53 protein-coding genes and 2 pseudogenes (1 of these 55 only partly in view) are annotated in these 56,469 nt (G+C 71.1%); 40 read left to right on the top strand and 15 right to left on the bottom strand.

Annotated elements, in window-relative coordinates; translation table 11 throughout:
• The 4 genes in view from aroC to aroQ are tightly spaced (each overlapping or abutting the next) and all read left to right on the top strand, a layout consistent with a single transcriptional unit that may run on beyond the window.
• A protein-coding gene (gene aroC, locus BST11_RS16255; protein WP_083138959.1) for a chorismate synthase crosses the window boundary here: on the top strand, positions 1-85 show its 3' portion. It extends 1,130 nt beyond the left edge of the window; 85 of the gene's 1,215 nt are visible here — the last part of the coding sequence; the start codon falls outside the window, past its left edge; it ends in the stop codon at positions 83-85.
• Entirely contained in the window at positions 85-621 is a 537-nt protein-coding gene (locus tag BST11_RS16250; protein ID WP_083138958.1) for a shikimate kinase, read from the top strand. Before aroC ends, BST11_RS16250 begins: the two co-directional genes overlap by 1 nt.
• Positions 618-1,715 (top strand): 3-dehydroquinate synthase, encoded by a 1,098-nt coding sequence (gene aroB / locus BST11_RS16245; protein WP_083138957.1) that lies wholly within the window; start codon positions 618-620, stop codon positions 1,713-1,715. Before BST11_RS16250 ends, aroB begins: the two co-directional genes overlap by 4 nt.
• Entirely contained in the window at positions 1,712-2,146 is a 435-nt protein-coding gene (aroQ, locus tag BST11_RS16240) for a type II 3-dehydroquinate dehydratase (protein ID WP_083138956.1), read from the top strand. Before aroB ends, aroQ begins: the two co-directional genes overlap by 4 nt.
• Positions 2,147-2,159: 13 nt before the next feature.
• Here aroQ and BST11_RS16235 read toward each other — a convergent pair whose 3' ends face one another.
• Complete coding sequence (locus BST11_RS16235) at positions 2,160-2,867, bottom strand: B-4DMT family transporter (RefSeq protein WP_211284726.1); 708 nt, start codon at positions 2,865-2,867, stop codon at positions 2,160-2,162.
• A 33-nt stretch (positions 2,868-2,900) separates the two neighbouring features.
• Here BST11_RS16235 and BST11_RS16230 point away from each other — a divergent pair, with 33 nt between their 5' ends.
• The 11 genes and pseudogenes from BST11_RS16230 to BST11_RS16180 all read left to right on the top strand — a co-directional run bounded on the left by BST11_RS16230 (position 2,901) and on the right by BST11_RS16180 (position 15,424).
• The gene (locus BST11_RS16230; RefSeq protein ID WP_083138954.1) at positions 2,901-4,010 is read left to right on the top strand and encodes a M24 family metallopeptidase; all 1,110 of its coding nucleotides are present in this window, start codon (positions 2,901-2,903) and stop codon (positions 4,008-4,010) included.
• A 200-nt stretch (positions 4,011-4,210) separates the two neighbouring features.
• Entirely contained in the window at positions 4,211-4,774 is a 564-nt protein-coding gene (gene efp / locus BST11_RS16225; protein WP_083138953.1) for an elongation factor P, read from the top strand.
• A 9-nt stretch (positions 4,775-4,783) separates the two neighbouring features.
• Positions 4,784-5,248 carry a transcription antitermination factor NusB gene (gene nusB, locus BST11_RS16220; protein ID WP_083138952.1) on the top strand — a complete coding sequence of 155 codons (465 nt, stop codon included), beginning with the start codon at positions 4,784-4,786 and terminating at the stop codon, positions 5,246-5,248.
• A pseudogene (locus BST11_RS16215) lies at positions 5,245-5,553 on the top strand (antitermination protein NusB); the annotation flags it as partial. The gene nusB and the pseudogene BST11_RS16215, both read left to right, overlap by 4 nt.
• 64 nt (positions 5,554-5,617) lie before the next feature.
• On the top strand, positions 5,618-8,482 hold the full coding sequence (locus tag BST11_RS16210; RefSeq protein WP_083138950.1) for an aminotransferase class I/II-fold pyridoxal phosphate-dependent enzyme: 2,865 nt from the start codon (positions 5,618-5,620) through the stop codon (positions 8,480-8,482).
• A 229-nt stretch (positions 8,483-8,711) separates the two neighbouring features.
• Positions 8,712-9,463 (top strand): annotated as a pseudogene (locus BST11_RS16205) (GntR family transcriptional regulator).
• A complete protein-coding gene (locus BST11_RS16200) occupies positions 9,460-9,687 on the top strand; it encodes a 4Fe-4S dicluster domain-containing protein (protein WP_083138948.1) in 228 nt (75 codons plus the stop codon). Before BST11_RS16205 ends, BST11_RS16200 begins: the two are co-directional and overlap by 4 nt.
• A 28-nt stretch (positions 9,688-9,715) precedes the next feature.
• Positions 9,716-11,113, top strand: a complete 1,398-nt coding sequence (locus BST11_RS16195; RefSeq protein WP_083138947.1) for an ABC transporter substrate-binding protein — start codon at positions 9,716-9,718, stop codon at positions 11,111-11,113.
• Positions 11,110-11,979 carry an ABC transporter permease gene (locus tag BST11_RS16190; RefSeq protein ID WP_083138946.1) on the top strand — a complete coding sequence of 290 codons (870 nt, stop codon included), beginning with the start codon at positions 11,110-11,112 and terminating at the stop codon, positions 11,977-11,979. Before BST11_RS16195 ends, BST11_RS16190 begins: the two co-directional genes overlap by 4 nt.
• On the top strand, positions 11,976-12,716 hold the full coding sequence (locus BST11_RS16185) for an ABC transporter ATP-binding protein (protein WP_083138945.1): 741 nt from the start codon (positions 11,976-11,978) through the stop codon (positions 12,714-12,716). Before BST11_RS16190 ends, BST11_RS16185 begins: the two co-directional genes overlap by 4 nt.
• The gene (locus BST11_RS16180; protein WP_083138944.1) at positions 12,713-15,424 is read left to right on the top strand and encodes a fumarate reductase/succinate dehydrogenase flavoprotein subunit; all 2,712 of its coding nucleotides are present in this window, start codon (positions 12,713-12,715) and stop codon (positions 15,422-15,424) included. Before BST11_RS16185 ends, BST11_RS16180 begins: the two co-directional genes overlap by 4 nt.
• On the opposite strand, the gene BST11_RS16175 is transcribed toward BST11_RS16180, so the two are convergent.
• The 4 genes from BST11_RS16175 to BST11_RS16160 form a co-directional block, all read right to left on the bottom strand.
• On the bottom strand, positions 15,401-15,940 hold the full coding sequence (locus tag BST11_RS16175) for a GNAT family N-acetyltransferase (protein WP_083138943.1): 540 nt from the start codon (positions 15,938-15,940) through the stop codon (positions 15,401-15,403). The genes BST11_RS16180 and BST11_RS16175 overlap by 24 nt on opposite strands.
• Before the next feature lie 4 nt (positions 15,941-15,944).
• The gene (locus BST11_RS16170) at positions 15,945-17,153 is read right to left on the bottom strand and encodes a serine hydrolase domain-containing protein (RefSeq protein ID WP_169834922.1); all 1,209 of its coding nucleotides are present in this window, start codon (positions 17,151-17,153) and stop codon (positions 15,945-15,947) included.
• Positions 17,154-17,199: 46 nt separating this feature from the next.
• Positions 17,200-18,489 carry an HNH endonuclease gene (locus BST11_RS16165; protein WP_083138942.1) on the bottom strand — a complete coding sequence of 430 codons (1,290 nt, stop codon included), beginning with the start codon at positions 18,487-18,489 and terminating at the stop codon, positions 17,200-17,202.
• A 98-nt stretch (positions 18,490-18,587) separates the two neighbouring features.
• The gene (locus BST11_RS16160; RefSeq protein WP_244897679.1) at positions 18,588-19,220 is read right to left on the bottom strand and encodes a class I SAM-dependent methyltransferase; all 633 of its coding nucleotides are present in this window, start codon (positions 19,218-19,220) and stop codon (positions 18,588-18,590) included.
• Between the two features lie 256 nt (positions 19,221-19,476).
• Here BST11_RS16160 and pyrR point away from each other — a divergent pair, with 256 nt between their 5' ends.
• From pyrR to pyrF, 7 genes are read left to right on the top strand one after another with little or no spacing between them, the layout of a single operon-like run.
• A complete protein-coding gene (pyrR, locus tag BST11_RS16155; protein ID WP_083138940.1) occupies positions 19,477-20,046 on the top strand; it encodes a bifunctional pyr operon transcriptional regulator/uracil phosphoribosyltransferase PyrR in 570 nt (189 codons plus the stop codon).
• Positions 20,043-21,002 (top strand): aspartate carbamoyltransferase catalytic subunit, encoded by a 960-nt coding sequence (locus tag BST11_RS16150; RefSeq protein ID WP_083138939.1) that lies wholly within the window; start codon positions 20,043-20,045, stop codon positions 21,000-21,002. The genes pyrR and BST11_RS16150 overlap by 4 nt, the downstream gene beginning before the upstream one ends.
• A complete protein-coding gene (locus BST11_RS16145; RefSeq protein ID WP_083138938.1) occupies positions 20,999-22,291 on the top strand; it encodes a dihydroorotase in 1,293 nt (430 codons plus the stop codon). The genes BST11_RS16150 and BST11_RS16145 overlap by 4 nt, the downstream gene beginning before the upstream one ends.
• Complete coding sequence (locus tag BST11_RS16140) at positions 22,288-22,785, top strand: PH-like domain-containing protein (protein WP_083138937.1); 498 nt, start codon at positions 22,288-22,290, stop codon at positions 22,783-22,785. Before BST11_RS16145 ends, BST11_RS16140 begins: the two co-directional genes overlap by 4 nt.
• A complete protein-coding gene (gene carA / locus BST11_RS16135) occupies positions 22,782-23,900 on the top strand; it encodes a glutamine-hydrolyzing carbamoyl-phosphate synthase small subunit (RefSeq protein WP_083138936.1) in 1,119 nt (372 codons plus the stop codon). The genes BST11_RS16140 and carA overlap by 4 nt, the downstream gene beginning before the upstream one ends.
• Positions 23,900-27,253 carry a carbamoyl-phosphate synthase large subunit gene (gene carB, locus BST11_RS16130; RefSeq protein ID WP_083138935.1) on the top strand — a complete coding sequence of 1,118 codons (3,354 nt, stop codon included), beginning with the start codon at positions 23,900-23,902 and terminating at the stop codon, positions 27,251-27,253. The genes carA and carB overlap by 1 nt, the downstream gene beginning before the upstream one ends.
• Positions 27,250-28,086 (top strand): orotidine-5'-phosphate decarboxylase, encoded by an 837-nt coding sequence (pyrF, locus tag BST11_RS16125; protein WP_083138934.1) that lies wholly within the window; start codon positions 27,250-27,252, stop codon positions 28,084-28,086. The genes carB and pyrF overlap by 4 nt, the downstream gene beginning before the upstream one ends.
• Before the next feature lie 125 nt (positions 28,087-28,211).
• Here the strand turns inward: pyrF and BST11_RS16120 are convergent, their stop codons facing one another.
• On the bottom strand, positions 28,212-28,634 hold the full coding sequence (locus tag BST11_RS16120; protein ID WP_083138933.1) for a TOBE domain-containing protein: 423 nt from the start codon (positions 28,632-28,634) through the stop codon (positions 28,212-28,214).
• A 441-nt stretch (positions 28,635-29,075) separates the two neighbouring features.
• Here BST11_RS16120 and mihF point away from each other — a divergent pair, with 441 nt between their 5' ends.
• From mihF to metK, 5 genes are all read left to right on the top strand, one after another.
• Complete coding sequence (mihF, locus tag BST11_RS16115; protein WP_046185993.1) at positions 29,076-29,390, top strand: integration host factor, actinobacterial type; 315 nt, start codon at positions 29,076-29,078, stop codon at positions 29,388-29,390.
• Positions 29,391-29,445: 55 nt separating this feature from the next.
• Positions 29,446-30,072: a guanylate kinase gene (gmk, locus tag BST11_RS16110; RefSeq protein ID WP_276033857.1), complete on the top strand. Its 627-nt coding sequence runs from the start codon at positions 29,446-29,448 to the stop codon at positions 30,070-30,072.
• Positions 30,073-30,159: 87 nt separating this feature from the next.
• Positions 30,160-30,483, top strand: coding sequence for a DNA-directed RNA polymerase subunit omega (gene rpoZ / locus BST11_RS16105; RefSeq protein WP_067319498.1), 324 nt, complete (start codon positions 30,160-30,162; stop codon positions 30,481-30,483).
• A gap of 20 nt (positions 30,484-30,503) precedes the next feature.
• Positions 30,504-31,769, top strand: coding sequence for a bifunctional phosphopantothenoylcysteine decarboxylase/phosphopantothenate--cysteine ligase CoaBC (gene coaBC / locus BST11_RS16100; protein ID WP_083138931.1), 1,266 nt, complete (start codon positions 30,504-30,506; stop codon positions 31,767-31,769).
• Between the two features lie 115 nt (positions 31,770-31,884).
• Positions 31,885-33,096 (top strand): methionine adenosyltransferase, encoded by a 1,212-nt coding sequence (metK, locus tag BST11_RS16095; RefSeq protein ID WP_083138930.1) that lies wholly within the window; start codon positions 31,885-31,887, stop codon positions 33,094-33,096.
• Here the strand turns inward: metK and BST11_RS16090 are convergent.
• Positions 33,093-33,665, bottom strand: a complete 573-nt coding sequence (locus BST11_RS16090; RefSeq protein ID WP_083138929.1) for a pyridoxamine 5'-phosphate oxidase family protein — start codon at positions 33,663-33,665, stop codon at positions 33,093-33,095. The genes metK and BST11_RS16090 overlap by 4 nt on opposite strands.
• Positions 33,666-33,695: 30 nt before the next feature.
• Entirely contained in the window at positions 33,696-34,814 is a 1,119-nt protein-coding gene (locus BST11_RS16085) for an alkane 1-monooxygenase (protein WP_244897677.1), read from the bottom strand.
• A gap of 184 nt (positions 34,815-34,998) precedes the next feature.
• On the opposite strand from BST11_RS16085, the gene BST11_RS16080 reads away from it, so the two are divergent.
• A complete protein-coding gene (locus BST11_RS16080) occupies positions 34,999-36,621 on the top strand; it encodes a GMC oxidoreductase (RefSeq protein ID WP_083138927.1) in 1,623 nt (540 codons plus the stop codon).
• A 6-nt stretch (positions 36,622-36,627) separates the two neighbouring features.
• Here BST11_RS16080 and BST11_RS16075 read toward each other — a convergent pair whose 3' ends face one another.
• Positions 36,628-38,112, bottom strand: a complete 1,485-nt coding sequence (locus BST11_RS16075) for a flavin-containing monooxygenase (RefSeq protein WP_083138926.1) — start codon at positions 38,110-38,112, stop codon at positions 36,628-36,630.
• Entirely contained in the window at positions 38,109-39,497 is a 1,389-nt protein-coding gene (locus BST11_RS16070; RefSeq protein WP_083138925.1) for a cytochrome P450, read from the bottom strand. Before BST11_RS16070 ends, BST11_RS16075 begins: the two co-directional genes overlap by 4 nt.
• 74 nt (positions 39,498-39,571) lie before the next feature.
• On the opposite strand from BST11_RS16070, the gene BST11_RS16065 reads away from it, so the two are divergent.
• Positions 39,572-40,597 carry an AraC family transcriptional regulator gene (locus BST11_RS16065; RefSeq protein WP_142276384.1) on the top strand — a complete coding sequence of 342 codons (1,026 nt, stop codon included), beginning with the start codon at positions 39,572-39,574 and terminating at the stop codon, positions 40,595-40,597.
• Here the strand turns inward: BST11_RS16065 and BST11_RS16060 are convergent.
• A complete protein-coding gene (locus tag BST11_RS16060; protein ID WP_083138923.1) occupies positions 40,594-41,577 on the bottom strand; it encodes an alpha/beta hydrolase in 984 nt (327 codons plus the stop codon). The two genes, BST11_RS16065 and BST11_RS16060, sit on opposite strands and share 4 nt — an antisense overlap.
• On the opposite strand from BST11_RS16060, the gene BST11_RS16055 reads away from it, so the two are divergent.
• The 3 genes from BST11_RS16055 to BST11_RS16045 all read left to right on the top strand — a co-directional run bounded on the left by BST11_RS16055 (position 41,576) and on the right by BST11_RS16045 (position 45,005).
• Positions 41,576-42,346 carry a lysoplasmalogenase gene (locus BST11_RS16055; protein ID WP_083138922.1) on the top strand — a complete coding sequence of 257 codons (771 nt, stop codon included), beginning with the start codon at positions 41,576-41,578 and terminating at the stop codon, positions 42,344-42,346. The two genes, BST11_RS16060 and BST11_RS16055, sit on opposite strands and share 2 nt — an antisense overlap.
• Positions 42,347-42,421: 75 nt before the next feature.
• Positions 42,422-44,380, top strand: a complete 1,959-nt coding sequence (locus tag BST11_RS16050) for a primosomal protein N' (RefSeq protein WP_083138969.1) — start codon at positions 42,422-42,424, stop codon at positions 44,378-44,380.
• A gap of 136 nt (positions 44,381-44,516) precedes the next feature.
• Positions 44,517-45,005, top strand: coding sequence for a MarR family transcriptional regulator (locus tag BST11_RS16045; RefSeq protein WP_067319519.1), 489 nt, complete (start codon positions 44,517-44,519; stop codon positions 45,003-45,005).
• A gap of 10 nt (positions 45,006-45,015) precedes the next feature.
• Here BST11_RS16045 and BST11_RS16040 read toward each other — a convergent pair whose 3' ends face one another.
• Positions 45,016-45,837 carry a class I SAM-dependent methyltransferase gene (locus BST11_RS16040; protein ID WP_083138921.1) on the bottom strand — a complete coding sequence of 274 codons (822 nt, stop codon included), beginning with the start codon at positions 45,835-45,837 and terminating at the stop codon, positions 45,016-45,018.
• Positions 45,838-45,915: 78 nt separating this feature from the next.
• On the opposite strand from BST11_RS16040, the gene fmt reads away from it, so the two are divergent.
• Genes fmt through ribD form a run of 4 tightly spaced genes read left to right on the top strand, consistent with a single transcriptional unit; the run spans position 45,916 to position 49,976 of the window.
• Positions 45,916-46,854 (top strand): methionyl-tRNA formyltransferase, encoded by a 939-nt coding sequence (gene fmt, locus BST11_RS16035; RefSeq protein ID WP_083138968.1) that lies wholly within the window; start codon positions 45,916-45,918, stop codon positions 46,852-46,854.
• Positions 46,851-48,215 carry an RsmB/NOP family class I SAM-dependent RNA methyltransferase gene (locus BST11_RS16030; RefSeq protein WP_083138920.1) on the top strand — a complete coding sequence of 455 codons (1,365 nt, stop codon included), beginning with the start codon at positions 46,851-46,853 and terminating at the stop codon, positions 48,213-48,215. Before fmt ends, BST11_RS16030 begins: the two co-directional genes overlap by 4 nt.
• A gap of 37 nt (positions 48,216-48,252) precedes the next feature.
• Positions 48,253-48,951, top strand: a complete 699-nt coding sequence (gene rpe / locus BST11_RS16025) for a ribulose-phosphate 3-epimerase (RefSeq protein WP_083138919.1) — start codon at positions 48,253-48,255, stop codon at positions 48,949-48,951.
• Positions 48,948-49,976, top strand: coding sequence for a bifunctional diaminohydroxyphosphoribosylaminopyrimidine deaminase/5-amino-6-(5-phosphoribosylamino)uracil reductase RibD (ribD, locus tag BST11_RS16020; RefSeq protein ID WP_083138918.1), 1,029 nt, complete (start codon positions 48,948-48,950; stop codon positions 49,974-49,976). Before rpe ends, ribD begins: the two co-directional genes overlap by 4 nt.
• 19 nt (positions 49,977-49,995) lie before the next feature.
• Here the strand turns inward: ribD and BST11_RS16015 are convergent, their stop codons facing one another.
• Both BST11_RS16015 and BST11_RS16010 read right to left on the bottom strand, forming a co-directional pair.
• Positions 49,996-51,675, bottom strand: a complete 1,680-nt coding sequence (locus tag BST11_RS16015) for an MFS transporter (RefSeq protein WP_083138917.1) — start codon at positions 51,673-51,675, stop codon at positions 49,996-49,998.
• Positions 51,672-52,406 (bottom strand): LppX_LprAFG lipoprotein, encoded by a 735-nt coding sequence (locus BST11_RS16010; RefSeq protein WP_142276383.1) that lies wholly within the window; start codon positions 52,404-52,406, stop codon positions 51,672-51,674. Before BST11_RS16010 ends, BST11_RS16015 begins: the two co-directional genes overlap by 4 nt.
• A 75-nt stretch (positions 52,407-52,481) precedes the next feature.
• On the opposite strand from BST11_RS16010, the gene BST11_RS16005 reads away from it, so the two are divergent.
• The 4 genes from BST11_RS16005 (at position 52,482) to BST11_RS15990 (ending at position 55,524) form a co-directional block, all read left to right on the top strand.
• Positions 52,482-53,081, top strand: a complete 600-nt coding sequence (locus BST11_RS16005; protein WP_083138915.1) for a riboflavin synthase — start codon at positions 52,482-52,484, stop codon at positions 53,079-53,081.
• Positions 53,082-53,297: 216 nt separating this feature from the next.
• Entirely contained in the window at positions 53,298-54,575 is a 1,278-nt protein-coding gene (locus tag BST11_RS16000) for a bifunctional 3,4-dihydroxy-2-butanone-4-phosphate synthase/GTP cyclohydrolase II (protein ID WP_083138914.1), read from the top strand.
• Positions 54,572-55,054, top strand: a complete 483-nt coding sequence (gene ribH, locus BST11_RS15995) for a 6,7-dimethyl-8-ribityllumazine synthase (RefSeq protein ID WP_083138913.1) — start codon at positions 54,572-54,574, stop codon at positions 55,052-55,054. Before BST11_RS16000 ends, ribH begins: the two co-directional genes overlap by 4 nt.
• Positions 55,051-55,524 carry a PH domain-containing protein gene (locus BST11_RS15990; protein ID WP_083138912.1) on the top strand — a complete coding sequence of 158 codons (474 nt, stop codon included), beginning with the start codon at positions 55,051-55,053 and terminating at the stop codon, positions 55,522-55,524. The genes ribH and BST11_RS15990 overlap by 4 nt, the downstream gene beginning before the upstream one ends.
• Here the strand turns inward: BST11_RS15990 and BST11_RS15985 are convergent.
• Complete coding sequence (locus BST11_RS15985) at positions 55,507-56,343, bottom strand: PecA family PE domain-processing aspartic protease (RefSeq protein WP_083138911.1); 837 nt, start codon at positions 56,341-56,343, stop codon at positions 55,507-55,509. The genes BST11_RS15990 and BST11_RS15985 overlap by 18 nt on opposite strands.
• Positions 56,344-56,469: the final 126 nt, after the last annotated feature.

Here is a 56,469-nt window from a genome sequence, read left to right as displayed (position 1 = left end):
GCTGGCCGAGACCCGCCGCAACATCGAGTCCTACCAGCGCGCGGTCGCCGACCGGGAATCGCCGGCCGCGCGGGGCACCGCGTGATGGCACCCAAAGCTGTACTCGTGGGCCTGCCGGGCTCGGGCAAGTCCACGATCGGACGGCGGCTGGCCAAGGCCCTCGACGTCGGCCTGCTCGACACCGACGCGGCGATCGAGCAGCGGACGGGCCGCACCATCGCCGACATCTTCGCCACCGACGGCGAACGGGAGTTCCGCCGCATCGAAGAGGCCGTCGTGCGGGCGGCGCTCGCCGAGCACGACGGTGTCGTCTCGCTCGGCGGCGGCGCCGTGACCACCCCCGGCGTACGCGAGGCGCTCGCCGGGCACACGGTCGTCTACCTCGAGATCGGTGCCCGGGAAGGGGTGCGGCGCACCGGCGGCAGCACCGTGCGCCCCCTGCTGGCCGCGCAGGACGACGCCGAGAAGTACTCGAAATTCAAGGCCCTGATGGCCGAGCGGGTCCCGCTGTACCGGCGGGTCGCGACCGTCCGGGTGGACACCAACCGTCGCAACCCCGGGGCCGTGGTCCGCCAGATCCTTTCCCGCCTGCCGGCGCCCCGAACCGGGGCCACCACATGAGCCGGGCCACCCCGCCGGTGACCGTGCACGTGGCCGTCGACCAGCCCTACCCGGTGATCATCGGTGCCGGCATGCTCGACGAGCTCGACGGCCTGCTGGCCGGCCGGCACCGGGTCGCGATCCTGCACCAGCCGGTGCTCGCCGACGCCGCCGAGACGATCCGAAGCCGCTTGGCCGACAACGGGATCGACGCGCACCGCGTCGAAATCCCGGACGCCGAGGCCGGCAAGGACCTGCCCGTCGTGGGATTCATCTGGGAGGTGTTGGGCCGCATCGGGATCGGCCGCAAGGACGCCCTGGTCAGCCTCGGCGGCGGCGCGGCCACCGACGTCGCCGGGTTCGCGGCGGCCACCTGGCTGCGCGGGGTCGACATCGTGCACGTGCCCACCACGCTGCTCGGCATGGTCGACGCGGCCATCGGCGGCAAGACCGGCATCAACACCGACGCCGGCAAGAACCTGGTCGGCGCGTTCCATCAGCCGCTGGCCGTCCTCGTGGATCTGGCGACGCTGAAAACGTTGCCGCGCAACGAACTCGTCGCCGGCATGGCCGAGGTGGTCAAGGCGGGCTTCATCGCCGACCCGGTGATCCTGGACCTCATCGAGGCCGACCCGCAGGCCGCGCTGGACCCGGCGGGCGACGTGCTGCCGGAGCTGATCCGGCGCGCGATCGTTGTCAAGGCCGAGGTCGTGGCCGCCGACGAGAAGGAGGCCGAGCTGCGCGAAATCCTCAACTACGGCCACACTTTGGGGCACGCCATCGAACGCCGCGAGGGCTACCGGTGGCGGCACGGCGCCGCGGTGTCGGTGGGGCTGGTGTTCGCCGCGGAGCTCGCCAGGCTCGCCGGCCGGCTCGACGACGACACCGCCCGGCGCCACCGCACCATCCTGACCGCGCTCGGCCTGCCGGTCAGCTACGACGCGGACGCGCTGCCGCAGCTGCTGGAATACATGGCGGGGGACAAGAAGAGCCGGGCCGGCGTGCTCCGGTTCGTCGTCCTCGACGGGCTGGCCAAGCCGGGCCGGCTGACCGGACCGGACCCGGCGCTACTGGCGGCCGCGTATGGCGGGCTAGCGGGACTGGAGGCCACATGACCACCGCCGTCAACGTGCTCAACGGCCCCAACCTCGGCCGGCTCGGCCGGCGCGAGCCCGGCGTGTACGGTGACACCACGCACGACGAGCTGGCCGCGCTGATCGAGCGCGAAGCGACCGCCCTTGGCCTCAAAGCCGTTGTGCGGCAAAGCGACAGCGAGGCGGAGCTGCTGGACTGGATCCACCTGGCCGCCGACGCCGGCGAAGCGGTGATCCTCAACGCCGGCGGTCTGACCCACACGTCGGTGGCCCTGCGGGATGCGTGCGCCGAACTGCGGGCTCCGCTGATCGAGGTGCACATCTCCAATGTGCATGCGCGCGAAGAGTTTCGGCGTCACTCCTACATCAGCCCGGTGGCGACGGGAGTGATCGTCGGGCTGGGAGTCCAGGGCTACCTGCTGGCCCTGCGCTACCTCGCGTCTGAAACGTAGACGCCGCGAGGGCCTAGCTCGACTTCGGGCCGCGCTTCGCGTCGGGGTCGTCGGTGCGGATGACCTCGGTCTTGGCGTCGTCGGTCGACGTCGGGATCGTTTCGGTCGGCGCCTCGTGCCCGGCGGTCGGGATGGATTCCGTCGAGGCCTCGCGTTCGGCCGTCGCGACCGCGCCGGTGCGCTCCTCGGCCTGGGCCCCCGCGGTGGGGATCTCGCCGGTCGGCGTCTCGTCGCCGCGCACTGCCGAGAACACGTCGGTGTCGGCGCGTTCGTCGTCGGCGCCGCCGCGGGGCCGGGGCGGCGGGTTGCGGTCGATCCGCCAGCGGCCCACGGCCACACCGATGATCCCGGGCACGAAGACGAGCAGCGCGGTGAACGCCGCGAACGTCGTCACCTCGTTGATGAGCCCACCCGTGTACAGCCCGTCGTACACCCAGGCGATGAGCCAGGACACAAAGCCGCCGAGGATGCCGGCGACGAGGCCGGCCAGCAGCCACGTCATCGCCAGGTCCCCCCTGCGATCCGGGTCCGGGTTGGCCCTTGCGTCGGCGCGGCCGTCGATCACACCCCAGATGACGACCCCGATCACGAACAAGAGCAGCAGCACCACGCTGATCAACGCGGCCTGCGTCTGCCACGCGTTGATCAGCGCACCTTGAATCAAACGGACGACCACCATCGCCGCAGCGAACACCAATCCGCGCAGCATCCAGTTCCTCATGGAGCAAAAGCGTAGCGAGTACCGTCAAGGGTCGTGACACATTCCCAGCGGCGAGACAAGCTGAAAGCGCAAATCGGGGCCGGCGGACTGGACGCGATGCTGGTCACGGACCTGGTCAACGTCCGCTATCTGTCGGGATTCTCCGGATCCAACGGCGCGTTGCTCGTGTTCGCCGACGACCGCGGCCCCGTGCTGGCCACCGACGGCCGGTACCGGACCCAGGCGGCCAAGCAGGCGCCCGATCTCGAGGTCGCCATCGAGCGGGCCGTCGGGCGCTACCTCGCGGGCCGCGCCGGCGAGGCCGGCGTGGGCAAGCTGGGCTTCGAGAGCAACGTGGTCACCGTCGACGGTTTCGACGCGCTGCGCGGCGAGCTCAGCGAGCGCAACGCGACCACCGAGCTGGTGCGGGCCGCGGGGACCGTCGAGGCGCTGCGCGAGGTCAAGGACGCCGGCGAGGTGGCGCTGCTGCGCCTGGCCTGCGAGGCGGCCGACGCCGCGCTGGCCGATCTCGTCGAGCGCGGCGGCCTGCGACCCGGCCGGACCGAACGCGAGGTGAGCCGCGAGCTGGAGTCCCTGATGCTCGACCACGGCGCCGACGCGGTCTCGTTCGACACCATCGTGGCCGCCGGGCCGAATTCGGCCATCCCGCACCACCGCCCGACCGACGCGGTGCTGGCCGAAGGCGACTTCGTCAAGATCGACTTCGGCGCGCTGGTCGCGGGCTATCACTCCGACATGACCCGCACCTTCGTGCTCGGCAAGGCCGGTAAGGCCGCGGCGTGGCAGCTGGAGATCTACGAGCTGGTCGCCGAGGCGCAGCGGGCCGGCCGGGAGGCGCTGGAACCCGGAGCCGCCCTGCGCGACGTGGACAACGCCGCGCGCCGGCTGATCGCCGACGCGGGCTACGGCGAGAATTTCGGCCACGGGTTGGGGCACGGCGTGGGCCTGCAGATCCACGAGGCGCCGGGAATCGGTGCGACGTCCACCGGGACGCTGCTCGCGGGCTCCGTGGTGACGGTGGAGCCCGGCGTGTATCTGCCGGGCCGCGGCGGTGTCCGCATCGAGGACACGTTGTTCGTGGCCGACGGGCGGGCCCCCGAATTGCTGACCCGGTTCCCCAAGGAATTGGCGATCCTGGCCTAGCGGGCGCCAGCACCTACGGGGAGCTGGAGCCACCGGCACCGCCGCAGGGCACCGCCGTCGGCAAGCCTTGTGACGCGGCCCGCTATCAAGACCCCCGGGTAAGGTGTAGCGAGTGCCCGCCTGCTGGCAGCGGCGGATGCAGCAGACTACTGCTCGCAATTCCCTGGATAACTGGCCTTCGTTTAGGAGATGTACCGATCGTGGCGACGACTGCCGATTTCAAGAACGGACTGGTGCTGGTGATCGACGGCCAGCTGTGGCAGATCGTCGAGTTTCAGCACGTCAAACCCGGCAAGGGCCCGGCCTTCGTGCGCACCAAGCTCAAGAACGTGCTGTCCGGGAAGGTGGTCGACAAGACGTACAACGCCGGGGTGAAGGTGGATACCGCCACCGTCGACCGGCGCGACACCACCTACCTCTACCGCGACGGCTCGGACTTCGTGTTCATGGACAGCCAGGACTACGAGCAGCACCCCCTGCCCGAGTCCCTGGTCGGCGACGCCGCCCGGTTCCTGCTGGAGGGCCTGCCGGTGCAGGTGGCGTTCCACGACGGGGCGCCGCTGTACATCGAGCTGCCGGTGGCGGTCGAGCTGGAGGTCACCCACACCGAGCCGGGCCTGCAGGGCGACCGCTCCAGCGCCGGCACCAAGCCCGCCACGCTCGAGACGGGCGCGGAGATCCAGGTGCCGCTGTTCATCAACACCGGGGACAAGCTGAAGGTGGACTCCCGCGACGGCAGCTACCTGGGCCGCGTCAACGCGTGAGCGGGCCGCATGCCTGCTAGGGGGCGCCATCAGGCCCGCAAGCGCGCCGTCGACCTGCTGTTCGAGGCCGAGGCGCGCGGGCTCAGCCCGGCCGAGGTCGTCGACGTGCGCACCGCGCTGGCCGGCGCGAAGCGGGACGTGGCGCCGCTGCACCCCTACACCACCGCGGTGGCCCGCGGCGTCGGGGAGCACACCGCCCACATCGACGACCTGATCGCCTCGCACCTGCAGGGCTGGACGCTGGACCGGCTGCCCGCGGTGGACCGGGCCATCCTGCGGGTGGCGGTGTGGGAGCTGCTCTACGCCGACGACGTGCCCGAGCCGGTCGCCGTCGACGAGGCCGTGCAGCTGGCCAAGGAGCTGTCCACCGACGAGTCGCCGGGCTTCGTCAACGGGGTGCTGGGCCAGGTCATGCTGGTGACCCCGCAGATCCGCGCGGCGGCCAGGGCGGTCCGGGGTCCCCGGGAAACGTGACCCGCCTGGAGCTGCGCGTTGTCATCGCCGCGGTGTTGGCGGCGACGGTGGTGCTGGGCGGCGTCGTGTGCGCCGCCTACGGCTGGGCCATCGCGGCGTCGGCGCTGGCGATCTACGCGCTGGGCGTCGGCGCCTGGCTGTGCCACTCGGTCGAGCGGCTGATCCTGGCCCGCCGCGTCAGCACGGTCCGCTCGGCGGCCCGGCCGCTGCAGCCGCTGCTGCCGGTGATGGCCGCCCTGATGGGCCTCACGCAGGCCGTGGTGCGCTCGCTGAGCGACGTCACCGCCCTGCCGGTGCGCTGGCGCGGGCCCGACCGCTGAGCGGTGGAGAAATCCTCCCGAGGCGCCCGGAGGCGGGCACAATAACCACATGAGTCCCGACAGGGCCCGCCCGCGACGACTTCGTGTGTCCGCGCTGGCGGCCGTGGCCAACCCGTCGTATACGCGCGTCGACACCTGGAACCTGCTCGACGACGCGTGCCGTCGCCTGTGCGAGGTCGACCTCGCCGGGCTGGACAAGGCCCACGACCTCGCCCGGGTGAAGCGCCTGATGGACCGCATCGCCGCCTACGAGCGCTACTGGCTGTACCCGGGCGCGGCCAACCTGGAGACGTTCCGCGCCCACCTGGAGAGCCTTTCGACGGTGCGCCTCGCCGAGGAGGTGTCGCTGGCCGTGCGGCTGCTGAGCGAATACGGCGACCGCGCGGGGCTGTTCGACACGTCCGCGCCGCTGGCCGAGCAGGAGCTGGTCGCCCAGGCCAAACAGCAGCAGTTCTACACCGTGCTGCTCGCCGACGATTCCCCGGTCACCGCGCCCGACAGCCTCGCCGAATGCCTGCGGGCGCTGCGCAACCCGTCCGACGAGGTGCAGTACGAGCTGCTCGTCGTGGGCAGCATCGAGGACGCCATCACCGCGGTCGCCCTCAACGGCGAAATCCAGGCGGCGATCATCCGCCACGATCTGCCGCTGCGGTCGCACGACCGGGTGCCGCTGATGAACACGCTGCTGGGCGCCGCGTGCGACGACGTGGTCGCCGCCGGCACCCAGGACTGGGTGGAATGCGCGGAATGGATCAGGGAGCTGCGGCCGCACATCGACCTCTATCTGCTCACCGATGAGTCGATCGCCGCGGAGACCGAGGACGAGCCCGACGTCTACGACCGCACGTTCTACCGGCTCAACGACGTCACCGACCTGAACAGCACCGTGCTCGCCGGCCTGCGCAACCGTTTCGCCACACCGTTTTTCGACGCCCTGCGCGCCTACGCGGCGGCCCCCGTCGGGCAGTTTCACGCGCTCCCCGTCGCGCGTGGCGCCAGCATCTTCAACTCGAAGTCGTTGCAGGACATGGGCGAGTTCTACGGCCGCAACATCTTCATGGCCGAGACGTCGACCACCTCCGGCGGGCTGGACTCGCTGCTGGACCCGCACGGCAACATCAAAAAGGCGATGGACAAGGCGGCCGTCACCTGGAGCGCCAACCACACCTACTTCGTCACCAACGGGACGTCGACCGCCAACAAGATCGTCGTGCAGGCGCTCACGCGCCCGGGCGACATCGTGCTGATCGACCGCAACTGCCACAAGTCGCACCACTACGGCCTGGTGCTGGCCGGGGCGTACCCGCTGTATCTCGACGCCTACCCGCTGCCCGAGTACGCGATCTACGGGGCGGTGTCGCTGCACACCATCAAGAAGGCGCTGCTGGATCTCGAGGCGGCCGGCCAGCTGGACCGGGTGCGCATGCTGCTGCTGACCAACTGCACCTTCGACGGCGTCGTCTACAACCCGCGCCGGGTGATGGAGGAGGTGCTGGCGATCAAGCCGGACATCTGCTTTTTGTGGGACGAGGCGTGGTACGCGTTCGCGACGGCGGTGCCGTGGGCCCGGCAGCGGACCGCGATGGTGTCCGCCGAGCGCCTCGAGCAGATGCTGGCGTCGCCGGAATACGCTGCGGAATACCGGGATTGGGCCGCGGAGATGGAGGGTGTCGAGCGGTCGGAGTGGCTCGAGCGGCGCCTGCTGCCCGACCCCGCCCGCGCGCGGGTGCGGGTGTACGCGACGCACTCGACGCACAAGTCGCTGTCGGCGCTGCGGCAGGCGTCGATGGTCCACGTCCGCGACCAGGACTTCAAGGCGCTGACCCGCGACGCGTTCGGCGAGGCGTTCCTGACCCACACGTCGACCTCGCCCAACCAGCAGCTGCTGGCGTCACTGGACCTGGCCCGCCGGCAGGTCGACATCGAGGGCTTCGAGCTGGTCCGCAACGTGTACAACATGGCGCTGGTCTTTCGGCACCGGGTGCGCCGGGACCGCTTGATCAGCAAGTGGTTCCGCATCCTCGACGAGTCCGACCTGGTGCCCGACGAGTTCCGGGCGTCGTGCGTCAGCTCCTATCGCGAGGTGCGCCAGGGGGCGCTCGCCGAGTGGAACGAGGCGTGGCGGTCCGACCAGTTCGTGCTCGACGCCACGCGGGTCACCCTGTTCGTCGGGGACACCGGGATGAACGGGTACGACTTCCGCGAGAAGATCCTGATGGACCGGTTCGGCATCCAGATCAACAAGACCTCGATCAACAGCGTGCTGCTGATCTTCACGATCGGGGTCACCTGGTCCAGCGTGCACTACCTGCTCGACGTGCTGCGGCGCATCGCGACCGACTTCGAGCGCAGCCAGAGCGCCGGCGGCAAGGAGGACCGCGCCCTGCAGCGGCGGCGGGTCGAGGAGATCACCGAGGACCTGCCGCACCTGCCCGACTTCAGCGAGTTCGACGTGGCCTTCCGCCCCGTCGACGCCTGCAAGTTCGGCGACATGCGGTCGGCGTTCTACGCCGGCTACGACGAGTCCGACCGCGAGCACGTGCTGATCGGCATGGCGGGGCGACGGCTGGCCGAGGGCAAGACCCTGGTGTCGACGACGTTCGTGGTGCCCTACCCGCCCGGCTTCCCGGTGCTGGTGCCCGGGCAGGTGGTCTCCAAGGAGATCGTGTACTTCCTGGCCCAGCTCGACGTCAAGGAGATCCACGGCTACAACCCCGAACTCGGGCTGTCGGTGTTCACCGAGGAGGCGCTCGCGCGGATGGAGGCCCAGCGCAACGCGGCGGCCGCGGCGGTGGGTTCGGCGTACCCGGCGTTCGAGCTGCCCGCCGATGCCGCCGCTGCCTCCGCCGCCTCCACCGTCTCGGTGCGCAACGGCGACGGCGCCGTCGCGGCGGTCGGCGAAGCGGAGCGCTGAGCCGCCGCTCGGCCTGGACAAGGCGGACCCGCGCCTCGTCACGCGCGCGTCCGGTTTCGCTCACCGGGATCGCAAAGGCGGGGCCCGCCCCCTGGTGGCGCAATGGCGCACCGCCCGCGGGTTTGTGCTGGTCGCACCCGAATCGCGCCCGGCGCAATGCATTGAGCCGCCCCGGAGGGCCCCGCTTGCGCGCCCCGGGGGGGCCCGCCCCGGGGGTTAGCGTGGCGGCGTGGCGCATCCGATACCGATTGGCGGACCCCGGGCCGACCGTGCCCGCCGGGTCGCCGACGTGCTGCGCCAGCAGATCCACGCCGGGGCCTACATGGACGGCCTGCCCGGCGAATTTGCGTTGGCGGCGGAATTCTCGGTGTCGCGCAACACCGTTCGGGAGGCGCTCACCGTCCTCAAACGCGAAGGTCTCATCGACCGCGGGCCGCGCGTGGGCACCCACGTCGCGCAGCGCAAGTACGCCCACGGGCTTGACGCGCTGCTGGGTCTGAAGGAGACGTTCAAGGACCTCGGCGAGGTGCGCAACGAGGTGCGCGCCGCCATGCCGGTGGCCGCGCCTCCGTCGGTGGCCCGCCGGCTGCGGCTGGCACCGGGGGAGCGGGCGGTGTTCGTCGAGCGGTTGCGCTACCTGGGCGATCTGCCGCTCAGCCTGGACCTGACCTACCTGGTCCCCGACATCGGCACGCAAATTTTGGACCATCCGCTGGAGACGGACGACCTGTTCGCGCTGATCGAGCAGGTGAGCGGGCGGCGGCTGGGTTCGGCGTCGCTGGGGCTGGAGGCGATTCCCGCCGACGCGCACTCGGCGGCCACGCTGCAGGTGCCCGACGGGGCGGCGCTGTTGATGCTGGAGCGTCTCACCAGCCTCGACGACGGCAGACCCGTTGACTTGGAGTACATCCGGATGCGCGGTGATCGAATCACCATGCGCGGCAATCTGACCCGGCCGAGCCGATGAGGAGCAAGCAATGACGCTGGTCAACCACCGCGCCGACGTGCCGGTCACGATCGACGAGTCGCTGTGCATCGACGGCTGCACGCTGTGCGTGGAGGTCTGCCCGCTGGACGCGCTGGCCATCGACCCCGGCACGGGGAAGGCCTACATGCATGTCGACGAATGCTGGTACTGCGGCCCGTGCGCGGCCCGCTGTCCCACCGGCGCCGTCACCGTCAACATGCCGTATCTCTTGCGCTGAAATCACCGCTGAAATCACAAGGCCCCCAATGGAAAACAATGCCCGCCGGCTGCTGTCGGCGCTTGCCGCGGCCGCCCTGGTCGTCGTCCTGGTCTCCGGGTGCTCGCTCGAATCGCTGACGCGGTCCTCCAACGTGGTCAGCGTCGTGGTGGGATACCAGTCCAAGACCATCAACACCGTCACCGCGGGTACGCTGCTGCGCGCGCAGGGCTACCTGGAGCGTCGCCTCGCCGACATCACCACCCGCACCGGGACCCGCTACGCCGTGCGGTGGCAGGACTACGACACCGGCGCCCCGATCACCGCGCAGATGCTGGCCGAGAAGATCGACATCGGCTCGATGGGCGACTACCCGATGCTGATCAACGGCTCCAAGACGCAGGGCAACCCGCGGGCCCGCACCGAGATGGTGTCCGTCACCGGCTACAACCCCAAGGGCGCGTTGAACATGGTTGTGGTGAGCCCGGACTCGCGCGCCGCCGCGCTGGCCGACCTGGCCGGCGCCAAGGTGTCGGCCAGCGTGGGCTCGGCCGGTCACGGAACGCTGGTGCGCGCGCTGGCCCGGGCCGGCGTCGCCGGGGTGGAGGTGCTCAACCAGCAGCCGCAGATCGGGGCCTCCGCGCTGGAATCCGGCCAGGTGCAAGCGCTTTCGCAGTTCGTCGCCTGGCCCGGGCTGCTGGTCTACCAGGGCAAGGCCAGGTTGCTCTACGACGGCGCCGAGCTGAACCTGCCCACCCTGCACGGCGTCGTGGTGCGCCGCTCCTACGCGTCCGCCCACCCCGAGGTGCTCGCGGCCTTCCTGCAGGCGCAGCTGGACGCCACCGATTTCCTCAACCAAAAGCCGCTGGAGGCGGCGCGCATCGTCGCCCAGGCGAGCGGGCTTCCGCAGGAGGTGGTGTACCTCTACAACGGCCCTGGCGGCACGTCGTTCGACACCACGCTGAAACCGTTGCTGACCGACGCGCTGAAAAGCGATGTGCCCTACCTGAAGTCGATCGGCGACTTCGCCGATCTCGACATCGGAAACTTCGTCGTCGACGGGCCGTTGCGCGCGGTGTTCGGCGCCCGCGGGCTCGACTACGACGCCGCGCGGGCGCGCACCGCGAACCCGTCGCCGCTGCGCGGTGATCCCGCCCGGGCCAGCGAACTGTGGCTGGACGGCGCCGACACGACGCAGACGGTGGCGGATCCCACCGGCCTGCTGCAGGCGATCAGGGACGCGACGGCCCGCGGCGCCAAGGTGCGTGCGGCCTACGTCCCCGACACCGAGCTCGGCACCCGCTGGTTCGCCGACAAGGCGGTCTGGGTGCGCGACGGGACCGCGTACTACCCATTCGGAACGTCGGCCGGGGCGCGCCGCTACGTCGCAGCGCATCGAGGCAGCGTCGCCGTGAATTACCGACAAGCACTGGGAGGTTCGGTATGACCGCCGAGTTGGGCGAACGCGTCGGGGCCGCCCCGCCGCGCGCCGCGGTGGCGGGGCCCGCCCCGCGGTCCTCGGCCTTCAGATCGTCACCGTGGCGGTCGCGGCTGCTGCGGCTGGCGTCGGTGGCCGCCGCGGTCGGGCTGTGGCAGGCGCTCACCGCCGGCAAGGCGCGGCTGCTGCTGCGGTTCGACACGCTGCCCACCGTCACCGAGATCGCGCACGCGCTGGGGCGCCGGCTCGGCGCAGGAGAGTACTGGCTCGACCTGGCGCAGTCGTTGCTGCGGATTCTCACCGGTTTCGGGCTGGCCGCCGTGATCGGCGTTGCGACCGGCGTGCTGCTGGGCCGCTCCCGGCTGTTCGCCGACACGTTCGGCCCGCTGGCGGAACTGGCCCGGCCCATCCCCGCCATCGCGATGGTGCCGGTGGCGATATTGCTGTTTCCGACGGACGAGGCCGGCATCGTGTTCATCACCTTCCTCGCGGCCTTCTTCCCGATCATGGTCAGCACCCGGCACGCGGTGCGGGCGCTGCCCACCCTGTGGGAGGACTCTGTGCGCACGCTGGGCGGCGGCCGGTGGCAGGTGCTCGGCCAGGTGGTGCTGCCGGGCATCCTGCCCGGCGTGTTCGGCGGCCTGTCGGTGGGCATGGGGGTGGCCTGGATCTGCGTCATCTCCGCCGAGATGATCTCGGGCCGGCTGGGAGTCGGCTACCGCACCTGGCAGGACTACACCGTCCTGGCCTACCCGCAGGTGTTCGTCGGGATCATCACGATCGGCGTGCTGGGCTTCGCGACGGCGGCGGCCGTCGAGCTGGTGGGCCGAAGGGTGACGCGGTGGCTGCCGCGCGCACAGGAGGAGGGCAGATGACCGTCGGGATGAGCCTCGAGCTGGACCGAGTCCGGTTGTCCTACACCGGAAAACCCGTCATCGACGGGCTGAGCCTGGCGGTGCGGCCGGGGGAGATCCTGGTGCTCACGGGGCCGTCGGGGTGCGGCAAGTCGACCGTGCTGCGCGCGCTGGCCGGCCTGCTGGCACCCGAGGACGGCCGGGTGCTGGCCGACGGCGCCGAGGTCAACACCACCTCGGGCGACCGCGGCATGGTGTTCCAGGACAACGCGCTGCTGCCGTGGCGCACGGTGCGGTCCAACATCGAACTGGCGCTGCGCCTGCGCGGCGAGCCCAGGGCCACCCGGCGCGCGGCGGCCGAACGCTGGATCTCCGAGCTCGGGCTCACCGGTTTCGGCCACTTCCTGCCCAAGAGCCTGTCCGGCGGGATGCGCCAGCGCGTCCAGCTCGCCCGCGGCCTGGCCGGGGCGCCGCGCGCGGTGATGATGGACGAGCCGTTCGGGGCGCTCGACACCCAGACCCGCGCGGCCATGCAGCGGCTGCTCATCGACACCTGGCGCACGCACCCGACGACGATCGTCTTCGTCACCCACGACGTCAACGAGGCGCTGGCGCTGGGGGATCGGATCGTCGTGCTGGGCCGGGTGGGCGAGCCACCCCGCGCGTCGATCGAGGTGCCCGATCCACGCAGCGACGCGCCCGCCGCGGAGTTGTTCGCGCAAGTCGTTGCGGCGCTTGATCATTCGGTGGCCGCATGACGCGGATTCCCGATCCCGCGGCCCCGCTGCGCCTGGACTGCGACGTGCTGGTCATCGGCGGGGGCACCGCGGGCACCATGGCGGCGCTGTCGGCCGCCGAACACGGCGCGCGGGTGCTGCTGCTGGAGAAGGCCCACGTGCGGCACTCCGGCGCGCTGGCGATGGGCATGGACGGGGTGAACAACGCCGTCATCCCGGGCAAGGCCGAGCCCGAGGACTACGTCGCCGAGATCACCCGCGCCAACGACGGAATCGTCAACCAGCGCACCGTCTATCAGACGGCGTCGCGCGGGTTCGCCATGGTGCAGCGGCTGGAGCGCTACGGCGTGAAGTTCGAGAAGGACGAGCACGGCGAGTACGCGGTGCGCCGGGTGCACCGCTCGGGCTCCTATGTGCTGCCCATGCCGGAGGGCAAGGACGTAAAGAAGGCCCTGTACCGGGTGCTGCGGCAACGCTCGATGCGGGAGAAGATCCGCATCGAAAACCGGCTGATGCCGGTGCGGGTGCTCACCGAGAGCGGCCGGGCCGTCGGCGCCGCCGCACTGCACACGCGCACCGGGGAATTCGTGGCCGTCGGCGCCAAGGCGGTGATCCTGGCCACCGGGGCGTGCGGGCGGCTCGGCCTGCCCGCGTCGGGCTACCTGTACGGCACCTACGAGAACCCGACCAACGCCGGCGACGGGTACGCCATGGCCTACCACGCGGGCGCGGAGCTGTCGGGAATCGAGTGCTTCCAGGTCAACCCGCTGATCAAGGACTACAACGGTCCGGCCTGCGCGTATGTGGCCAACCCGTTCGGCGGCTACCAGGTCAACGCGCACGGGGAGCGGTTCGTCGACTCCGACTACTGGTCGGGGCAGATGATGGCCGAGGTCAAAACCGAGATCGACTCCGCGCGCGGGCCCATCTACCTCAAGGTGTCGCACCTGCCCGACGAGACGCTGACCGCGCTGGAGAACATCCTGCACACCACCGAGCGCCCGACCCGCGCCACCTTCCACGCCAACCGAGGCCACGACTACCGCACCCACGACGTGGAGATGCACATCTCCGAGATCGGTTTGTGCAGCGGTCATTCGGCGTCGGGGGTATGGGTCGACGAGCACGCCCGCACCACGGTGCCCGGGCTGTACGCCGCCGGGGATTTGGCCTGCGTCCCGCACAACTACATGATCGGGGCGTTCGTGTTCGGTGACCTCGCCGGCACCCACGCCGCGTCGGTGTGTGCGGAAGCCGCCGCGCCCCAACGGCTTCCGGCCGACCAGCTGCGCGAGGCCCACGAGCTGATCTACCGGCCGCTGCGGCACCCGGATGGCCCGCCGCAGCCGCAGGTCGAATACAAGCTCCGGCGTTTCGTCAACGACTATGTGGCGCCGCCGAAGACGGCGGCCAAGCTGTCCATCGCGGTGCGCACGTTCGAGCGGATGCGCGAGGAGATCGCCGAGATGGGCGCGCGCAACCCGCACGAGCTGATGCGCGCCGTGGAGGTGTCGTTCATTCGGGACTGCGCCGAGATGGCCGCCCGGTCGTCGCTCACCCGGACCGAATCGCGCTGGGGCCTCTACCACGACCGAGCCGACCTGCCGGGCCGCGACGATGGCCAATGGGGCTATCACCTCAACCTGCGCAAGGACGCGGGTGGCTCGATGGTGTTCCTCAAGCGGCCCGTCGCGCCGTATTTCGTCCCCGTCCCGGAGCTCGAGGGCCTGCCGCCGACGGACCAGGCCGTGCACGAGGTGGAACAGCCCGCGCTGATCGGCGGGCAGGCCCCGGCCACCGCCCGGTCCCGGATCGCCTCGCCCGCAAAGGCGTTCGAGCCGCCCTCGCCGCGCATCGCCGAAGTCCTCGCCCTCGAGGAGCCGACGATCGCCGATCTGGGCCGGTACCTGGCCGACGCCGATCCCGGGGTGCGCCGCACCGCGGTGGCCACGCTGACCGAGCACATCCCCGACGGCTACGCGCCCGCCCTGTTCGAGGCGCTCGACGACGTCGACACCGGGGTGCGCCACATCGGCGCCGAGGGCATCCGCGAACTGGTCGAGGTGTTGCCCGAGCCGGCCCGGGCCGAACCGTATCTTCGTTCGGCCGACACGGTGGTGCGCGCCGCCGCCGTCTACCTGCTGGCCGCGCGCCGCGCCGGCGACGCCGGGCAATACCGGCGCGCGCTGACCGACCCCGACCATCGGGTGCGGATCGAGGCCGTGCGGGCGCTGGTGTCGGTCGACGACGTGGCCGGGGTGGTCACGGCCACCGGCGACGAGAGCCGGGAGGTCCGGATCGCGGCGGCCGCGGGCCTGGCGACGCTCGGGGACGGCGCGCACGCGGTGAGCGCGCTGCTCGCCGACCCCGACCCGCTGGTGCGCGCCAGCGCGCTGGCCGCCCTGGGCGAACTGGGTTGCGGCCCGGACGATCTCGCCGCCGTCGAGCGCGCCCTGCGGGCGCCGGCGTGGCAGGTGCGCGAGGGCGCGGCGCGCGCGCTGACGGGCGCGGCTGCCGAGGTGGCCGTCCCGCGCCTGGCCGAGGCGCTGGGCGACGCGCACCTCGACGTGCGCAAGGCGGCCGTGCTCGGCCTGACCCGGTGGGCGTGCGAACCGGCGGCGCGCGACGCGCTGGGCATCGCGCTCAAGGACGGCGACGCCGACGTGCGCGCCTACGCGCGCCGGGCGCTGGAGAAGGCCGGGCGGTCAGCGCAGGATCCTGGCATATAGCAGGCTGTCCTGGGGTTCGGGACCCATGGTGGGGTAGACGGCGTGCCGGGCCAGCCGCCCCTCCAGCACGAAGCCGGCGTGCTCGAGCAGCCGCGCCGAGCGTTCGTTGTCGGGGCTGCACGTCGCCCAGACGCGGTACACCGTGGGATCGGCGTCGAGCGCGGTCAGCAGCAGCTCGAGCACCTCGGACATGTAGCCCTTGCCCCACCACCGGCGGCCCAGGCAGTAGCCGATCTCCACCGAGTGCGGCACCGGACGCCGGCAGCTGGTCAGGCCGATGACGTCGCCGCGGTGCTTCAGCGCGATGGCCCAGGTCCGCTCGTCGTCGCCGGTGTTGAGCTTTTCGGTGATCACCCGCCTGGTCGCCGCCACGTTGGGGTGCGGCGCCCACAGCAGGTACTTGGTCACCGCCGGGTCGCGCGCGACCCGCTGGAAGAGAGCGCCCGCGTCGTCGAGCACCGGCGGGCGCAGCAGCAGCCGCGGCCCGGCGATGCGGTCGGGCGGGTAGCCGACCATCGCGCTAGAGCCCGAGCGCGTCGTAGGTGCGGCGGACGAACTTCGGTTGCGCCGTGCGGAGTTTCGCGAGCGACGTGTTGCCCGCGACGGCCGTGGCCGCGTCCACGGTGAGGTCGGGCAGGTTCTGGATCAGGTAGAGCAGGATCAGGCCGTCGGCGGACGGGTCGGCCTGCCACCAGGTGCCGTAGGCGCCGGGCCAGCTGAACGTGCCCGGCCCGCCGGGCCCGAACAGCGGGGCGGCCTTGGCCGGATCGGTCACCACCGACAGGTTCAGCCCGAAGCCGCGGCCCACCCAGTACGGGGCGCCCAGGAAGTTGTGGCGCTTCTGCTCGGCGGTGAGCCGGTCGGTGCGCATGAGGCGCGCCGACTCAGCGGACAGCACCCGCACCCCGTCGATCGCCCCGTCGCCGAGCAGCATCCGCACGAACCGCAGGTAGTCGTCGGCGGTCGACCACAACCCGCCGCCGGCGTTGCAGAACGACGGCGGGGTGATGTGCGGCGGGCCCATCACGCCGTGCTGCAGCCGGTGTTCCTCGGTGAGGCGGTACATGGTCGCCGCGCGGCGGCGCGCCTCGGCCGAGACGAAGAATCCGGTGTCGGGCATGCCCGCGGGACCGAGCACCCGTTCGTCGAGGACCTCGTGGAACGGCTTGCCGTCGATGCGGGAAGCGATGACGCCCAACAGGTCTATGGCGTGGCTGTAGGTGACCCGGTCGCCCGGCTGGTGCACCAGCGGCAGCTTCCCCAGCTCGCTCAGCCAGGCGTCGGGACCTTGGTTGAACGGCAGCCGCATGTAGGCCTTCGAGATCGGCCCGGACACCGAGAACGCGTAGGCCAGCCCGCTGGTGTGGGTGAGCAGGTCCTCGATCAGGATGGCGCGGCGCAGCGGATGGGTGCGGTCCAGCGGGCCGTGCGGGTCGTCGAGCACCCGCACGTCGGCCAGCTCCGGCGCCCAGCGCACCACCGGGTCCTTCAGCCCCAGCTTGCCCTCGTCGACCTGGCTCATCACCGCCGCGACCGTGACCGGCTTGGTCATCGACGCGATGCGAAACAGCGTGTCCCGTTGCATCGGCAGCCCCGCGTCGATGTCGCGGTAGCCGATCTCGTTGACCTGCAGCAGTTCTCCGCGCTGCCACACCATCGTAACGGCGCCGGCCAGCAGGCCGGCGTCGCACACTTCGCGGATCGATGCCTGATTGCCGTCCAGATTCACGCCGTTCAGGGTAGTGGGAGCCGCCGCGCGGCCGACCGGGACCAACCTAGGCGGCGTGCAAGTCGGCGAGTGTGATCGCGATCCGCATCTCCACCTCACTGACGTCCACCGGGAGGCGCCCGGGTGGCGGCGGCGCGCCGGATCGGTAGCGCGCGCCTGTCGGAGTCCTGAATTCAGCTGTGTGACAACCACTTTCGTCCACCGCGGTGGTGACCCGCCAGCCGGACGCTTCCTTGACGTAGTTACAGCGCTCGCACGATCCGAGCCCGTTCGCCGCGGTGGTCGGCCCACCGCGATGGCTGGGCTCGGCGTGGTCGCGGTGGCGGACCGGGGCGTCGCAGTACGGGGTGCGACAGCGCTCGTCGCGCAGGCCGATGAACGTCGCCAACCCCTTCGGGAAGCAGCGCGCCCGCGACTCCATCGTCAGCAATGCCCCCGAACGGGGATGCCGGTAGAGGCGGCGCAGCGTGGCCCGGGACCGCTCATCGGCGACGGCGTCGCTCACCAGGTTGCGCGCCACGCCCGCCGGAATCGGGCCGTAGCCGTCGACCGCCGCGGCGCTGTCGTCGTCACCCAGCAGCGTCTCGTCGGAGAGGACCAGGTTGACCGCGATCGACTGGGCCACTTCGGCCGCCTGCCCGGTGACGCGCTCGACAAGCGTGTCGGCCATCACCTGGCCGCGGGAGCGGTCGTCGAACGTGGAGTCGGCCGCACGCTTGAGCGCCGCATACACCGCCACGCCCCTGGCCACCGGAAGCAGCGCCGTCACCCACGTCATGGTGTCCGGGGCCGGCCGGATCGTCACCGTGCGTTCGGATTCGGCCCTGGCCGCGCGATCGACCACCGCCTGCGCGTTGAGTCGGTAGGCGATCGCCCGGGCCGCCGCCGCGACGCGCGCATCGCCCATCCCGTCCAGCTTCGCCTGATCCGCGCACATCTCGGCGTCCAGCGCGCGGCGGTCGTCGACGTCGAGGCACGCCGACTCCCGCACGATCAGGGTGGCCCGCCATTCCGACAGCCGCCCCGCTTCCAGCGCGGCGAGGGTGTGGGGCATCTCGTGCACCAGCGCCTTGGCGAAACCGAGGTGCCGTCCGCCCCGCGCCGGCGCATCCCGTCGCGCCAGGGCGATCTCGCTGGCCACCCCGCGGCCGCGCTGGGCGGCCGGGACTCCGGCGTCGGCCTCGTTGGAGCGGCGCAGCGCATCGAAGGCCGCGGCCGCGTGCGCCTGGCCCGCTGCGGCCGCGGACTTGACCGCCTCCAACTCGGCGATCCGCGCTATCAACGCGGCCTCGTCGGCGTGCGGATCCACCGCGGTGAGCTCCCGGGTTTCGAACATATGTTCGATACTACCACAGCGTGCCCGCAGCGAGCAACACTGCGCGGGGGCACACCCTCGACATGGGTGCGGCAACCGCCGGCGCCCCTGACCTCCCGCTAGCGCCGCTTCGCGCGGACGTACCAGAAGGCCATTTCGAGCTCATCCCCGTCCACCTCGCGGCGCACGGTCGCCGGTTCCAGCGACTGGATCTCCCAGCCGGCGCCGTCGAGGACGTCGCGCAGCGTCCGCTCGGACACCGCGGGCCGCGGCCACTCCCCGGCGTCGAGGTTGGCGTCGGAGAAGCAGCTGATGAGCAGGGTGGCGCCCGCTCTGGTCGCCCGGTGCGCGGCGGTGGCGTAGCGGCGCTTGCCATCGTCGTCGAGGCAGTGGAACATGCCGCTGTCCACGACGGTGTCGAACGCGTCGGTGTAGCCCTCGAGCGTGGTGGAGTCGGCCGCCGCGAACCTCACGTCGACCCCGGCGTCATGGGCCCGCCGCTCGGCGGTGATCAGCGCGGTCGGGGAGATGTCCACCCCCGTGACGTGGTGGCCGCTGCGCGCCAGATAGATGGCGTTGTCGCCGAGCCCGCACCCGACGTCGAGCACGTCGCCGTGGACCCAGCCGCGTTCCTGCCAGCTGACGACGCTCTCCTTCGGCGCCTTGGTGTCCCACGGCGGGGTGGCCATCGGCGGGATGCCTTCGCCGGGACTTTCGCCTCGGTACAGCGCGTCGAAGTCCATGTGCTGCAACCCGGAGGGGAAGCCGGAGCGGTCGGAGGCCGTCATTTTCGCCAGCGTAGCCCCGTCAAGCGGCCGATTCGACGCGCCGGGCACACGGTGCCCGCTCGCCGGGAGGCGCGTGGGGCGGGTGTGACGCGCCCGCCGATCGGGGGCCGCTGCGCCACACGCCTCCCGCCGGCGCGCTCGAAAGAAGTGCTACGCTGCCGTGCAGTCGACATCCTTTAACGATCCGTCCAGAGAGGCGGAGAAGGAGGTCAAGTTTCGTATGGGTGCCGCGGGCGCCGCTTCGGGCGGCGAATCGAGAGAATTGATGTCGGCGGCCGACGTGGGCCGCACCGTTGCCCGCATCGCGCACCAGATCATCGAAAAGACCGCGCTGGATGGTCCCGACGGGGCCCGCGTGGTGCTGCTGGGCATCCCCACCCGCGGCGTGACCCTGGCCGAGCGCCTGGCCGCCAACATCGGCGAATTCAGCGGCGTGCGGGTCGGCCACGGCGCCTTGGACATCACGCTCTACCGCGACGACCTGATGCAGAAGCCGCCGCGGCCCCTCGAGGCCACCTCGATCCCGGCCGGCGGCATCGACGACGCGCTGGTGATCCTCGTCGACGACGTCCTGTACTCCGGCCGGTCGGTGCGCTCGGCGCTGGACGCGCTGCGCGACGTCGGCCGGCCGCGGGCGGTGCAGCTGGCGGTGCTCGTCGACCGCGGCCACCGCGAACTGCCCCTGCGCGCGGACTACGTCGGCAAGAACGTGCCGACCTCGCGCACCGAGAGCGTGCGCGTTCTGCTCAGCGAGCACGACGGCCGGGATGCGGTGGTGATCGCGCGATGACGCGGCACCTGCTGGCCGCCGGCGACCTGAGCCGCGACGACGCCACCGCGATCCTCGACGACGCCGACCGGTTCGCGCAGGCCCTGGTGGGCCGCGAGATCAAGAAGCTGCCGACGCTGCGCGGCCGCACCGTCGTCACGATGTTCTACGAGAACTCGACCCGCACCCGGGTGTCCTTCGAGGTGGCCGGCAAGTGGATGAGCGCCGACGTGATCAACGTCAGCGCGGCCGGTTCGTCGGTGGGCAAGGGGGAGTCGCTGCGCGACACCGCGCTGACGCTGCGGGCCGCGGGCGCCGACGCGCTGGTCATCCGGCATCCGGCGTCCGGGGCCGCGCAGCTGCTCGCGGACTGGACATGCGCTTCTTCTGGGGGCGAAGGCCCGTCGGTGATCAACGCCGGCGACGGCACGCACGAGCACCCCACCCAGGCGCTGCTGGACGCGCTGACCATCCGCCAGCGGCTCGGGGGCATCGAGGGCCGCCGCGTCGTGATCGTCGGCGACATCCTGCACAGCCGGGTCGCCCGCTCCAACGTGATGCTGCTGGCCACCCTGGGCGCCGAGGTGGTGCTGGTCGCGCCGCCGACGCTGTTGCCGGTCGGGGTGGGCGACTGGCCGGCCACCGTGTCCTACGACTTCGACGCGGAGTTGCCCGCCGCCGACGCGGTGCTGATGCTGCGGGTGCAGGCCGAGCGGATGAACGGGGGCTTCTTCCCGTCGGTGCGCGAATACTCGGTCCGGTACGGGCTTTCCGAGCGGCGCCAGGCGATGCTGCCCGGCAACGCCGTGGTGCTGCACCCCGGGCCGATGGTGCGCGGCATGGAGATCTCGTCGACGGTGGCGGACTCGTCGCAATCGGCCGTGCTGCAACAGGTTTCGAACGGGGTACACGTTCGGATGGCGGTGCTGTTCCACGTGCTCGTGGGGGCCGAGGCCGGAAGCGAGGGTGCGGCATGAGTGTACTGCTGCGCGGGGTTCGGTTGTACGGCGAGGGCGACGGCGTCGACGTGCTGGTCGAGGACGGCCAGATCGCCGACATCGGTGCCGGGCTGCCGATCCCGGACCTCGCCGACGTCATCGACGCCACCGGCCAGGTGCTGCTGCCCGGGTTCGTCGACCTGCACACCCATCTGCGCGAGCCGGGCCGCGAGTACGCCGAGGACATCGAAACGGGGTCGGCGGCAGCGGCTTTGGGGGGCTACACGGCGGTGTTCGCGATGGCGAACACCACGCCGGTCGCCGACAGCCCGGTGGTCACCGACCACGTCTGGCACCGCGGCCAGCAGGTCGGGCTGGTCGACGTGCACCCCGTCGGTGCCGTCACCGTCGGGCTGGCCGGGGCCGAGCTCACCGAGATGGGCATGATGGCCGCCGGCGCCGCGCAGGTGCGGATGTTCTCCGACGACGGCGTGTGCGTGCACGACCCGCTGATCATGCGCCGCGCCCTCGAGTACGCGACCGGCCTGGGGGTGCTGATCGCCCAGCACGCCGAGGAGCCCAGGCTGACCGTCGGCGCCGTCGCCCACGAGGGCCCCACGGCCGCGCGGCTGGGACTCGCGGGCTGGCCGCGGGCCGCCGAGGAGTCGATCGTGGCGCGCGACGCGCTGCTGGCCCGCGACGCCGGCGCCCGCGTGCACATCTGCCACGCGTCCACCGCGGGCACGGTCGAGATCCTGAAATGGGCCAAAAGCCAAGGCATTTCGATTACCGCCGAGGTCACCCCGCACCACCTGTTACTCGACGACGGCCGGCTGGCCGGCTATGAGGGCGTGAACCGGGTCAACCCGCCCCTGCGCGAGGCCACCGACGCGATCGCGCTGCGTCAGGCGCTGGCCGACGGGGTAATCGACTGTGTGGCCACCGACCATGCCCCCCACGCCGAACACGAGAAATGCGTCGAGTTCGCGGCGGCGCGCCCCGGCATGCTCGGGTTGCAGACGGCGCTGTCGGTGGTGGTGCAGGCGATGGTGGCGCCCGGGCTGCTGACGTGGCGCGACGTCGCCCGGGTGATGAGCGAGAACCCGGCCCGCATCGTCGGGCTGCCCGATCACGGCCGCCCGCTGGAGGTGGGGGAACCGGCCAACCTCACCGTCGTGGACCCGGACGCCACGTGGACGGTCGCCGGGCCGGACCTGGCCAGCCGGTCGGCCAACACGCCGTATGAGTCGATGACGTTGCCCGCCACCGTGACCGCGACCCTGCTGCGCGGCAAGATCACCGCTCGCGATGGAAAGAGCCCGGCATGAATTCAGGGACGCTGGCGGGGTCGCTGATCTTCGCGGCCGTGCTGGTGGTAGCGATCACGGTGCTCATCCAGCTGATGATGCGGGGCTGGCACCGCCGCTCGCAGCGCCAGGCGGAGATGTTGGGTGACCTGCCCGAGATGCCCGACCAGGTGGGCGCGGCGAGCCTCACCACCCGCGGCCACTACTGCGGCTGCACCGTGTCGCCGACCTGGAACGACCGGGTCACGGTCGGGGATCTGGGGTTCCGCAGCAAGGCGGTGCTCACCCGCTACCCCGAGGGGATCCTGCTGGAACGCATTCGCGCCACCCCGATTTGGATCCCGCGGGAGTCGATCACGGCCATCCGCATGGTGCGCGGCATCGCGGGCAAGGTGGTGGCCCGCATCGGGATCCTGGGCATCCGGTGGCGGCTGCCGTCCGGCGCCGAGATCGACACCGGGTTTCGGGCAGATCACCGCGACGAATACGACGCCTGGTTGAAGGGGGCTGAGTGAGTAGAGCGTTACTGGTCCTCGAGGACGGCCGCGTCTTCACCGGCAAGCCGTTCGGCAAGGTTGGCCAAACCCTCGGGGAGGCCGTCTTTTCCACCGGCATGTCCGGCTATCAGGAGACGCTGACCGATCCCAGTTACCACCGGCAGATCGTGGTGGCCACGGCGCCGCAGATCGGCAACACCGGCTGGAACGGCGAGGACGCCGAAAGCCGCGGCGACAAGATCTGGGTCGCCGGATACGCGGTCCGCGACCCGTCGCCGCGCGCGTCGAACTGGCGCGCCACCGGCACGCTCGAGGACGAGCTGATCCGGCAGGGCATCGTGGGGATCGCCGGAATCGACACCCGAGCGGTGGTGCGGCACCTGCGCAGCCGGGGATCGATGAAGGCCGGGGTCTTCTCGGGTGACGCGCTGGCCGAACCCGGCGAATTACTCGAACGGGTGCGCGGCCAGCGGTCGATGCTGGGCGCCGATCTCGCCGGCGAGGTCAGCACCGACGACGGCTATGTCGTGGACCCCGAAGGGCCGCAACGCTTTACGGTGGTCGCACTCGACCTGGGCATCAAGACCAACACCCCGCGCAATTTCGCGAGGCGCGGCGTCCGCAGCCACGTGCTGCCGGCGTCGGCGACCTTCGAACAGATCGCCGACCTCAAACCCGACGGGGTGTTTTTGTCCAACGGCCCCGGCGACCCCGCCACCGCCGACCACGTCGTCGCGGTCACCCGCGAGGTGCTGGACGCCGGAATCCCGTTGTTCGGCATCTGCTTCGGCAATCAGATCCTCGGGCGCGCGCTGGGCCTGGGCACCTACAAGATGGTCTTCGGCCACCGCGGCATCAACATCCCGGTCATCGACCACGCGACGCGGCGGGTCGCGGTGACCGCGCAAAACCACGGCTTCGCGCTGGAGGGGGAGGCGGGCCAGTCCTTCGACACGCCGTTCGGGCCGGCGATCGTCAGCCACACCTGCGCCAACGACGGGGTGGTCGAGGGCGTCAAACTCAAGGACGGGCGGGCGTTTTCGGTGCAGTATCACCCGGAGGCCGCCGCCGGCCCGCACGACGCGAACTACCTGTTCGACCAATTCGTCGACCTGATGGAAGGAAGCCGTTAGTGCCGCGGCGCACAGACCTCAACCACGTGCTGGTGATCGGCTCGGGGCCGATCGTGATCGGCCAGGCGTGCGAGTTCGACTACTCGGGCACCCAGGCCTGCCGGGTGCTGCGCGCCGAGGGCCTGCAGGTGAGCCTGGTCAATTCCAACCCGGCGACCATCATGACCGACCCCGAGTACGCCGACCACACCTACGTCGAGCCCATCACCCCGGCGTTCGTGGAGCGGGTGATCGCCCAGCAGGCCGAGCGCGGCAACAAGATCGACGCCCTGCTGGCCACGCTGGGCGGCCAGACGGCGCTGAACACCGCCGTGGCGCTGTACGAGAGCGGGGCCCTGGAACGCTACGGCGTCGAGCTCATCGGCGCCGACTTCGACGCCATCCAGCGCGGCGAGGACCGGCAGCGGTTCAAGGACATCGTCGCCAAGGTCGGCGGCGAATCCGCCCGCAGCCGCGTGTGTTTCACCATGGACGAGGTCCGCGAGACAGTGGCCGAGCTAGGCCTGCCGGTGGTGGTGCGGCCCAGCTTCACCATGGGCGGGCTGGGTTCGGGGATGGCCGACTCCGCCGAGGCCGTCGAGCGGATGGCCGGCGCCGGGCTGGCCGCCTCGCCCAGCGCCAACGTCCTCATCGAGGAATCGATCTACGGCTGGAAGGAATTCGAGCTCGAGCTGATGCGCGACGGCCACGACAACGTGGTCGTGGTGTGCTCCATCGAGAACGTCGACCCCATGGGCGTGCACACCGGCGACTCGGTCACCGTCGCGCCGGCCATGACGCTCACCGACCGGGAATACCAGCGGATGCGCGATTTGGGCATCGCGATCCTGCGCGAGGTCGGCGTCGACACCGGCGGCTGCAACATCCAGTTCGCGGTCGACCCCCGTGACGGCCGGCTCATCGTCGTGGAGATGAACCCCCGGGTGTCCCGGTCGAGCGCGCTGGCGTCCAAGGCCACCGGATTCCCGATCGCCAAGATCGCCGCCAAGCTTGCCATCGGTTACACCCTCGACGAGATCGTCAACGACATCACCAAGGAAACGCCGGCCTGCTTCGAGCCCACGCTGGACTACGTCGTGGTCAAGGCGCCGCGGTTCGGGTTCGAGAAGTTCCCCGGCGCCGACCCCACCCTGACCACCACCATGAAGTCGGTCGGCGAGGCGATGTCGTTGGGCCGCAACTTCATCGAGGCGCTCGGGAAGGTGATGCGGTCGCTGGAGACCGGCCGCGCCGGCTTCTGGACCGCCGAAGATCCCGACGGTGGCCTCGAGGAGGCGCTGGCGCGGCTGCGGACCCCGACCGAGGGCCGCCTCTACGACATCGAGCTGGCGCTGCGGCTGGGTGCCTCGGTGGAAGAGGTGGCTCGGGCGTCCGGCGTCGACCCGTGGTTCGTCGCCCAGATCGACGAGCTGGTCGGGCTGCGCGCGGAGCTGGTCACCGCCCCGGTGCTGGACGCCGACCTGCTGCGGCAGGCCAAACACAGCGGGCTCTCCGACCGCCAGATCGCCGCGCTGCGCCCGGAATTGGCTGGGGAGGAAGGGGTTTGGTCGCTGCGCGAGCGCCTGCGCATCCACCCGGTCTACAAGACGGTGGACACCTGCGCGGCGGAGTTCGAGGCCAAGACGCCCTACCACTACAGCAGCTACGAGGTCGACCCCGCCGCCGAGACCGAGGTGGCCCCGCAGACCGAGAAACCCAAGGTCTTGATCCTCGGCTCGGGCCCCAACCGGATCGGTCAGGGCATCGAGTTCGACTACAGCTGCGTGCACGCGGCAACCACGTTGAGCCAGGCCGGTTTCGAGACCGTCATGGTCAACTGCAATCCGGAGACGGTGTCCACCGACTACGACACCGCCGACCGGCTCTACTTCGAGCCGCTCACGTTCGAGGACGTCCTGGAGGTGTTCCACGCCGAAACGGAGTCGGGCAGCGGCGGTCCGGGCGTGGTGGGCGTCATCGTGCAGCTGGGCGGCCAGACCCCGCTCGGGCTGGCGCAGCGGCTGTTCGACGCCGGGGTCCCGATCGTGGGCACCCCGCCGGAGGCCATCGACCTGGCCGAGGACCGCGGGGCCTTCGGCGACGTGCTGACCACCGCGGGGCTGCCCGCCCCGAAGTACGGCACTGCAACGACTTTCGACCAGGCCCGGCGCATCGCCGAGGACATCGGCTACCCGGTGCTGGTGCGGCCGTCGTACGTGCTGGGCGGGCGCGGCATGGAGATCGTCTACGACGAGGAGACGCTGAGGGGCTACATCACCCGCGCCACCGCGCTCTCACCCGAGCACCCCGTGCTCGTCGACCGCTTCCTCGAGGACGCGGTGGAGATCGACGTCGACGCGCTGTGCGACGGCGCCGAGGTCTACATCGGCGGCATCATGGAGCACATCGAGGAGGCCGGCATCCACTCCGGCGACTCCGCGTGCGCCCTGCCCCCGGTCACGCTGGGCCGCAGCGACATCGAGAAGGTGCGCCGGGCGACCGAGGCCATCGCGCACGGCATCGGCGTGGTCGGGCTGCTCAACGTGCAGTACGCGCTGAAGGACGACGTGCTCTACGTCCTGGAGGCCAACCCGAGGGCGAGCCGTACCGTTCCCTTCGTATCCAAGGCCACCGCGATCCCGCTCGCGAAGGCGTGCGCCCGAATCATGCTGGGCGCCACCATCGCGACGCTTCGCGACGAGGGGATGCTGGCGGCCGGCGGGGACGGCGCCCACGCGCCGCCGCACGCGCCGATCGCGGTCAAGGAGGCGGTGCTGCCGTTCCACCGGTTCCGCCGTGCCGACGGCTCGGGCGTCGACTCGCTGCTGGGCCCGGAGATGAAATCCACCGGCGAGGTGATGGGCATCGACCGCGACTTCGGCAGCGCCTTCGCCAAGAGCCAGACCGCCGCCTACGGATCGCTGCCGGCCCGGGGGACGGTCTTCGTGTCGGTGGCCAACCGTGACAAGCGGTCGCTGGTGTTTCCGGTCAAGCGCCTGGCCGACTTGGGGTTCCGGGTCCTCGCCACCGAGGGGACCGCGGAGATGTTGCGGCGCAACGGTATTCCCTGCGAAGAGGTGCGCAAGCATTTCGAGTCGCCGCAGCCGGGCCGCCCGGAGATGTCGGCGGTCGACGCCATCAGGGCCGGCGAGGTCGACATGGTGATCAACACGCCCTACGGCAACTCGGGCCCGCGCATCGACGGCTACGAGATCCGCTCGGTCGCGGTGTCGGTCAACATCCCGTGCGTCACCACCGTGCAGGGCGCGTCCGCCGCCGTGCAGGGCATCGAGGCCGGGATCCGCGGTGACATCGGCGTGCGGTCGCTGCAGGAGCTGCACAGCGCGATCGGAAACGGGGGCGGTCCGCGGTGACGGGGTCGCAGTCTTTTGGAGCCCGACTGGCTCAGGCGAAGCTGGCCCGGGGGCCGCTGTGCCTCGGCATCGACCCGCACCCGGAGCTGCTGCGCGCCTGGGACCTGCCCGCCACCGCCGACGGGCTGGCCGCGTTCTGCGACACCTGCATCGAGGCCTTCGCCGGCTTCGCCGTCGTCAAGCCGCAGGTGGCGTTCTTCGAGGCCTACGGCGCCGCCGGATTCGCGGTGCTGGAACGCACCATCGCCGCGCTGCGGTCGGCCGGGGTGCTGGTGCTGGCCGACGCCAAGCGGGGGGACATCGGGTCGACGATGGCGGCCTACGCGGCGGCCTGGGCGGGCGATTCGCCGCTGGCCGCCGACGCGGTGACGGCCTCGCCGTATCTGGGGTTCGGTTCACTGCGGCCGCTGCTGGAGGCCGCCGCGGCCAACGACCGGGGCGTCTTCGTGCTGGCGGCGACCTCCAACCCGGAGGGCGGCACCGTGCAGCGCGCGACCTTCGACGGCCGGGCGGTGTCGCAGCTGATCGTCGACCAGGCGGCGGTGGTCAACCGGTCGGCGACCCCCTCCGAGCCCGGCTACGTCGGTGTGGTGGTCGGCGCGACGGTGTTCGAGGCGCCCGACGTGAGCGGGTTGGGCGGGCCGGTGCTGGTGCCCGGTGTCGGGGTGCAGGGCGGCCGGCCGGAGGCCCTAGGCGGGCTGGGCGGGGCCGCACCCGACCAGCTGTTGCCCGCGGTGGCGCGTGAGGTGCTGCGGGCCGGGCCGGACGTGGCGGACCTGCGCGCGGCCGGCGAACGGATGCTGGACGCCGTCGCGTACCTGTCGGCCCCGTAGGGGCGCCGGCGGCGCGGCGCACCGGGTGTGAACCCTGGGCTTTGAGGGTGAATCCTGGGCGGGATTTTCGCCGATTTTCCGCCCTGCGCGCACACCGAAGGCCGCAAACCCCGGCCGCAGACCCCTCAGTCCGACGAAACGGCCGTGCCGGGCCTGGCGGTCTCGACGATGACGGTGGTGGCCTTCACGACGGCCACGGCGACGCTGCCGGGCTGCAGGTTGAGCTCCGCCGCGGCCTCGGTGCTCATCAGCGAGACCACGGTGTGCGGACCGCACTGCATCTCGACCTGGGTCATCACCTTGTCGCTGACCACCTTGGTGACCAGGCCGACGAACCGGTTGCGCGCCGAGCTGCCGATGCTGAGCGGATCGGGCGGCGGGGCGGGCGCGTTGGTTCGGGAAAACTCCGCCAGGTCTTCACTGGCGATGACTTTGCGACCGGCCGCGTCGTTGCTGACCGACAACGTGCCCTGGTTGATCCATCGCCGGACGGTGTCGTCGCTGACCCCCAGCAGCTCCGCCGCCTGACGGATGCGCAGGTTCGGCACGGCTCGATGGTAACGGAAGCCGCGCCGACCTGGCGGTTGATCCCCGAACGCGACACGCGCGACGCGGAACGAAAAAATCCGTGGTCCCCGGCGCCCCGCCCCGGGCCGGCCACACACCGCCCCCGCGCGCCGCCCGGCGGGGTGCGACGGCGCGTTCCGCCCCCGCCCAAGAAGATAAACCCGCAGGTAGAGGGCGAATCCGGCGGCGCAACGAGCGGCGCGCCGTCGGCGAGACGGAGCCCGAGCGACCGCGTTTCGCCGCCGCCCCGCGGGCCGCGCTCGGGGCGCGCCCGGCGGGTCCACGCTGGACATTTGCGGAATTAACCAGGGGGCCGGGTTAGATTTCGTCTGGAAGCGTGAGTACGGTCATCTCCGCTGGCTGAAGTACCGGCAGAGACACAAGGAGATCGACTTCGGTCGATTGACAGATACGGAGGAATCGTGGCCCTTCCCCAGTTGACCGACGAGCAGCGGGCGGCCGCTTTGGAGAAGGCGGCTGCCGCACGTCGTGCGAGAGCAGAGCTCAAAGACCGCCTCAAGCGTGGCGGCACCAACCTGACCCAGGTGCTCAAGGACGCCGAGACCAACGAAGTCCTGGGCAAGATGAAGGTGTCGGCGCTGCTAGAGGCGTTGCCGAAGGTGGGCAAGGTCAAGGCGCAGGAAATCATGACCGAACTGGAAATCGCCCCGACCCGCCGCCTGCGCGGCCTCGGCGACCGGCAGCGCAAGGCCCTGCTGGAAAAGTTCGGCTCCTAACCGAACCGGCGACCATGCAGGCCGAACGGCCTGTGGGCCCGACCCGGGAGTGCCGCTGAGCGCGAGCGGGGGGCCGGACGTCGTGCAGGGGGCACGCCCCGAGCCAACCGGCAACGGGCGTGTGGTCGTGCTGTCCGGTCCCTCCGCGGTCGGCAAGTCGTCGGTGGTGCGGTGCCTGCGCGAGCGGATTCCCCAGCTGCAGTTCAGCGTCTCGGCCACCACCCGCGCGCCGCGCCCGGGCGAGGTCGACGGGGTCGACTACCACTTCGTCAGCCCCGCCCGCTTCCAGCAACTCATCGACGAGGGCGCCCTGCTGGAGTGGGCCGAGATCCACGGCGGGCTGCACCGATCGGGCACGCTGGCCGCGCCGGTGCGGGCGGCGGCCGCGTCCGGGCTGCCGGTCCTCATCGAGGTCGACCTGGCCGGCGCCCGGGCCATCAAGAGGGCGATGCCGGAGGCGCTCACCGTGTTCCTGGCCCCGCCCAGCTGGGAGGACCTGGAAGCGAGGCTGGTCGGCCGTGGCACCGAGACGCCCGACGCGATGCGGCGCCGCCTCGACACCGCACGCATCGAAATGGCGGCCCAGGACGACTTCGACGAGGTGGTGGTCAACAGTCGATTGGAGTCTGCGTGCGCCGAATTGGTATCCTTGCTGGTGGGAACCGCGCCGGGCCCGGCATGAAACAGCAGACAGACCGTTAGACAGACCGCAGCCGAGCGCGACCAGACCGAGATTCACCGACTTCAATCCGCCAGGAGACTGACCTACGTGAGCAATTCCCCGTCCGACGCCTCGCTGACCGCCGTCGACCAGTTCGATCCGTCGGCAGGCGGACAGGGCGCCTACGACACCCCGCTGGGCATCACCAACCCGCCCATCGACGAGCTGCTGGACCGCGTCTCCAGCAAGTACGCGCTGGTGATCTACGCGGCCAAGCGGGCCCGCCAGATCAACGACTACTACAACCAGCTCGGCGAGGGCATCCTCGAGTACGTCGGGCCGCTGGTCGAGCCCGGGCTGCAGGAGAAGCCGTTGTCGATCGCGTTGCGCGAGATCCACGGCGACCTGCTCGAACACACCGAGGGCGAGTAACGGGCCGGCCGGGGCGCGCTGTGGACAACCGCGATCGGGTCGCGAAAAAAGTCATCGTCGGCGTCTCCGGCGGCATCGCCGCCTACAAGGCGTGCACGGTCGTTCGTCAGCTCGCCGAAGCCGGCCACGACGTCCGCGTCATCCCCACCGAATCCGCCCTGCGCTTCGTGGGGGCGGCCACCTTCGAGGCGCTGTCCGGCCAGCCGGTGCGCACCGGCGTCTTCGACGACGTTCCCGAGGTCCCGCACGTCCAGCTCGGCAAGCAGGCAGACCTGGTCGTGGTGGCGCCGGCCACCGCCGACCTGCTGGCCCGCGCGGTGCACGGCCGCGCCGACGACCTGCTGACCGCGACCCTGCTGACCGCGCGATGTCCGGTGTTGTTCGCGCCGGCGATGCACACCGAGATGTGGTTGCACCCGGCCACCGCCGACAACGTCGCCACGCTGCGGCGCCGCGGGGCGGTCGTGCTCGAACCCGCCTACGGCCGGCTCACCGGCACCGACAGCGGCGCGGGCAGGCTGCCCGAGGCCGAGGAGATCACCACCCTGGTTCACCTGCTGCTCGAGCGCCACGACGCGCTGCCCTACGACCTGTCCGGCTGCCGGGTGCTGGTCACCGCCGGCGGCACCCGCGAACCCATCGACCCGGTGCGCTTCATCGGCAACCGTAGCTCGGGCAAGCAGGGCTACGCGGTGGCGCGGGTCGCCGCCCAGCGCGGCGCCGAGGTCACGCTGATCGCCGGGCACACCGCCGGGCTGATCGATCCCGCCGGCGTCAACGTGGTGCACGTCAGCTCGGCCCAACAGCTCGGCGACGCGGTTTCCAAGCACGCCCCCGGGGCCGATGTGCTGGTGATGGCCGCCGCGGTCGCCGACTTCCGGCCCGCCCAGGTCGCCGCCGCCAAGATCAAGAAGGGTCCCGACACTCACGCCGACTTGCCGACGATCCAATTGGCCCGCAACGACGACGTGCTGGCCGGGGCGGTGCGGGCGCGGGCGCACGGGCAGCTGCCCAACATGCGCGCCATCGTGGGCTTCGCCGCCGAGACCGGCGACGCCAACGGCGACGTGCTGTTCCACGCGCGGGCGAAGCTGCAGCGCAAGGGCTGCGACCTGCTGGTGGTCAACGCCGTCGGCGACAACAGGGCGTTCGAGGTGGACAGCAACGATGGCTGGCTGCTGGCGTCCGACGGCACCGAGTCGGCGCTTCCGCACGGTTCCAAGACGCTGATGGCCAGTCGTATCGTGGACGCAATCGTCGCGTTTTTGCACGGCGACGGCAGGTAGCAGGGTTTACTTCGGTGCGGCGCCGGACCGGCGCCGGCCGCCCCCGGGTGGACGGACCGAGGGCCATGCACGAAGATATAATTCGACTACCTAATTATTCGGAAGGATTGAGACTGTGAGCGAAAAGGGTCGCCTGTTTACCAGTGAGTCGGTGACGGAAGGGCATCCCGACAAGATCTGTGACGCGATCAGCGACTCGGTGCTCGACGCGCTTCTCGCCGACGACCCCCGCTCACGTGTCGCGGTCGAGACGTTGGTGACCACGGGCCAGGTGCACGTGGTGGGCGAGGTGACGACGTCGGCCAAGGAGGCGTTCGCCGACATCACCAACACCGTGCGCGCGCGGATCCTGGACATCGGCTACGACTCGTCGGACAAGGGCTTCGACGGGGCGTCGTGCGGGGTGAACATCGGCATCGGCGCGCAGTCGCCCGACATCGCCCAGGGCGTCGACACCGCCCACGAGGCGCGCGTCGAGGGCGCCGCCGACCCGCTGGACGCCCAGGGCGCGGGCGACCAGGGATTGATGTTCGGCTACGCGATCAACGACACCCCGGAACTGATGCCGCTGCCCATCGCGCTGGCCCACCGGCTGTCGCGGAAGCTGACCGAGGTGCGCAAGAACGGAACGCTGCCCTACCTGCGTCCAGACGGCAAGACGCAGGTCACCATCGCCTACGAAGACGACGTCCCGGTCCGGCTGGACACCGTGGTCGTTTCCACCCAGCACGCGGACGGGATCGACCTCACCAAGACGCTGGATCCCGACATCCGCAAGCACGTGCTGAAGACCGTGCTCGACGAACTGGCCCACGAGACGCTGGACTCGTCGGCGACGCGGGTGCTGGTCAACCCGACCGGCAAGTTCGTCCTGGGCGGTCCGATGGGTGACGCGGGCCTGACCGGCCGCAAGATCATCGTCGACACCTACGGCGGCTGGGCCCGCCACGGCGGCGGCGCCTTCTCCGGCAAGGATCCGTCCAAGGTGGACCGGTCGGCGGCCTACGCGATGCGCTGGGTGGCCAAAAACATCGTTGCCGCCGGGCTGGCGGAGCGGGTCGAGGTGCAGGTGGCCTACGCGATCGGCAAGGCCGCCCCGGTCGGGCTGTTCATCGAGACCTTCGGCACCGCGACCGTCGACCCGGTCAAGATCGAAAAGATCGTCCCCGAGGTGTTCGACCTGCGGCCCGGCGCGATCATCCGCGACCTCGACCTGCTGCGGCCCATCTACGCGCAGACCGCCGCCTACGGGCACTTCGGCCGCACCGACGTCGAGCTGCCGTGGGAGCAGCTGAACAAGGTCGACGACCTCAAGCGCGCCATCTAGCGCGGCCGCGGCGGCAACGGGTGGTCGGCGCGCAGCGCCGGCAGCCCGTCGATGCTGTGGCGGTTGCGGTGGATCAGCCGCGCGTAGGCCTCCTCGGACGCCTTGCCGTGGTGCGCGTCGAGCACCGGCCGTTCGTCGACGAGCTCGTAGTAGGGCACCGCGAACCCGCAGGCGTCGGCGATCCGCTCGACGTCGATGACGATGACCGCGCGGACGCCGGCGTGTTGACCGGCGAAATGCGTGAGCAGGCCGGGGAATTCGGCGTCGTCGGGGCACACCACCCGCCCGTTGCCGAACAGCCGCAGGATCCGCGAATTGCGGGTGAACGAGCAGAACATGACCGTGATGCGGCCGTTGTCGCGCAGGTGGGCGATCGTCTCGACGCCGCTGCCGAACAGGTCGAGGTAGGCGACGGCGCGGTCGCCCAGCACCGCGAAGGTATCGCGATAACCCTTGGGGGACAGGTTGATTCGGCCCCCTTCGGAGGGGGCGGTGGCAACGAAGAAGACGGCCTGCTCGTCGATGAACGCGCGCAGCGACTCGTCGAGGCGCGAAAATTCCTTTGCCACGCCTGAAATCGTAGCGTCGACCGCCGACGGCTACCGTCGCGGCTTGTGCGCGACCAGGCTGATGTCGCCGCGGTAGAAGTCGAGCACCCGCGGGTTCATCACGCGGCGCCACAGCGGCGGGAACAACGCCAGCAGCAGCATGGCGCTGTATCCGCTGGGCAATTGCGGCGCCTCGTCGACGTGCCGCAGCAGCTGGTAGGGCCGCAGCGGGTTGGCGTGATGGTCGGAATGCCGCTGTAGATGGAAGAGCAGGACGTTGGCGATCACCGTGCTGCTGTTCCAGCTGTGGGCGGCCCGCACCCGCTCGTAGCGCCCGCTGGCCAGCTTTTGCCGCCGCAGCCCGTAGTGCTCCATGTAGTTGACCGTCTCCAGCAGGCTGAAACCGATGATCGCCTGGCCGGCCAGCCACGGCAGCACCACGGGGCCGAACCATACGGAAAGTACGGCGTAGAGCCCGGCGGTGGTCAGCCACCCGCTCAGAACGTCGTTGCGCAGCGTCCAACGGGATTGGCCAAGCGCGGCCAGCCGCGCCCCCTCGAGGCGCCAGGCGGAGTGCACACTGCCGGTCACCGACCGGGGAATGAAGGCGTACAGGCTCTCGTCGAACCGGGCGCTGGCGGGATCCTCGGCGGTGGCGACCCGCACGTGGTGCCCGCGGTTGTGCTCGACGTAGAAATGCCCGTAGCAGGTCTGGGCCAGCGCGACCTTGCTCAGCCGCCGTTCGGTCCGCTCCCGCGTGTGTCCCAGCTCGTGCGCGGCGTTGATCGCCAGCCCGCCGACCAGGCCGACGGTCGTCATCAGCCCGATTTTGTCGACGAAACTCATTGTCAGCCAACCGCCGCCGCTCCACAGCCAGCAGGCGAACACCAGCGACAGGTACTGGTTGGGCAGGTACAAGTAGGTGGCCCAGCGGTAGAACCGGTCGGTCTTCAGCCACGCGAGGACGCTGTCCCGCGGGTTGCCGGTGTCGGGGCCGACGAGGTGGTCCAACACCGGGATGACCACGAACGCCAAGATGGGCACGGTCCACCAGAACAGCCCGACGCCCGTGGTCTTGGTCCCCAGCCAGGACGGGAAGACCAGCGCGGGCACGGCCGCGGCGAGGAGCCAGAGGTAGCGCTTGGGTTGGCTCCAGCTCGCGGCGCCCACCTCCGGTCCACGGACCGGTAGCCGGGGGCTGGGCAAAAGTGGCACGTTCGTCCAAACACATTCTGTCGGTCGAATTAACAGGCAGTCACCTGTCATGCCCACCCACCATAGCGCAGTTCGCATACTTACAGTATGCTTAGAGGGTAGTTAGTTAAATCACAGTCTGTTGGGACCGGAGGCGGGGATGGCTCTCTCCCGGAGGCGCTTCCTCGGTGCCGCCGCGGGCGTCGTCGCGGGCGGCCTGGGGGCCGGGATCGAACTCGGGACTCGGCGAGCGGCCGCGAGCGCGATGCGCGCCCACTACCGGGCGATCGTCGTCGGCAGCGGGTACGGCGGCGGGGTGTCGGCGCTGCGGCTCGGCCAGGCCGGCGTCGAAACGCTGATCCTGGAGCGGGGCCGGTGGTGGAACACCCCGGACGAGGACGGCAAGCGCTTCTCGCGGATGGTGCCCGCCGACAACCGCGCGGGCTGGTTCACCTCGGTCCCGCCCAGCCTGGTGCCGTCGTACCGGGGCGTGTCCATCGCCGAGGTGGCCAAGCACTCGCCGTCGCCGCAACCGGTGCAGGCCGGCATCTGCGAGAAGGTGGTGCACGGCGCGCACACGGTGTTCCGCGGGGCGGCCGTCGGCGGCGGCTCGATGGTCAACGCCGCGATCGCGGCGATCCCGACGCCAGACCAGGTCCGCGCGACCTTTCCGGATATCGACCCCGACGACTTCCTCGGGACGTACATCGAACGCGCCAAGACCATGCTGCGCATCAGCTACCGCGACATGGACTGGTTCGAAAGGACGCCCTGGTTCCAATACGCCCGGGTGGGACGGCAGTACGCCGACGCCGCCGGCTACGGCGTGGACTACAACGGCAGCGCGTACTCGTTCGACTACATGCAACGCGAAGAGGCGGAACTGGTTCCGCGCTCGGCGCTGAACTTCGAGCAGCAGTACGGCAACAACTACGGCAGGGTGGGCAGCGTCGACCAGACGTACATCGCGGCCGCGCTGGCGACGGGCAAGGTCAGCCTCAAGCCGCTCACCCGGGTGACCGGCATCCGCCGGGAGCGGTCGGGCGAATATGTGGTCTCCACCCACGAGATCGACCGGTTCGGCAAGAAGGTCGCCGATGCCGAAATCGGCTGCGACCAGCTGTATCTCAGCGCCGGCGTGCTCGGCACGAACGAGCTGCTGCTGCGCGCCCGGGAAACCGGCGGCCTGCCCCACCTGAACGACGAGGTCGGCCGCGGCTACGGCAACAATGGCGACATCATGGTCTCCCACATGCTGGCGCCCAGCGACCCCGCGGGCACCGAGCAGTCCCTGATGGGCATCATCAACCTCGACGGTCGCGACGATCCGGACAACCCGGTGTACGCCAGCATGTTCTCGCTGCCCCTGCCGGTGGAGACGTTCGCGCTTGGCTACTACGCGATGGTGCGCACCGGCGACCGCGCCGAGATCGTCTACGACCGAGCCAACGACTCGGTCGTCATCGACTGGCCGGAGGGCCATACGGATAACCTGCGCGAGCGGGCGCAGCTGGTGTTCGACAGGGTGACGCAGGCCAACGACGTGGACTACCGCGACGATCTTTTCGAGGGAAAGGCCTTCGCGCCCAACACCGTTCACCCGCTCGGCGGGGTGGTCCGGGGCAGGGCCACCGACGGCTACGGGCGGGTGAAGGGCTACGACAACCTCTTCGTCAACGACGCGTCGCTGCTGCCGGGGTACCTGGGCTGCAACCCGTTCATGTCGATCACCGCGCTGGCCGAACGCAACATCGAGGGGATCCTGCAGGGCCGCAGGGACTAGGGCCGCTCAGGCGGTGAACCGGTAGTCGTCGAGCCGGAACCGCCTACTGCGCCAGTAGGTCTCCACGGTGGTGGCGGGGCGCAGCGGCACGTCGCCGTTCTTGTCGAAGTAGTAGCTGTTGGCCAGTTTGCAGCTGTCCTGCCAGAAGATCTGGCGGTGGCGCTTGCGCATCATCTCGGCGAAGTACCGGTCGTTGGCCTCCTCGGTGACCTCGACGCGGGTCGCGCGGTCGCGGCGGGCCCGCTTGAGGCAGCGCACGATGTGATGGGTCTGCGTCTCGATGAGCGCGAAATACGAAGAGCCGACGTACCCGTAGGGGCCGAACACGGTGAACATGTTCGGGAAGCCCGGGACACTGACGCCCTCGTAGGCCTGCAGCCGGTGCTCGTCCCAGAACCGGCTCAGTGATCGGCCGCCGCTTCCGGTGACGGAGAAGGTGGGGACGTTGTCGGTGTCCATCACCTTGAACCCGGTCGCCAGGATCAGCACGTCTATCTCGTGGCTCTCGCCATCGGTGGTGGCCACCGCCGACGGGGTGATCTTGCCGATCGGCTCGGTGACCAGCCGCACGTTGTCGCGGTTGAAGGTGGCCAGGTAGCCGTTGTGGAAGCCGGGCCGCTTGCACCCCACGGCGTATTGCGGGGTCAGTTGCTCGCGCACCACGGGGTCTTTGACCTGTTGCCTCAGGTAGCTGCGGCCGGCGGCGGCCATCCGCTTGGCCAGGGGGAACACGGTGAAGTACTGGGCCGCGAGGGGGAAGGTCAGCTCGACGAAGGCCTGGCTGATCAGCCGCTGGACCAGCCTGCCGCCGGGGATGCGCATCGCGAGGCGGATCGGCGGCGGCAGCGGTACGTCGAACTTGGGGAAGCACCAGATCGGGGTGCGCTGAAACACGGTGAGGTGGGCGACAATCGGCGCGATCTCGGGGATGACCTGCACGGCCGAGGCGCCGGTGCCGATGATCGCGACGCGCTTGCCGGACAGGTCCTGGCCGTGGTCCCAGCGCGCGGTGTGCATGGTGGTGCCGGCGAAGGAGTCCACGCCGTCGATGTCGGGCAGCTTGGGCACGGTCAGCACGCCGCTGGCACTGATCAGAAACCGGGCCGTGACCGCCCCGCCGGGATCGGTCTGCACCCGCCACAGGTGGTGCTCGTCGTCGAATTCAGCGGTGAGCACCTTGGTGTTGAGCCGGATCCGCGAGCGCAGGCCGTACTTGTCGGCGCAGTGTTCGGCGTAGGCCTTCAACTCGCGGCCCGGGGCGTAAGTCCGCGACCAGCGCGGGCTCTGCTCGAAGGAGAACTGATAGGAAAACGACGGAATATCCACGGCGATACCGGGATAGGTGTTCCAGTGCCAGGTGCCGCCCACGCCGTCGCCGGCCTCGATCACCAGGTAGTTCGACAGTCCCGCCTTGTCCAGCTTGATCGCCGCGCCGATCCCGGAGAATCCGGCGCCGACGATCAGGGTGTCGTAGTCGGGTTGAACACTCATGTGCGCCTGCTTCCGATGACGTGCACCCCGCGCTTCGGCCGCAGGGTCATGGTTGCCTCGGGTTCGACGGGATGGCCCGGGGCGAGATCGAAGACGAAGCGCTGACTCATGATCGCCGCCATCAGCACCATCTCCATCAGGGCGAAGCTCTGCCCGATGCAGATGCGCCGACCGCCGCCGAACGGCAGGTACGCCGAGCGCGGGCGGTCTTTGTCCGGCGGGCAGAAGCGGCCCGGATCGAAGGTTTCCGGCTCGGGCCACCAGCGCGCGTCGTGATGAATGTGGTGGATAGGAATGATGACGGTGGTGCCGCGCCGGATGCGGTGCCCCGCGATGACGTCGTCCTCGACGGCCCGCCGCGAGATGATCCACACCGCGGAGTAGTAGCGCTGCGACTCCTGCAGGCATGCGGTGGTCCACGGCAGCCTGCCCAGGTCGTCGGCGGTCGGGCGGCGCGTGCCGAGCACGTCGTCGATTTCGGCGAGCATCTTCTCGCGCGCCCGCGGGTGCAGGGCCATCAGGTACCAGAACCACGACATGGAGTTCGCGGTGGTCTCATGGCCGGCGAGCATGAACGTCAGCGCCTCGTCGCGGATCCGCCGGCGCGGCCACCGCCCTCCGTCGGCGCGCAGCAGCACGTTGAGCAGGTCGGCGGAGTCGGTGGGGTGCGCCAGCCGGCGATCGATCACCGCGTTGACCGCGCGGTCCAGCGTCAGCGTGATGTCCTGCATGTCGCGCAATGGCGGCGGCAGGCGCACGCCGGAGAAGGCCAGCCAGTGCAGGGCGTCGTAGACCGGCGCCGGCATCAGGCCCCACAGCCCGAGCCGCTGCAGCCGCTCGGCGTGCCGCAGGCCGCGGGTCGCCAGGTCGTTCATGCTCTGCACGAGGGGCCCGAAGTCCTGGCTGAACAGGGAATTGGCGACCACCCGCAGGGTCGCCTCGACCATCGTCTCGTGGATGTCGAACCCCACGCCCGATTTCAGGGCGTCGGTGACGCCGGTGATCGGATCGATCATGAGGTCGACGATGCCGTTCAGGTGCCGACGGGCGAAGGTCGGGTTCAGCGCGCCGCGGTGCGCGGCCCAGGAATCGCCCTCGTCGGTGAGCAAATTGATGCCCGCCGTGGCCCGAATGGGCTCGTACTCGGTGGACTTGACGTATTTCAGCCGCGCCTCGTGGAGGACGTGGTCGACGTACTCGGGATGGCTGATCGAGACGAAACGCCTACCGGCGCAGCGGAATCGAACCATGTCGCGGCCGCGTAGCCGGCCCAGGAACCGGTCGCCCACATCGAACCCGACGGTGAGGGCCTCGCGGGTCATCGTCCAGGAACCCAGGCGGGCGGCCGGCGTTCCGGGGAGGCGCTCGACGGTGAGGGTCGCCATGACTCCACTGTAGGGATGACGCGAGGCGCCGGTAATGAGATTATCGGACAGACAGTTGGGACTTTAGGACAGCCGTGAGACATCCGTCGGCGCTCGCGCACCCGGTGTATGCGACCCGGGTGCTGTGCGAGGTGGCCAACGAACGCGGGGTGCCGACCCGCGACGTGCTGGCCGGGACCGCCATCGACCCCGCCGACCTCGACAGGGCGGACGCGATGGTCAGCGCGCTCGACGAGATCGAAGCGGTGCGCCGGCTACTGGCCCGGCTCCCGTCGGAGGCCGGCGCCGGCGTCGACGTGGGCAGCCGGTTCACGCTCACCCATTTCGGGCTGTTCGGGTTCGCGGTGATGTCGTGTGGCACCCTGCGGGAATTGTTTTCGATCGCGATGCGGTACTTCGCGCTGACGATGTTGCACATCGACCTCGCGCTGTTCGAAACCGCCGAGGACTGCGTGATCGAACTCGACGCCGACCACCTGCCCGCCGACGTGCGGGGTTTCTTCATCGAGCGCGACATCGCCGGGATCATCACGACCACAGTGAGTTTCGCGGTGCAGGCGGCCGAGAAGTACGCCGACGAAGTGACGGCGGAACTGGCGGTCGACGAGGAGTTGCTGCGGCCACTGCTCGAGCTCGTGCCGATACACGATGTCCGCTTCGGCCGGGCGCACAGCCGGTTGCACTTCCCGCGCGCCATGTTCGACGAGCCGCTGCCGCAGGCCGACCGGCACACCCTCGAAACGTGCATGGCGCAGTGCGAAGTGCTGATGCAGAGCATCGAGCAGCGCCGCGGCATCACCGCGCTGGTGCGCAGCAAGCTGTTCCGCGACTCCGGCGTTTTCCCGACCCTTCCCGACGTCGCCGGCGAGCTCGATATTCATCCGCGCACGCTGCGCCGCCGCCTCGCCGCGGAGGGCACGTCGTTTCGGTCCCTGCTGAGCGAGGCGCGGTCAGCGGTGGCCGTCGATTTGTTGCGCAACGTCGGGCTGACCGTGGAGGAGGCGTCCACCCGGCTGGGTTACACCGAGGTCTCGACGTTCTCGCACGCGTTCAAGCGCTGGCACGGCGTGGCGCCCAGCGAATACTCGCGCCGGGGCTAGCCGCGCTGGGGGTGCAGCGCGTTCTTCAGCGCCGCCAGCCCACGATCCATCGCGGCCGTGGCCGCGGGCACCACCCCCGCGTAACCCAGGTAGCCGTGCACCATCGTCTCGGCGTTGTGCACTTCCACGGGCACGCCGGCGGCCGCCAGCAACTGGCCGTAGCGGATGCCGTCGTCCCGTAGCGGGTCGTGGCCCGCCACGCCGATATAGGCCGGCGGCAGGCCGGCCAGGTTCTTCGCCCGTGCCGGCGCCATGCCCGCCGGCGGGTCGGACAGGTCGACTTCGCCTGCGTACCAACGCGAGAACGCGGCGATGGCCCGGGAGTCGAGGATCGGCGCGGCGGCGTTCTCGGTGAACGACGGCAGCGACGAGTCCCACGTCGTGGACGGGTACCACAGCAGCTGGAAGAGCAAGGCCGGCGAGGCCTCCTCGACGGCATCGCGGGCGCGCTGCGCGGTGGCCGCGGCGATGGTCCCGCCGGCCGAATCGCCGGCAACCGCCATCCGGGTGGTGTCCGCGCCGATCTCGCGGCCGTGCTCGGTCACCCACAGCGTTGCGGCCCAAGCGTCTTCGACGGCGGCGGGGTAGGGGTGCTCCGGCGCCAGCCGGTAGTCGACGGACACCACGATCGCCTCGGCGCCGACCGCGTGCTGGCGCGCCGTGCCGTCGTGCGTGTCGAGGTCGCCGACGACGAAGCCACCGCCGTGGAAGAACAGGACCAGGGGCGCGGCCGCCCCGGGATGGGCTGAGGGCCAATAGATCCGTAGGCCGAGGGGTCCGCCGGGGCCCGGGATGTCGCGGTCCTCGACCCGCAGTTCGGGGTGCAGCGGCCGACGGGGCAGGTCGCGTAGCCGCTGACGCGCCGCCTCGACACCATCTTCGGTTGATAGCCGGAAGGGAACCGCATCCAGTACCTTCAGCAGGATGGGGTCGATGCCAGGGTTTCCAGGGTTTTCCTCAGTGGTGTCCAAGCTGGGCATGGAAGTACCGTACGCACCTCGCCTGGTGTCCGGCGGCTGGGTGGTGGCCGGATGGGCGGGCCTCGCCTACGGCGTCTATTTGACCGTGCTTGCGTTGCGCTCGCCGCCGGGAACGGATCTGACGGGCCATTGGGTCCTGCAGCCGCCGTTCAAGGCGGCGATGGCACTGTTGTTGGCCGTCGCCGCGGTGGCGCACCCCATCGTGCGCGAGCGGCGGTGGCTGATGCCGGCGCTGCTGTTGTCGGCCGTCGGCGACTGGCTGCTGGCCATCCCCTGGTGGACGATGTCCTTCGGGCTGGGGCTGGCGGCATTCCTGTTGGCGCACTTGTGTTTCCTGGGCGCGCTGGTTCCGCTGGCCCGGACGTCGCGGCCGCGACTGGCCGCCATCGTCCTGATGTGCCTGGCGTCGGTGTCGCTGCTGGCGTGGTTCTGGCCGCACCTGGGCCGCGACAAGCTGACGGTCCCGGTGACGGCCTACATGATCGCGCTGACGGCGATGGTGTGCGCGGCCCTGCTGGCGGACCTGCCGACGATCTGGACCGCGGTCGGCGCGGTGTGCTTTGCGGTGTCGGACGCGATGATCGCCATCGGGCGGTTCATCCTCTACAACGACGCGCTGGCCGTCCCCATCTGGTGGCTGTACGCCGCGGCGCAGGTCCTGATCACCGCCGGGTTCTTCTTCGGCCGTGAGGAACCCGACGACCAACCCGGATACGACTACGACTACGACTACGACTACGACGCCCCGTACGAGGCCGACGAAGGCTAGTTGTCGATCCCGTTGGCTAGCAAGGTAACTCGGCGCACCCCCGTCGACGTCGAGCCCATTGCCCGGGTGCTGCCGATGCTGTCGGTGCCCCACCTCGACCGCGAGTTCGACTACCTGGTGTCGGCCGAGCAATCCGACGACGCCCAGCCCGGCGTGCGGGTGCGGGTCCGCTTCCACGGCCGCCTGGTCGACGGGTTCGTGCTGGAGCGCCGCAACGACACCGACCACGCCGGCAAGCTGGGCTGGCTCGATCGCGTCGTCTCGCCCGAACCGGTGCTCACCCCCGAGATCCGGCGCCTGGTCGACGCGGTGGCGGCGCGTTACGCCGGCACCCGGCCCGACGTCTTGCGGCTGGCCGTCCCGCCCCGCCACGCCCGGGCGGAGCGCGAGCCCGTCGCCGCCCCGCCGCTGCCGCAGATCGGCCCGGTCGACCCCGCGGCCTGGCAGGCTTACGGCCGCGGCGGGCAGTTCCTGGCCGCGCTGGCCGAGTCCCGCGCCGCCCGGGCCGTCTGGCAGGCGCTGCCGGGCGAGCCATGGGCCGAGCGCTTCGCCGAGGCCGCGGCGCAAACCATCCGGGCGGGGCGCTCGGTGCTGGCGATCGTGCCCGACCAGCGCGACCTGGACACGCTGTGGCGCGCCGCGACGGCGCGGATCGACCAGCGGTGCGTGGTGGCGCTCTCGGCGGGGCTGGGCCCCGCCGCGCGCTACCGGCGCTGGCTGACGGCGCTGCGGGGCACGGCGCGGCTGGTGATCGGCACGCGCAGCGCGGTGTTCGCGCCGCTGAGCGACTTGGGGCTGGTCCTGTTGTGGGCCGACGCCGACGACAGCCTGGCCGAGCCGCGCGCGCCCTACCCGCACGCCCGCGAGGTGGCGATGCTGCGCGCCCACCAGGCGCGGTGCGCCGCACTGATCGGCGGCTACGCGCGGACCGCCGAGGCCCACGCGCTGGTACGCGGCGGCTGGGCGCACGACATCGTCGCGGCGCGGCCGGTGGTGCGGGCGCGTACCCCGCGCGTGATCGCCCTCGACGACAGCGGCTACGCCGAGGCACGCGACCCCGCGGCCCGCACCGCGCGCATCCCGTCCATCGCGCTGCGCGCGGCGCGCTCCTCGCTCCAGGGCGGGGCGCCGGTGCTGGTGCAGGTGCCGCGGCGCGGGTATGTCCCGTCCCTGGCGTGCGGGCGGTGCCGCGCCATCGCCCGCTGCCGGCAGTGCACGGGGCCCTTGTCGTTGCAGGATGCCCCCGGGCACCGGCCGCAGAAAACACCCGTGTGTCGCTGGTGCGGCCGCGCCGAACCGGCGCTGCGGTGCGCGCGCTGCGGGTCGGACGCGGTGCGCGCGGTGGTCGTCGGGGCGCGGCGCACCGCCGAGGAGCTCGGCCGCGCATTCGCGGGCACACCGGTCGTCACCTCGGCGGGCGACGCCATCGTCGACGAGGTCGCCGCACGCCCTGCGCTGGTGGTGGCCACCCCCGGTGCCGAACCGCGCGCGGAGGGCGGGTACGGCGCGGCGCTGTTGCTGGACACGTGGGCGTTGCTGGGCCGGCAGGATCTGCGCGCCGCCGAGGACGCCCTGTGGCGCTGGATGACCGCCGCCGCCCTGGTGCGTCCGCGCGGCGACGGCGGAGTGGTGCTGGCGGTCGCCGAATCCTCAATCCCCACAGTCCAATCGCTGATCCGCTGGGACCCCGTGGGGCACGCGGAGGCCGAGCTGAACGCCCGCGCCGAGGTCGGCCTGCCGCCGGCCGTGCACATGGCGGCCATCGACGGTGCGGCCGGCGCCGTCGATGCTTTGCTGCACGAGGCCCGGTTGCCCGAGGGGGCCGACGTGCTCGGCCCGGTGGACCTGCCGCCGGGGGTGCGCCGCCCGGCGGGAACCCCCGCGGGGGTGGCGGTGACGAGGATGTTGGTGCGGGTCCGCCGCGAAGACGGCCTGGCGCTGGCGGTCGCCCTGCGGCGCGGCGTCGGTGTGCTCAGCGCGCGGCAGAACCACGAGCCGGTGCGGGTGCAAATCGACCCGCTGCACATCGGCTAGAGGCGCGCGCCCGCGCCGACCTTCGCGGACGGCGATAATATTCGTTGGAAATAATCTCGTTCCTGGGTATTCGAGCGCTGTTACACTTCCTACTCTTTAGCCCGACGGTCGAAAGCCACTCGCACGAAGGGGGACGATGGCCACGGAAAACCCCACTGCAGCCGACGAGTCGCTGGACGTGATCACCGACTCGTTGCTGACGGCCTCCCGTTTGCTGCTGGCGATCTCGGTCCGCTCGATCGGGCAGGTCGACGACACCATCACGGTTCCGCAATTCCGGACCCTGGTGATCCTTTCCAACCGCGGCCCGGTCAACCTGGCGACGCTGGCCGGCCTGCTCGGCGTGCAACCCTCGGCCACCGGCCGGATGGTTGACCGGCTCGTCGCCGCCGGGCTTATCGACCGCCTCCCGCACCCCACGTCCCGCCGCGAGCTGCTGGCGGCGCTGACCAAGCGTGGCCGCGAGGTCGTGCGCCGGGTCACCGCCTATCGGCGCGCCGAAATCGCCGCCATCGTGGAGAAGATGCCGCCGCCCGAGCGCCACGGGCTGGTGCGTGCCCTGACCGCGTTCACCGCCGCCGGCGGCGAGCCCGACGTTCACCTGGACGCGGATCTAGACCTCTAGTGACCTCTAGTCATCGCTTTTCGGCGATGGCCAGCAGGTACTCCCACCGCATGGTTCCGTGCGCCAGGTATTGGTGTGCGAGTCGGATGAGCTGGGAATCGAGCTCGGCCGCCAGGACGCGGTTGTCGCCGATGTTGGCGTAGGCCTCGATCGTCGGGCCATAGTGCATCTTGAAGTAGGTGTGCACGGCCGTGGGGCTGTCGAACCGCGCCACGTCCAGATGCGCCCGCCGCGTGGTGACGCGGCCGACCCGGTCGCCCAGCAGCCCGGCGACGTAGCCCTCGCGGCCCCAGAGCGCCGCCGGGGGCATGGCCGCCGTCAGGCTCGGCCGGTACGGCCTGAGCGCGGCCAGCATCCGGCCGAAGAATCCCTCCGGGGTCCAGCTGATCACGCCGATCGTCCCGCCGGGCCGGCACACCCGGATCAGCTCGCCGGCGGCGCACCGGTGCTCCGGCGCGAACTGCACGCCGATGGCCGAGATCACCGCGTCGAACCCGCCGTCGTCGAAGGGCAGCGCGTGGGCGTCGGCCTGCCGGTAGTCGAGCGTCAGCCCCAGCGCCGCGGCCCGGTCCCGGGACCGCTCCAGCAGCTCGGGGGTGAGGTCGGTGGAGACGACGTCGGCCCCGGCCGCGGCAGCGGGCAGCGAGACGTTGCCGGAGCCGGCGGCGACGTCGAGCACCCGCGCGCCCGGGCCGATGCCCGCCGCGGCGACCAGCACCGGACCCAGCGGCGCCATCACCTCCTCGGCCATCCGGGCGTAGTCGCCCAGCGCCCACATCGCGCGGTGGGCGGCCGCGACGTCCGAACGATAGCGTCTGGCAATAGTAGTCATGAGAAACAATATACGGACGCAACTGTACGGTTCCTGGGCGTGCGCTGCGAAGATCCGGTGCTTCCTAGACTTGTGGCCGTGCGCCTCGTCTTCGCCGGCACCCCCGAACCCGCGCTGCCCGCGCTGCGCCGCCTCATCGACTCGCCCCGGCACGAGGTGGTCGCGGTGCTGACGCGGCCCGACGCCGCCGCCGGGCGGCGCGGCAAGCCGCAGCCGTCGCCGGTGGCCCGCGAGGCCCTCGACCGCGGCATCCCGGTGCTGCGGCCGGCGCGACCGAATTCGCCGGAGTTCGTCGCCGAGTTGTCCGCGCTGGCGCCGGAGTGTTGCGCGGTCGTGGCCTACGGCGCGCTCCTGCGCGACGAGCTGCTCGCGGTGCCGCGGCACGGCTGGATCAACCTGCATTTTTCGCTGCTGCCCGCCTGGCGCGGCGCGGCGCCGGTGCAGGCCGCGATCGCCGCGGGGGACACCGTGACCGGGGCGACCACGTTCCGCATCGAGCCCAGCCTGGACTCGGGACCCGTGTACGGCGTCGTCACCGAGACGATCCAACCGACCGACACCGCGGGTGACCTGCTCGAGCGCCTCGCCCTGTCGGGAGCGGCGCTGCTTTCGGTCACGTTGGACGGCATCGCCGACGGGACGCTGACGCCGCGCCCGCAGCCGGCCGAGGGGGTCAGTGTCGCGCCGAAGATCACCGTCGAGGCGGCCCGGGTGCGCTGGGACCTGCCGGCGCCGGCGGTCGAGCGTCGGATCCGCGCCGTCACACCCCACCCGGGCGCCTGGACGATGGTCGGTGACCTGCGGATCAAGCTCGGGCCGGTGCAGCTTGACCCTGCCCCGAATGCTCCAAAGCCTTTGCCGCCCGGCGCCATTCACGCCGACCGCTTCGGCGTGTGGATCGGCACCGGATCGGAACCGGTGCGGCTGGGCCAGGTCCAGGCACCCGGCAAGAAATTCATGAACGCCGTCGACTGGGCCCGCGGCGCCCGGCTCGAGCCCACGGCACGCGCCACATGAGCGACAAACCACGCAAGCGGCGCCGGCCGCTGGATCCCGCGCGCGCCGCCGCCTTCGAAGTGCTGCGGGCCGTCAGCGAGCGCGACGCGTACGCGAACCTGGCCCTCCCCGCGCTGCTGCGCCAGCGCGGAATCGGCGGCCGCGACGCCGCTTTCGCCACCGAGCTGACCTACGGCACCTGCCGCACCCGGGGCCTGCTGGACGCGGTGATCGGCGCGGCCGCCGGTCGGCCGCCGCAGGCCATCGACCCGGTGCTGCTCGACCTGCTGCGCCTGGGTGCCTACCAGTTGCTGCGCACCCGGGTCGACGCCCACGCCGCGGTGTCCACCACCGTCGAACAGGCGGGGATCGAATTCGACTCGGCGCGAGCGGGTTTCGTCAACGCCGTGTTGCGCACGATCGCCGCGCGCGACGAGAAGTCCTGGGTGGAGGAGCTGGCCCCCGACCCGTCGCAGGACCCGGTCGGGCACGCCGCGTTCGTGCACGCGCACCCGCGCTGGATCGCGCAGGCTTTCGCCGACGCGCTCGGCGCGGCAGCGACCGAGCTCGAGGCGGTGTTGGCCAGTGACGACCAACGGCCCCAGGTGCACCTCGCGGCGCGCCCGGGTGCGCTGACCGCCGCCGAGCTGGCCGAGGCGGTGGGCGGCAAGGTCGGGCGCTATTCGCCGTACGCGGTGTATCTGCCGGGCGGGGATCCCGGTCGGCTGGCGCCCGTGCGCGACGGCGCCGCGCTGGTCCAGGACGAAGGCAGTCAGCTGGTGGCTCGCGCGCTGACGCTGGCGCCGGTCGACGGCGACACCGGCCGCTGGCTGGACCTGTGTGCCGGGCCGGGTGGCAAGACCGCGCTGCTGGCCGCGCTGGCGCCGCCCGGCGCCCGCGTGACGGCGGTGGAGCCGTCACCCCGCCGCGCCGACATGGTGGCCGAGAACACCCGCGGGCTGGGCGTCGAGGTACTGCGGGTCGACGGGCGGGAAACCGGCCTGGAGCCGGGTTTCGACCGGGTGCTCGTCGACGCGCCGTGCACCGGCCTGGGCGCGCTGCGGCGCCGCCCGGAGGCCCGCTGGCGCCGCCAGCCGGCCGACGTGCCGGCGCTGGCCAGGCTGCAACGCGAGCTGCTGGCCGCCGCGATCGCGCTGACCCGTCCCGGCGGGGTCGTCCTGTACGCGACGTGTTCGCCACACCTCGCCGAAACCGTTGGGGTGGTTGGCGACGCGCTGCGCCGCCACCCGGTGAGCGCCCTGGACACCCGGCCGCTGTTCGAGCCGATCCCCGACGGCCTGGGGGAGGGGCCCTACGCCCAGCTGTGGCCGCACCGGCACGGCACCGACGCGATGTTCGCGGCCGCGCTGCGCCGCGTCTGACGTGAGGTTGGGCGCCGGGCTGCGTAGTCTGTCGCTCATGCGTCGCAGTGCGGGGGCTCCGATGGGACCGCTGATCGCCCCGTCGATCCTGGCGGCCGACTTCGCCCGGCTCGCCGACGAGGCGGCCGCCGTGCGCGGGGCCGACTGGCTGCACGTCGACGTGATGGACAACCACTTCGTGCCGAACCTGACCATCGGCCTGCCGGTGGTGGAGGCGCTGCTGCAGGCCACCGAGATCCCGATGGACTGCCATTTGATGATCGAGGACCCGGACCGGTGGGCGCCGCCGTACGCCGAGGCGGGCGCCTACAACGTCACCATCCACGCCGAGGCCACCGACAACCCCGTCGGCGTGGCCCGCGACATCCGCGCCGCCGGCGCCAAGGCGGGGATCAGCGTGAAGCCCGGCACCCCGTTGGAGCCGTACCTGGAGATCCTGCCGCACTTCGACACGCTGCTCATCATGTCGGTCGAGCCGGGCTTCGGCGGGCAGGACTTCATTCCCGAGGTGCTCGGCAAGGTCCGCACCGCGCGCAAGATGATCGAGGCGGGGGAGCTGACGATCCTGGTCGAGATCGACGGCGGCATCAACGAGGACACCATCGAGCAGTCCGCCGAGGCCGGCGTCGACTGCTTCGTCGCCGGGTCGGCGGTCTACGGGGCTCGGGACCCGGAGGCCGCGGTAGAGGCGTTGCGGCGTCAGGCCGCTGCCGCGTCGCCGCACCTGCGCGCATGAACCAGCCCCAGTCGGTCAACAGCCTCGACGCCGCCATGCGCCTGGCGATGGAACACTCCTACCAGGTCAAGGGCACCACCTACCCGAATCCGCCCGTCGGGGCCGTCATCGTCGACCCCGAGGGCCGCGTCGTCGGCGTCGGCGCCACCGAGCCCGCCGGCGGCGACCACGCCGAGGTGCTGGCCCTGCGGCGGGCCGGGGGCCTGGCCGCCGGCGGCATCGCCGTCGTCACCCTCGAGCCGTGCAATCACTACGGCAAGACCCCGCCGTGCGTGAACGCCCTGATCGAGGCCCGGGTGGGCACGGTGGTCTACGCCGTCGCCGACCCCAACGCGATCGCCGGCGGCGGCGCGGGCCGGCTGCAGGCCGCCGGCGTGCAGGTGCGCTCGGGCGTGCTCGCCGACGAGGTGGCCGCCGGGCCGCTGCGCGAGTGGCTGCACAAGGTGCGGACCGGGCTGCCGCACGTGACGTGGAAGTACGCCTCCAGCGTCGACGGCCGCAGCGCCGCCGCCGACGGCACCAGCCAGTGGATCTCCAGCGAGGCCTCGCGGTTGGACCTGCACCGCCGCCGCGCCATCGCCGACGCGATCGTGGTCGGCACCGGCACCGTGCTGGCCGACGACCCGGTGCTCACCGCGCGCCGGGCCGACGGCTCGCTGGCGCACCGCCAACCGCTGCGCGTGGTGGTGGGCATGCGCGAAATACCGCCGGAGGCAAAGGTTCTCAACGACGACTCCCGGACCATGGTGATCCGCACCCACGACCCCGTGGAGGTGATCAAGGCGCTGGCCGACCGCACCGACGTCCTGCTGGAGGGCGGTCCCACCCTCGCGGGCGCCTTCCTGCGGGCCGGGGCGATCAACCGCATCCTGGCCTACGTGGCGCCGGTGCTGGTGGGCGGCCCGGTCACGGCGGTCGACGACGTGGGGGTGCCCACCATCGCGCGGGCGCTGCGCTGGCAATTCGACGGGATCGACCGCGCCGGCCCCGACCTGGTGCTCAGCCTGGTCCCGCAGACCGGCTGACCCGCCCGCGCGCAGGCGCTCAGGAAATGGGCACCGGCTCCTGCTCGGGGACTTCCGGCTCCTCGGCGTGCTCCGTGCGGCCGACGATCAGCAGGCCCAGCAGCGCCCCGACCACGCAGACGCCGGCGGTGACGGTGAAGATCTCGCCGTACATCGCCGCGAAGGACGGCAGGATGTTCTGCGCCTGGGCGACCGCGCGGTCGGCCTTGCTCAGGTCGCTCGGCAGCGCGGCGTTTTTGTCGTTGAGGATCTGGTAGAAGCGGTAGAGGCCCCACGCGCTGAGCGCGGCCACGCCGATCAGCATGCCGGTCATCCGGGACACCACGACGGCCGCCGAGGCGATGCCGTGTTCGGCGGCGGGGACGACCCGCAGGGCGGCCGACGTCAGCGGCCCGATCACCAGCCCCAGCCCGAACCCCGCGATCAGCAGGTCGTTGTTGACCGCGACGCCGCCGATCAGCAGGTCGTTGTTCATCGCGGGCATCGAGAACAGCCCGAAGAAGTGGTGCCGGTAGTGCGGCAGGTCGACGGGCCAGCGCGAGATCAGCACGTACCCGCCGGCGGCGATGAGCAGCCCGACCAGGGCGACGGCGCGGTCGCCGACGCGGGTGGCGATGAACCCGCCCAGCACGGCCCCGACGGGCAGCGCGATCAGAAACGACGTCAGCATCCCGGCCGCCTTGGCCTGGTCCAGGCCCATCACGCCCTGACCGAACAGTTCCACGTCGACCAGCGTCACCATCAACGCGGCGCCGGCGGCGAACGAGGCCCCCATCGCGGCCAGGAACGGCCGGAACTGCACGCCGCCGGGGTTGATCAGCTTGGTCCGGGCGAAGCGTTCCCAGAGCAGGAAGACGACCCCGAAGGCCGCCGCCGCGATCACCAGGGGCAAGCCGTAGCTCGGCAGTGCCTGCTGGCCGTTCGGGTTCGGGTTGTACAAGCCGATGACCGCGAAGCCGAGGGTGGCGGCCAGCAGCAGACCGCCGACGACGTCGACCTTCTCGGGGGCCTCGCTGCGGTCGTGCGACGGCAGGCTGATCTGGATCAGCGCCATGGCGACGAGGGTCAGCGGGACGTTGATCCAGAACACGTCGCGCCAGTCGCGGAGCAGCCAGACGATGAAGATCCCGTACAACGGGCCCAGCACGCTGCCCAGCTCCTGGGCGGCGCCGATACCGCCGAGCACGGCCGCGCGGTTGCGCTGCGCCCACAGGTCGGCGCCCAGGGCCAGGGTGACCGGCAGCAGCGCGCCGCTGGCGATGCCCTGGATGGTGCGGCCCGCGATCAGCACGTGCAGGCTCGACACGTGGAAGTTCTGGATCGGGTAGCCGAGGAACACCAGGTCGCGCAGCGGGTGGCCCATGATCTCCACGCTCATGCTGGACACGTCGAAGTTGCCGACCTGCACGGCCAGCGCGGTGACCACCGATCCGACCATGAACGCCGCCAGGCTGACCTGGAGCAGCCGCTTGCGGCCGAACCGGTCGGACGCCTTGCCCAGCAGCGGCATGGCCGCGATGTAGCCCAGCAGGTACATCGTGACGATGGGGGTGATCCGCTGCAGCTGGTTAATCGGGATGCCGACGTCATGCATGATGTCGCGCATGATGGTGACCACGACGTACGCGTCGAGGGCGCCCAGCAGCACCGCCAGGCTGCCCGCGCCGATCGCTACTCGGCGTCCCGCCAGCCGCCTCATGAGCCCGCGGGCTTGTTGATCTGCATCGGCTTGTTCCAGTTCGACACGGTCATCTGGACGCTGTTGCCCGTGCTCTGCTCGAGGTTGATCTGGGCCAGCTCGTGGTCGCCGGTCTCGACGACCCAGACCGTGGCCGGCACCGGTGCGGTCGCCTTGAAGGGTGACACGATCTTGTTCACGGCGTCCGCCGAGACCTTGCCCCTGATGCGGACGGCCGTCTGGCCGCTGATCTGGTCGCGGCCCTCCGACTTGGCGTCGGTGAAGTGCGCCAGCACGTTGGCCACCCCGGTGTCGGGGTTCAGCAGGGCCGAGGGGTCATACACCTGGGACGCCGGGCCGACGTCGGTCATCGTCTTGTCGCCGGGGTTGAGCGCGTTGGTGTACAGGTCACCGTCGACGACGACGAAGTCGGCGCTGATGTCCTGGCCCAGGTAGGTGAGCTGGGCATTGCCCTGGGCGGCGGTGCTGGGCTGGGTGGTGAGGTCACCGGACAGGTTCTTGACGGGCAGCCCGGCGATCTGCCCGGTCACGGTCAGCACCAGGTGCGCGCTCTTCAGGTTCTTGGTGGCGTCCGTGGCCTGCTTCACCAGCGTCCCGCCGTCGGGCAGCGGGCCGCCGCTCTTCGACGAGCTGAACGAGCAGCCGGCGACCAGGGCGACGGCGACGCCCAGGAAGGCGCCCAGGAAGGCAAGGACGACCGAGAGTCGGCGGGGGGTTTGCATACCCTGCATCGTAGAGGGTGCCGCGGACCGGCCCCGGGATCGCGGCGCGCGCTGGGCCGCGCTTTGGCGAACTAACCTGGTGCGATGTTCACCGGAATTGTCGAGGAACTCGGGGAGATCACCGGCCGCGAGGCCCTCGCCGGCGCCGCGCGGCTGACCATTCGCGGGCCGGTGGTGACGGCCGACGCCCGACACGGCGATTCGATCGCGGTCAACGGGGTGTGCCTGACCGTCGCCGAGCTGGCGGGCGACGGCCGATTCACCGCCGACGTGATGGGCGAGACCCTGAACCGGTCCAACCTGGGTGAGCTGCGGGTCGGCAGCCGGGTGAACCTCGAGCGCGCGGCGGCCGTCAACAGCCGCCTCGGCGGGCACATCGTGCAGGGCCACGTCGACGGCACCGGCCGCGTGGTGGCCCGGCAGCCCTCGGAGCACTGGGAGGTGGTGCGGATCGAGCTCCCCGCCCAGGTGGCCCGCTACGTGGTCGAGAAGGGCTCGATCACGGTCGACGGGATTTCCCTGACCGTCTCCCGGCTGGGCGCCGACCCGCGCGACTGGTTCGAGGTGTCGCTGATCCCGACGACGCGCGCGCTCACCACGCTGGGCGGCGCCCCGGTCGGGACCCAGGTGAACCTCGAGGTCGACGTGATCGCCAAGTACGTCGAGCGGTTGATGTCCAGGTAGCCGACCGAAACGGACGCGGTCGCTCGCCGAGGCATAAGCCGTGGCCACGTTTCGCGGGGCATCCGCCCGGCGTGCCGGGCACGCCGTTTATCTGTCGCGGCGCCGGGGGCGCCCGCTCAGTGAGCCGTGGCAATAAACCGGGGCGCCGCGGTGGTTCATACTGGATGCAACACTTGGGCCTTTGACGTGGGCCCCTACGACAGCAAGGCAGCACAGATGACGAGGTTGGACTCCGTCGAGCGGGCGGTTGCCGACATCGCGGCCGGCAAGGCCGTCATCGTCATCGACGACGAGGATCGCGAGAACGAGGGCGACCTCATCTTCGCCGCCGAGAAGGCGACGCCGGAGATGGTGGCCTTCATGGTCCGTTACACCTCGGGCTACCTGTGCGTCCCGCTGGACGGCGCGATCTGCGACCGGCTCGGGCTGCTGCCGATGTACGCGGTGAACCAGGACAAGCACGGCACCGCCTACACCGTCACCGTCGACGCGAGAATCGGTGTGGGCACTGGCATTTCGGCGTCCGACAGGGCTACCACGATGCGGTTGCTGGCCGATCCGGCCAGCATCGCCAACGATTTCACCCGCCCCGGCCACGTGGTTCCGTTGCGCGCCAAGGACGGCGGCGTGCTGCGCCGGCCCGGCCACACCGAGGCCGCCGTGGATCTGGCGCGGATGGCGGGGCTGCAGCCCGCGGGGGCGATCTGCGAGATCGTCAGCCAGAAGGACGAGGGCTCGATGGCCCAGACCGACGAGCTGCGCGTCTTCGCAGACGAGCACGACCTCGCGCTGATCACCATCGCCGACCTCATCGAATGGCGGCGCAAGCACGAGAAGCACATCGAGCGGATCGCCGAGGCGCGAATCCCCACCCGTCACGGCGAGTTTCGCGCCATCGGCTACGCCAGCATCTACGAGGACGTCGAACACGTGGCGCTGGTCCGCGGCGAGATCGCCGGGCCGAACGCCGACGGCGACGACGTGCTGGTGCGCGTGCACTCCGAATGCCTGACCGGTGACGTGTTCGGTTCGCGGCGCTGCGACTGCGGGCCGCAGCTGGACGCCGCGCTGGCGATGGTCGCGCGCGAGGGTCGTGGCGTGGTGCTGTACATGCGCGGCCACGAGGGCCGCGGCATCGGCCTGATGCACAAGCTGCAGGCTTACCAGCTGCAGGACGCGGGCGAGGACACCGTGGACGCCAACCTCAAGCTCGGATTGCCCGCCGACGCCCGCGATTACGGGATCGGCGCGCAGATCCTGGTCGACCTCGGGGTGCGCTCGATGCGGCTGCTGACCAACAACCCGGCCAAGCGCGTCGGGCTGGACGGCTACGGGCTGCACATCATCGAGCGGGTGCCGCTTCCGGTGCGGGCCAACGCCGAGAACATCCGCTACCTGATGACCAAGCGCGACAAGATGGGTCACGACCTCGCCGGGCTGGACGACTTCCACGAATCCGTCCATCTGCCCGGGGAATTCGGCGGTGCTTTGTGAGTCCTGCGGCCGGCGTGCCGGACGTACCACCGCTCGACGCGTCCGGCCTGCGGCTGGCCATCGTCGCGAGCACCTGGCACAGCGAGATCTGCGACGCCCTGCTGGACGGCGCCCGCAAGGTGGCGGCCGAGTCGGGCATCCACGACCCGACGGTGGTCCGGGTGATCGGTGCGATCGAGATCCCGGTGATCGCCCAGGAGCTGGCGCGCACCCACGACGCGGTGGTCGCCCTGGGGGTCGTGATCCGCGGCCAGACACCGCATTTCGACTACGTGTGTGACGCGGTGACACAGGGGCTGACCCGGGTGTCGTTGGACGCGTCGACGCCGGTGGCCAACGGCGTGCTGACCACCAACACCGAGGAGCAGGCCCTGGACCGGGCCGGCCTTCCGGAATCGGCCGAGGACAAGGGGGCCCAGGCCACCGGGGCGGCCCTGACCACCGCGCTGACGCTGCGCGACCTGCGCGCGCGGTCGTGACGGCGCCGAACCACCAGGACTGGGACGTCGAGCTGCGTCCCCACCGCACGCCGCCCATCGTCTACGCCGCAGCGTTTGTGATCGCCGCCACGCACATCGTCGTGGGCCTGCTGCTCAAGATCCGCTCCAGCGGGGTGATCTTCCACACCTCCGACCAGGTGGCGATCGCCGTCCTGGGCCTGGTGATCGCCGGCGGCGTGCTGTTGTTCGCGCGCCCGCGCCTGCGGGTGGGGCCGGCGGGCCTGTCCGTGCGAAACCTGTTCGGGTACAGGCTGATTCCGTGGTCGGACGTTGTCGGCGTGTCGTTTCCCGCCGGCAGGCGGTGGGCGCGCATCGACCTGCCCGACGACGAGTACATTCCGCTGATGGCCATCCAGGCCGCCGACAAGGAGCGGGCCGTCGAGGCCATGGACACCGTGCGGTCGCTGCTGGCGCGCTACCGCCCGGGCCGGTCAGAGGTCGAAGAATAGCGTCCCGACGTTGGTGGGGGAGTACGACAAATAGATCGGGATGATCTCGAACGGCGAATTCCCGGTGTTGAAGTTGTCGGTCGGCCCGACCACATACGGCGCCGTGGGCCCCGACAGGATCGTCTGCCGGTAGATCCCGACGCCGCTGGGCGTGGAGATCGTGAGAACCGTTCCCGGCGGCACGTAGCCGTTAATCGAGCCGGTGCCCACTGACGACGGGACGTCGCCCCACAGGCCGCCGGAGTCGACGAACGCGTTGGTCACCGTCACGGGGGTCCCGCCGTTGACCGACACCCGCAGGTTGGTGACGGGCGCCCCGGTCACCGAGGTGCCGACGGTCAGGGGGTTGGCGCCGAACTGCACCGTGCCCGCGGGTTCGTTGATGAGCACCCCCTGGTTGAGGGTGCCCGGCAGGGCCTGGACGGGGCTGGTGCCCAGCGGGCCCACGCCCACCGTGCCCGCGCCGCCGGACCCGACGCCCAGAACCGCGAGCCCGTCGGACGCCGGCAAATTGGTCGACACCCCGTTCTGGATCTGGGTCACCGAGGTGATGACCGCGATCGTGGTCGGCTGGGTGATGATCCCGTTGCCGAAATTCACCGTCGCCGAATACGTCGTATAGGTCTCCCTCAGCAGGTTCGCGCCCTCGCCGTATTGGACGGTGTTCGTCCCGGTGGGCGTGCCGAGCGTCGCGAAATTCACGTCCTGGGGCGGCACCACGAGGCCTTTGGATCCGGTGTCGAGGACCACCTGCGAATTCGGTCCGCCGGCGATGGAGACGTCCACGTACGGCCGGTTGATCTGCTGGTCGACGGTCACCGGGATGGTGGGCGCGCCACCGCTGGCGCCGGCCGCGCCGTGCGCGCCCAGCAGGGGGGGCGACGCCGCCGGGGCCGCCCGGGCCGCCCGCCACCCCGGCGCCCCCGCTTAGACCGGGGCCCCGGG

This window comes from Mycobacterium alsense, from assembly GCF_002086635.1.
GTDB lineage: Bacteria > Actinomycetota > Actinomycetes > Mycobacteriales > Mycobacteriaceae > Mycobacterium > Mycobacterium alsense.
Note: the sequence above shows the minus strand (reverse complement) of the source record. Positions and strands in the feature narration are given on the sequence as shown.

What these genes read in the sequence shown, in the direction of transcription:
- BST11_RS16070 (WP_083138925.1), bottom strand. Translation starts at nt 39,497, where the DNA reads ATGGCGACCCTCACCGTCGAGCGCCTCCCCGGAACGCCGGCCGCCCGC.
- BST11_RS16060 (WP_083138923.1), bottom strand. Translation starts at nt 41,577, where the DNA reads ATGCCCAGCTTGGACACCACTGAGGAAAACCCTGGAAACCCTGGCATC.
- BST11_RS16030 (WP_083138920.1), top strand. Translation starts at nt 46,851, where the DNA reads ATGAGCGACAAACCACGCAAGCGGCGCCGGCCGCTGGATCCCGCGCGC.
- BST11_RS16080 (WP_083138927.1), top strand. Translation starts at nt 34,999, where the DNA reads ATGGCTCTCTCCCGGAGGCGCTTCCTCGGTGCCGCCGCGGGCGTCGTC.
- BST11_RS16200 (WP_083138948.1), top strand. Translation starts at nt 9,460, where the DNA reads ATGACGCTGGTCAACCACCGCGCCGACGTGCCGGTCACGATCGACGAG.
- pyrR (WP_083138940.1), top strand. Translation starts at nt 19,477, where the DNA reads ATGGGTGCCGCGGGCGCCGCTTCGGGCGGCGAATCGAGAGAATTGATG.
- BST11_RS16175 (WP_083138943.1), bottom strand. Translation starts at nt 15,940, where the DNA reads ATGGTCGGCTACCCGCCCGACCGCATCGCCGGGCCGCGGCTGCTGCTG.
- BST11_RS16005 (WP_083138915.1), top strand. Translation starts at nt 52,482, where the DNA reads ATGTTCACCGGAATTGTCGAGGAACTCGGGGAGATCACCGGCCGCGAG.
- BST11_RS16210 (WP_083138950.1), top strand. Translation starts at nt 5,618, where the DNA reads ATGAGTCCCGACAGGGCCCGCCCGCGACGACTTCGTGTGTCCGCGCTG.
- BST11_RS16050 (WP_083138969.1), top strand. Translation starts at nt 42,422, where the DNA reads ATGCTGTCGGTGCCCCACCTCGACCGCGAGTTCGACTACCTGGTGTCG.
- BST11_RS16145 (WP_083138938.1), top strand. Translation starts at nt 20,999, where the DNA reads ATGAGTGTACTGCTGCGCGGGGTTCGGTTGTACGGCGAGGGCGACGGC.
- BST11_RS16010 (WP_142276383.1), bottom strand. Translation starts at nt 52,406, where the DNA reads ATGCAGGGTATGCAAACCCCCCGCCGACTCTCGGTCGTCCTTGCCTTC.
- BST11_RS16165 (WP_083138942.1), bottom strand. Translation starts at nt 18,489, where the DNA reads ATGTTCGAAACCCGGGAGCTCACCGCGGTGGATCCGCACGCCGACGAG.
- BST11_RS16055 (WP_083138922.1), top strand. Translation starts at nt 41,576, where the DNA reads ATGGAAGTACCGTACGCACCTCGCCTGGTGTCCGGCGGCTGGGTGGTG.
- ribD (WP_083138918.1), top strand. Translation starts at nt 48,948, where the DNA reads ATGAACCAGCCCCAGTCGGTCAACAGCCTCGACGCCGCCATGCGCCTG.
- BST11_RS16195 (WP_083138947.1), top strand. Translation starts at nt 9,716, where the DNA reads ATGGAAAACAATGCCCGCCGGCTGCTGTCGGCGCTTGCCGCGGCCGCC.
- rpe (WP_083138919.1), top strand. Translation starts at nt 48,253, where the DNA reads ATGCGTCGCAGTGCGGGGGCTCCGATGGGACCGCTGATCGCCCCGTCG.
- BST11_RS16150 (WP_083138939.1), top strand. Translation starts at nt 20,043, where the DNA reads ATGACGCGGCACCTGCTGGCCGCCGGCGACCTGAGCCGCGACGACGCC.
- aroQ (WP_083138956.1), top strand. Translation starts at nt 1,712, where the DNA reads ATGACCACCGCCGTCAACGTGCTCAACGGCCCCAACCTCGGCCGGCTC.
- BST11_RS16140 (WP_083138937.1), top strand. Translation starts at nt 22,288, where the DNA reads ATGAATTCAGGGACGCTGGCGGGGTCGCTGATCTTCGCGGCCGTGCTG.
- BST11_RS16235 (WP_211284726.1), bottom strand. Translation starts at nt 2,867, where the DNA reads ATGAGGAACTGGATGCTGCGCGGATTGGTGTTCGCTGCGGCGATGGTG.
- BST11_RS16045 (WP_067319519.1), top strand. Translation starts at nt 44,517, where the DNA reads ATGGCCACGGAAAACCCCACTGCAGCCGACGAGTCGCTGGACGTGATC.
- BST11_RS16040 (WP_083138921.1), bottom strand. Translation starts at nt 45,837, where the DNA reads ATGACTACTATTGCCAGACGCTATCGTTCGGACGTCGCGGCCGCCCAC.
- BST11_RS16000 (WP_083138914.1), top strand. Translation starts at nt 53,298, where the DNA reads ATGACGAGGTTGGACTCCGTCGAGCGGGCGGTTGCCGACATCGCGGCC.
- BST11_RS16015 (WP_083138917.1), bottom strand. Translation starts at nt 51,675, where the DNA reads ATGAGGCGGCTGGCGGGACGCCGAGTAGCGATCGGCGCGGGCAGCCTG.
- aroB (WP_083138957.1), top strand. Translation starts at nt 618, where the DNA reads ATGAGCCGGGCCACCCCGCCGGTGACCGTGCACGTGGCCGTCGACCAG.
- BST11_RS16075 (WP_083138926.1), bottom strand. Translation starts at nt 38,112, where the DNA reads ATGAGTGTTCAACCCGACTACGACACCCTGATCGTCGGCGCCGGATTC.
- BST11_RS16185 (WP_083138945.1), top strand. Translation starts at nt 11,976, where the DNA reads ATGACCGTCGGGATGAGCCTCGAGCTGGACCGAGTCCGGTTGTCCTAC.
- nusB (WP_083138952.1), top strand. Translation starts at nt 4,784, where the DNA reads ATGCCTGCTAGGGGGCGCCATCAGGCCCGCAAGCGCGCCGTCGACCTG.
- BST11_RS16180 (WP_083138944.1), top strand. Translation starts at nt 12,713, where the DNA reads ATGACGCGGATTCCCGATCCCGCGGCCCCGCTGCGCCTGGACTGCGAC.
- BST11_RS16190 (WP_083138946.1), top strand. Translation starts at nt 11,110, where the DNA reads ATGACCGCCGAGTTGGGCGAACGCGTCGGGGCCGCCCCGCCGCGCGCC.
- BST11_RS16250 (WP_083138958.1), top strand. Translation starts at nt 85, where the DNA reads ATGGCACCCAAAGCTGTACTCGTGGGCCTGCCGGGCTCGGGCAAGTCC.